General features: G+C 63.1%; 49 protein-coding genes, 2 tRNA genes, 3 pseudogenes and 1 riboswitch (2 of these 55 cut by a window edge). Of the genes and pseudogenes, 17 read left to right on the forward strand and 37 right to left on the reverse strand.

The annotated features are described in order from the left end of the window. Positions 1-1,799: the 3' portion of a TonB-dependent siderophore receptor gene (locus OGL93_RS16520; RefSeq protein ID WP_263263978.1), read on the forward strand. Its footprint begins 346 nt before the window's first position; only the last 1,799 of its 2,145 coding nucleotides appear in the window; its start codon lies beyond the left edge, outside the window; the stop codon is at positions 1,797-1,799. A 153-nt stretch (positions 1,800-1,952) separates the two neighbouring features. Here the strand turns inward: OGL93_RS16520 and OGL93_RS16525 are convergent, their stop codons facing one another. Then, on the reverse strand, positions 1,953-2,708 hold the full coding sequence (locus OGL93_RS16525; RefSeq protein ID WP_263263890.1) for a YkgJ family cysteine cluster protein: 756 nt from the start codon (positions 2,706-2,708) through the stop codon (positions 1,953-1,955). Between the two features lie 223 nt (positions 2,709-2,931). Between OGL93_RS16525 and OGL93_RS16530 the strand changes: the two genes are divergently transcribed. Both OGL93_RS16530 and OGL93_RS16535 read left to right on the forward strand, forming a co-directional pair. Beyond that, entirely contained in the window at positions 2,932-3,174 is a 243-nt protein-coding gene (locus OGL93_RS16530; protein WP_263263891.1) for a hypothetical protein, read from the forward strand. Between the two features lie 112 nt (positions 3,175-3,286). Further along, the gene (locus OGL93_RS16535; RefSeq protein WP_263263892.1) at positions 3,287-3,616 is read left to right on the forward strand and encodes a DOPA 4,5-dioxygenase family protein; all 330 of its coding nucleotides are present in this window, start codon (positions 3,287-3,289) and stop codon (positions 3,614-3,616) included. A gap of 28 nt (positions 3,617-3,644) precedes the next feature. Here OGL93_RS16535 and OGL93_RS16540 read toward each other — a convergent pair whose 3' ends face one another. Then, the gene (locus OGL93_RS16540; protein ID WP_263263979.1) at positions 3,645-4,577 is read right to left on the reverse strand and encodes a LysR family transcriptional regulator; all 933 of its coding nucleotides are present in this window, start codon (positions 4,575-4,577) and stop codon (positions 3,645-3,647) included. A 165-nt stretch (positions 4,578-4,742) separates the two neighbouring features. Between OGL93_RS16540 and OGL93_RS16545 the strand changes: the two genes are divergently transcribed. After that, positions 4,743-5,885, forward strand: a complete 1,143-nt coding sequence (locus OGL93_RS16545) for a cation:dicarboxylase symporter family transporter (RefSeq protein WP_263263893.1) — start codon at positions 4,743-4,745, stop codon at positions 5,883-5,885. Between the two features lie 7 nt (positions 5,886-5,892). Here OGL93_RS16545 and OGL93_RS16550 read toward each other — a convergent pair whose 3' ends face one another. The 4 genes from OGL93_RS16550 to OGL93_RS16565 form a co-directional block, all read right to left on the reverse strand. Further along, on the reverse strand, positions 5,893-7,488 hold the full coding sequence (locus OGL93_RS16550; RefSeq protein ID WP_263263894.1) for an argininosuccinate lyase: 1,596 nt from the start codon (positions 7,486-7,488) through the stop codon (positions 5,893-5,895). Between the two features lie 21 nt (positions 7,489-7,509). Then, positions 7,510-8,739, reverse strand: a complete 1,230-nt coding sequence (locus OGL93_RS16555) for an OprD family porin (RefSeq protein WP_263263980.1) — start codon at positions 8,737-8,739, stop codon at positions 7,510-7,512. Positions 8,740-9,096: 357 nt separating this feature from the next. Next, positions 9,097-9,173: transfer RNA gene (locus tag OGL93_RS16560), tRNA-Asp, on the reverse strand. 17 nt (positions 9,174-9,190) lie between these two features. Beyond that, positions 9,191-9,266: transfer RNA gene (locus OGL93_RS16565), tRNA-Val, on the reverse strand. 162 nt (positions 9,267-9,428) lie between these two features. Between OGL93_RS16565 and rdgC the strand changes: the two genes are divergently transcribed. Then, complete coding sequence (gene rdgC / locus OGL93_RS16570; RefSeq protein WP_263263895.1) at positions 9,429-10,349, forward strand: recombination-associated protein RdgC; 921 nt, start codon at positions 9,429-9,431, stop codon at positions 10,347-10,349. A gap of 39 nt (positions 10,350-10,388) precedes the next feature. After that, the gene (locus tag OGL93_RS16575) at positions 10,389-11,321 is read left to right on the forward strand and encodes a bile acid:sodium symporter family protein (protein ID WP_263263896.1); all 933 of its coding nucleotides are present in this window, start codon (positions 10,389-10,391) and stop codon (positions 11,319-11,321) included. 107 nt (positions 11,322-11,428) lie between these two features. On the opposite strand, the gene OGL93_RS16580 is transcribed toward OGL93_RS16575, so the two are convergent. Then, positions 11,429-13,300, reverse strand: a complete 1,872-nt coding sequence (locus tag OGL93_RS16580) for an MFS transporter (RefSeq protein WP_263263897.1) — start codon at positions 13,298-13,300, stop codon at positions 11,429-11,431. A gap of 234 nt (positions 13,301-13,534) precedes the next feature. Here OGL93_RS16580 and OGL93_RS16585 point away from each other — a divergent pair, with 234 nt between their 5' ends. Further along, the gene (locus OGL93_RS16585) at positions 13,535-17,020 is read left to right on the forward strand and encodes a hybrid sensor histidine kinase/response regulator (RefSeq protein WP_263263898.1); all 3,486 of its coding nucleotides are present in this window, start codon (positions 13,535-13,537) and stop codon (positions 17,018-17,020) included. Here OGL93_RS16585 and rmuC read toward each other — a convergent pair. Then, positions 16,976-18,505 (reverse strand): DNA recombination protein RmuC, encoded by a 1,530-nt coding sequence (gene rmuC / locus OGL93_RS16590; protein ID WP_263263899.1) that lies wholly within the window; start codon positions 18,503-18,505, stop codon positions 16,976-16,978. The two genes, OGL93_RS16585 and rmuC, sit on opposite strands and share 45 nt — an antisense overlap. 883 nt (positions 18,506-19,388) lie before the next feature. Between rmuC and OGL93_RS16595 the strand changes: the two genes are divergently transcribed. From OGL93_RS16595 to OGL93_RS16605, 3 genes are all read left to right on the forward strand, one after another. After that, positions 19,389-19,613, forward strand: a complete 225-nt coding sequence (locus OGL93_RS16595; RefSeq protein ID WP_263263900.1) for a hypothetical protein — start codon at positions 19,389-19,391, stop codon at positions 19,611-19,613. Between the two features lie 543 nt (positions 19,614-20,156). Beyond that, a complete protein-coding gene (locus OGL93_RS16600) occupies positions 20,157-21,431 on the forward strand; it encodes an outer membrane protein transport protein (protein ID WP_263263901.1) in 1,275 nt (424 codons plus the stop codon). A 246-nt stretch (positions 21,432-21,677) separates the two neighbouring features. Next, a complete protein-coding gene (locus OGL93_RS16605; RefSeq protein WP_263263902.1) occupies positions 21,678-21,869 on the forward strand; it encodes a hypothetical protein in 192 nt (63 codons plus the stop codon). A 12-nt stretch (positions 21,870-21,881) separates the two neighbouring features. Here OGL93_RS16605 and OGL93_RS16610 read toward each other — a convergent pair whose 3' ends face one another. Genes OGL93_RS16610 through cobO form a run of 10 tightly spaced genes read right to left on the reverse strand, consistent with a single transcriptional unit; the run spans position 21,882 to position 30,654 of the window. After that, complete coding sequence (locus tag OGL93_RS16610; protein ID WP_263263903.1) at positions 21,882-22,604, reverse strand: adenosylcobinamide-GDP ribazoletransferase; 723 nt, start codon at positions 22,602-22,604, stop codon at positions 21,882-21,884. Further along, the gene (locus tag OGL93_RS16615) at positions 22,604-23,176 is read right to left on the reverse strand and encodes a histidine phosphatase family protein (protein WP_263263904.1); all 573 of its coding nucleotides are present in this window, start codon (positions 23,174-23,176) and stop codon (positions 22,604-22,606) included. Before OGL93_RS16615 ends, OGL93_RS16610 begins: the two co-directional genes overlap by 1 nt. Continuing rightward, the gene (cobT, locus tag OGL93_RS16620) at positions 23,173-24,225 is read right to left on the reverse strand and encodes a nicotinate-nucleotide--dimethylbenzimidazole phosphoribosyltransferase (RefSeq protein WP_263263905.1); all 1,053 of its coding nucleotides are present in this window, start codon (positions 24,223-24,225) and stop codon (positions 23,173-23,175) included. Before cobT ends, OGL93_RS16615 begins: the two co-directional genes overlap by 4 nt. Further along, the gene (gene cobU / locus OGL93_RS16625; protein WP_263263906.1) at positions 24,222-24,743 is read right to left on the reverse strand and encodes a bifunctional adenosylcobinamide kinase/adenosylcobinamide-phosphate guanylyltransferase; all 522 of its coding nucleotides are present in this window, start codon (positions 24,741-24,743) and stop codon (positions 24,222-24,224) included. Before cobU ends, cobT begins: the two co-directional genes overlap by 4 nt. A 1-nt stretch (position 24,744) precedes the next feature. Beyond that, a complete protein-coding gene (locus OGL93_RS16630; protein WP_263263907.1) occupies positions 24,745-26,202 on the reverse strand; it encodes a cobyric acid synthase in 1,458 nt (485 codons plus the stop codon). Next, positions 26,202-27,191 carry a threonine-phosphate decarboxylase CobD gene (gene cobD / locus OGL93_RS16635; protein ID WP_263263908.1) on the reverse strand — a complete coding sequence of 330 codons (990 nt, stop codon included), beginning with the start codon at positions 27,189-27,191 and terminating at the stop codon, positions 26,202-26,204. The genes OGL93_RS16630 and cobD overlap by 1 nt, the downstream gene beginning before the upstream one ends. Then, positions 27,184-28,092, reverse strand: a complete 909-nt coding sequence (cbiB, locus tag OGL93_RS16640; RefSeq protein ID WP_263263909.1) for an adenosylcobinamide-phosphate synthase CbiB — start codon at positions 28,090-28,092, stop codon at positions 27,184-27,186. The genes cobD and cbiB overlap by 8 nt, the downstream gene beginning before the upstream one ends. Next, complete coding sequence (bluB, locus tag OGL93_RS16645) at positions 28,089-28,739, reverse strand: 5,6-dimethylbenzimidazole synthase (protein ID WP_263263910.1); 651 nt, start codon at positions 28,737-28,739, stop codon at positions 28,089-28,091. Before bluB ends, cbiB begins: the two co-directional genes overlap by 4 nt. Then, positions 28,736-30,046 (reverse strand): cobyrinate a,c-diamide synthase, encoded by a 1,311-nt coding sequence (locus OGL93_RS16650; protein WP_263263981.1) that lies wholly within the window; start codon positions 30,044-30,046, stop codon positions 28,736-28,738. Before OGL93_RS16650 ends, bluB begins: the two co-directional genes overlap by 4 nt. Next, on the reverse strand, positions 30,043-30,654 hold the full coding sequence (gene cobO, locus OGL93_RS16655; protein WP_263263911.1) for a cob(I)yrinic acid a,c-diamide adenosyltransferase: 612 nt from the start codon (positions 30,652-30,654) through the stop codon (positions 30,043-30,045). The genes OGL93_RS16650 and cobO overlap by 4 nt, the downstream gene beginning before the upstream one ends. A 138-nt stretch (positions 30,655-30,792) precedes the next feature. Then, a riboswitch (cobalamin riboswitch) is annotated at positions 30,793-31,015 on the reverse strand. 94 nt (positions 31,016-31,109) lie between these two features. On the opposite strand from cobO, the gene OGL93_RS16660 reads away from it, so the two are divergent. After that, complete coding sequence (locus OGL93_RS16660) at positions 31,110-32,420, forward strand: sorbosone dehydrogenase family protein (RefSeq protein WP_263263912.1); 1,311 nt, start codon at positions 31,110-31,112, stop codon at positions 32,418-32,420. A 263-nt stretch (positions 32,421-32,683) separates the two neighbouring features. Here the strand turns inward: OGL93_RS16660 and OGL93_RS16665 are convergent, their stop codons facing one another. From OGL93_RS16665 to OGL93_RS16685, 5 genes are all read right to left on the reverse strand, one after another. After that, a complete protein-coding gene (locus OGL93_RS16665) occupies positions 32,684-33,235 on the reverse strand; it encodes a C40 family peptidase (RefSeq protein WP_263263913.1) in 552 nt (183 codons plus the stop codon). 115 nt (positions 33,236-33,350) lie between these two features. Then, a complete protein-coding gene (locus OGL93_RS16670) occupies positions 33,351-34,013 on the reverse strand; it encodes an NlpC/P60 family protein (RefSeq protein WP_263263914.1) in 663 nt (220 codons plus the stop codon). A gap of 395 nt (positions 34,014-34,408) precedes the next feature. Beyond that, positions 34,409-35,116: a DnaA regulatory inactivator Hda gene (hda, locus tag OGL93_RS16675; protein WP_263263915.1), complete on the reverse strand. Its 708-nt coding sequence runs from the start codon at positions 35,114-35,116 to the stop codon at positions 34,409-34,411. A 109-nt stretch (positions 35,117-35,225) separates the two neighbouring features. After that, positions 35,226-36,299 (reverse strand): AI-2E family transporter, encoded by a 1,074-nt coding sequence (locus OGL93_RS16680; RefSeq protein ID WP_263263916.1) that lies wholly within the window; start codon positions 36,297-36,299, stop codon positions 35,226-35,228. Positions 36,300-36,307: 8 nt separating this feature from the next. Further along, entirely contained in the window at positions 36,308-37,363 is a 1,056-nt protein-coding gene (locus OGL93_RS16685) for a DUF2066 domain-containing protein (RefSeq protein ID WP_263263917.1), read from the reverse strand. Between the two features lie 220 nt (positions 37,364-37,583). Between OGL93_RS16685 and purM the strand changes: the two genes are divergently transcribed. The 4 genes from purM to OGL93_RS16705 all read left to right on the forward strand — a co-directional run bounded on the left by purM (position 37,584) and on the right by OGL93_RS16705 (position 40,452). Then, positions 37,584-38,642 carry a phosphoribosylformylglycinamidine cyclo-ligase gene (gene purM, locus OGL93_RS16690; RefSeq protein ID WP_263263918.1) on the forward strand — a complete coding sequence of 353 codons (1,059 nt, stop codon included), beginning with the start codon at positions 37,584-37,586 and terminating at the stop codon, positions 38,640-38,642. Continuing rightward, positions 38,642-39,292, forward strand: coding sequence for a phosphoribosylglycinamide formyltransferase (purN, locus tag OGL93_RS16695; RefSeq protein WP_263263919.1), 651 nt, complete (start codon positions 38,642-38,644; stop codon positions 39,290-39,292). Before purM ends, purN begins: the two co-directional genes overlap by 1 nt. Positions 39,293-39,300: 8 nt before the next feature. After that, positions 39,301-40,014, forward strand: a complete 714-nt coding sequence (locus OGL93_RS16700; protein ID WP_263263920.1) for a DUF3108 domain-containing protein — start codon at positions 39,301-39,303, stop codon at positions 40,012-40,014. A 243-nt stretch (positions 40,015-40,257) separates the two neighbouring features. After that, positions 40,258-40,452 (forward strand): hypothetical protein, encoded by a 195-nt coding sequence (locus OGL93_RS16705; RefSeq protein ID WP_263263921.1) that lies wholly within the window; start codon positions 40,258-40,260, stop codon positions 40,450-40,452. A 160-nt stretch (positions 40,453-40,612) separates the two neighbouring features. Here the strand turns inward: OGL93_RS16705 and OGL93_RS16710 are convergent, their stop codons facing one another. The 14 genes and pseudogenes from OGL93_RS16710 to OGL93_RS16775 form a co-directional block, all read right to left on the reverse strand. Then, on the reverse strand, positions 40,613-41,152 hold the full coding sequence (locus OGL93_RS16710) for a DUF2058 domain-containing protein (protein WP_263263922.1): 540 nt from the start codon (positions 41,150-41,152) through the stop codon (positions 40,613-40,615). Between the two features lie 18 nt (positions 41,153-41,170). After that, positions 41,171-42,022 (reverse strand): nucleoside triphosphate pyrophosphohydrolase, encoded by an 852-nt coding sequence (gene mazG, locus OGL93_RS16715; RefSeq protein ID WP_263263923.1) that lies wholly within the window; start codon positions 42,020-42,022, stop codon positions 41,171-41,173. Further along, positions 42,019-44,268, reverse strand: a complete 2,250-nt coding sequence (gene relA / locus OGL93_RS16720; RefSeq protein WP_263263924.1) for a GTP diphosphokinase — start codon at positions 44,266-44,268, stop codon at positions 42,019-42,021. Before relA ends, mazG begins: the two co-directional genes overlap by 4 nt. Positions 44,269-44,347: 79 nt before the next feature. Beyond that, positions 44,348-45,718: a 23S rRNA (uracil(1939)-C(5))-methyltransferase RlmD gene (gene rlmD / locus OGL93_RS16725; protein ID WP_263263925.1), complete on the reverse strand. Its 1,371-nt coding sequence runs from the start codon at positions 45,716-45,718 to the stop codon at positions 44,348-44,350. Next, the gene (gene cysM / locus OGL93_RS16730; RefSeq protein ID WP_263263926.1) at positions 45,718-46,620 is read right to left on the reverse strand and encodes a cysteine synthase CysM; all 903 of its coding nucleotides are present in this window, start codon (positions 46,618-46,620) and stop codon (positions 45,718-45,720) included. Before cysM ends, rlmD begins: the two co-directional genes overlap by 1 nt. Before the next feature lie 81 nt (positions 46,621-46,701). Further along, positions 46,702-47,643: a biotin-dependent carboxyltransferase family protein gene (locus tag OGL93_RS16735; RefSeq protein WP_263263927.1), complete on the reverse strand. Its 942-nt coding sequence runs from the start codon at positions 47,641-47,643 to the stop codon at positions 46,702-46,704. Continuing rightward, the gene (locus OGL93_RS16740) at positions 47,640-48,368 is read right to left on the reverse strand and encodes an allophanate hydrolase subunit 1 (protein ID WP_263263928.1); all 729 of its coding nucleotides are present in this window, start codon (positions 48,366-48,368) and stop codon (positions 47,640-47,642) included. The genes OGL93_RS16735 and OGL93_RS16740 overlap by 4 nt, the downstream gene beginning before the upstream one ends. After that, on the reverse strand, positions 48,365-49,102 hold the full coding sequence (locus OGL93_RS16745; RefSeq protein WP_263263929.1) for a 5-oxoprolinase subunit PxpA: 738 nt from the start codon (positions 49,100-49,102) through the stop codon (positions 48,365-48,367). The genes OGL93_RS16740 and OGL93_RS16745 overlap by 4 nt, the downstream gene beginning before the upstream one ends. Before the next feature lie 749 nt (positions 49,103-49,851). After that, positions 49,852-50,613: a hypothetical protein gene (locus tag OGL93_RS16750; protein WP_263263930.1), complete on the reverse strand. Its 762-nt coding sequence runs from the start codon at positions 50,611-50,613 to the stop codon at positions 49,852-49,854. Positions 50,614-50,683: 70 nt separating this feature from the next. Beyond that, positions 50,684-51,222, reverse strand: a pseudogene (locus OGL93_RS16755) (HlyD family efflux transporter periplasmic adaptor subunit); the annotation flags it as partial. A 185-nt stretch (positions 51,223-51,407) separates the two neighbouring features. Then, positions 51,408-52,169, reverse strand: a complete 762-nt coding sequence (locus OGL93_RS16760; RefSeq protein ID WP_263263931.1) for a hypothetical protein — start codon at positions 52,167-52,169, stop codon at positions 51,408-51,410. A 78-nt stretch (positions 52,170-52,247) separates the two neighbouring features. Continuing rightward, positions 52,248-52,697, reverse strand: a pseudogene (locus OGL93_RS16765) (HlyD family efflux transporter periplasmic adaptor subunit); the annotation flags it as partial. Position 52,698: 1 nt separating this feature from the next. Beyond that, positions 52,699-53,565 (reverse strand): annotated as a pseudogene (locus tag OGL93_RS16770) (TolC family protein); the annotation flags it as partial. A 143-nt stretch (positions 53,566-53,708) separates the two neighbouring features. Further along, positions 53,709-54,614 carry a LysR family transcriptional regulator gene (locus tag OGL93_RS16775; protein WP_263263932.1) on the reverse strand — a complete coding sequence of 302 codons (906 nt, stop codon included), beginning with the start codon at positions 54,612-54,614 and terminating at the stop codon, positions 53,709-53,711. A gap of 189 nt (positions 54,615-54,803) precedes the next feature. On the opposite strand from OGL93_RS16775, the gene OGL93_RS16780 reads away from it, so the two are divergent. Both OGL93_RS16780 and OGL93_RS16785 read left to right on the forward strand, forming a co-directional pair. After that, positions 54,804-55,520: a DUF969 domain-containing protein gene (locus OGL93_RS16780; RefSeq protein ID WP_263263933.1), complete on the forward strand. Its 717-nt coding sequence runs from the start codon at positions 54,804-54,806 to the stop codon at positions 55,518-55,520. Continuing rightward, on the forward strand, positions 55,517-56,186 hold the 5' portion of the coding sequence (locus OGL93_RS16785; RefSeq protein ID WP_263263934.1) for a DUF979 domain-containing protein. 281 nt of this gene lie beyond the right edge of the window; only the first 670 of its 951 coding nucleotides appear in the window; its start codon is at positions 55,517-55,519; the stop codon falls past the right edge of the window. Before OGL93_RS16780 ends, OGL93_RS16785 begins: the two co-directional genes overlap by 4 nt.

The raw sequence follows: 56,186 nt of genomic DNA on the forward strand, positions 1-56,186 counted from the left end.
TCTACGGCGTACTGCCTCGGCAGATCCTGTCCACCGACGCGCTGGAGCGCGTTGAAGTGTTCAAGGGGCCGAACTCCTTCCTTAACGGCGTATCCCCGACCGGGACTGGCCTGGGTGGCGCGGTCAACTTGGTGTCCAAGCGTGCCGGGGACACCCCGACCCGCCGCTATACCCAGGACATCACCACGGATGGCCGGATTGGCGAGCACCTGGACCTCGGCCAGCACTTCGGCGAGGACAACCGCTTCGGTGCACGGGTGAACCTGAGCCAGCGCGAAGGCGAAACCGCCATCGACGACCAGGATCAACGCAGCAAGCTGTTCGTGGCGGGGCTGGATTACCGAGGTGATCGGTTCCGGGTTTCGACTGATTTTGGGTATCAGAAGCAGCGGGTTAACCACACACGTAACTCCGTGATGCTTGGGTCCGGCTTGACCAGCATTCCTTCTGCGCCGGATTCCGACCATAACTATGGCCAACCGTGGAGTTTCACCTCAACCGAAGATACCTTCGGCATGATCCGCGGCGACTACGACCTGAACGACAGCTGGACCGCATACCTTTCCGGCGGCTACCGGCATACCCACGAAACTGGGTTATATGGCACGCCAACTCTAACCGACAGCAGCACAGGTGATGGCACCATCGGCGGCTCGCAGGTCAACCATGTAGAGGACAACAGCAGCTTCATGGGTGGGCTCAATGGCAAGTTCCAGACCGGCCCGGTTAGCCATCAAGTTAACATCGGTGCAGCTACTATCTGGACTCAGCAGCGCAATGCGTATGTGTTCTATAACTCTACCGGCACGAACATCTACAACACCCCGGCGGTGCCGAGCCCGACGTCCAGCTATTACATCGGTGGGGATCTCGATGATCCAGGCGTAACAGGTAAAACCCGGAACCGTAGCATTGCCATCGCGGATACCTTGGGGTTCTTCGATGACCGTCTTTTGGTCACTGCTGGCGTACGCCGCCAACAGCTCCGGGTGGAGGGGTACTACACCGATGGCATGAGCTTCTTTGGCGTCAACTACCCAACCTATGACGGTAGCCGTAACGCGTTTTACGATGAGGCGATCACCACCCCGGTGTACGGCATTGTGTTCAAGCCTTGGGACCATGTGTCTTTGTATGCCAACCGGATCGAAGGGCTGGCACAGGGGCCGACGGCTCCTGAAAACATCGGCCTAAGTAATGGCGGGGAGATATTCGCACCCGGGCGCACCAAGCAACTCGAAGCTGGCGTGAAGTTTGACTGGGAAACCTATGGCGCCACCTTAGGTGCTTTCCGCATTGAAAAGCCCACCGATGGCTACGCCGACAATGGTGTCTACGTAGTTAAAGGCCAGCAAATCAACAAAGGCATCGAGCTCAACGTATTCGGTGAACCCATCGACGGCCTGCGTCTGATGGCTGGCGCAACCCGCATCGATACGAAGATGGAGGACACCGGCAGCGATGCCACCGAGGGTAACCATGCCATTGGCGTACCAACCTTCCAAATGAACGCCAGCGTGGACTGGGATGTTCCAGGCCTGGACGGGGTCGCGCTGAATGCCCGGATGCTGCGTACCGGCGGCCAGTATGCCAACGCAGCGAACACCCTTACCCTGCCTACCTGGAACCGCTTCGATACCGGTGCCCGTTACAAATTCAAGGTGGACCAGAAGGACGTGACCTTGCGGGTGAACGTGGAGAACATCACCGACAAGAACTACTGGGCTTCGGCTAACGGGGGTTACCTGACCCAGGGCGAGCCGCGTTTGGTGAAGTTCTCCGGCACCGTGGACTTCTGATCACGCCCCAGAAGCCACTCCCCCAGCCGTAGGCGCCATGCTTGGCATGCGCCAGCGCCTCGCGCCTACGGTTGCTCGAAGCCTCACGGGAACGGCGCGAACCCGAGAATGTTCCCAGGCGTTGCCCGGCCCCCAGCGGTGGCGCGCTTTCCCTCAGGACGCCTGGCGCAACGGAATGTAGGTCAGGTTGTGTTGCTCCAGCGCGGCGGCGATCAGCGCGCCGGTTTCTTCCAGTTGCGCTACCAACGCCTCGCTCGGGGCGTGCAGCGACCAAGGCTGCTGCTCGGCAGCCGCCGCCAGGTCCAATTCCCCTACCCGCACCGCTGCCTGGAGAAAGTGCTGCATGTTCGGCATGAAGGCGGTGAAGCCTTCCCCCTTCAGCGCCATGGTGCGGATGCCCAACAGCTTGCAGATGGCCGCCTTGGCTGCGATGTCGTCGCGGTCCGCCTGGCGAGAGCGTTCGATCAGCTCGCCCAGCGCGGGATCGACCGCCTTGCCACCATGGATCAACAGCGGGCCCTGCTCCCAAGCCTGCGGGGGGCAGTCTTTGCGCTCGGCGCGCAGCGGAATGTGCGGGTTGATTTCCATCGGGTAGATGCGGCACACCAGTGGCCGCCGCTCGTAGATGCGGCACATCAGGTTTTCGTCCAGGTTACGGCACGGCCCCTGGTTGTAAGCCGCAAAGGTAATGGCCACGTAGGCATGGGTGCTGCCGCAAGGCACCCGCAGCGAACGCCGGCGGGCATGCTGCAACGCAGGGTCCAGGCCCAGCCGCTCGTTATCGAGAAAGCCCTCGGTCAGCACGATCAAGGTGCCGCCGTCCGCCGCCCATTGCACGGCTTCGCTCAAGGTCAGCGGAACGTGGTGATCGTTACAGCACTTGCCACAACCCACACAGGAAAAACGCATGCGTGCACCAACCTCTCGGCCAGATAAGCCCCCGCCGGAAATCCGGCAAACGGGCGGGAATAACGTGTTAAGAGCACTTTGTGTGCCAGCTGATACAACCTATGCACCCGGCCGCCAAATGGCGCTCTCGGAGGTCATCGCCAGCAAACATTGAGGCTTGCGGCTGCTGGAAGGTCTATGCTGCAACGGGCATAGCCCCAACCGATGCGCGCCGGAGGTACCCATGAGAGATTTACGCGTGTTGCTAGAACGGCTGGATCCGCCCCTCAGGCACTCAGTGGAAACCCGAGGTGACGAGGTGCTGCTGACGCTGGAAGATCCGCAGGTGCCCGCCAAGGTGCAGCGCAACCTCGAGCACCGGCAGTGGCACAACGATACGGTGCTGGCGGTGATCCTGCTGCACGCCATCAACGAACTTCGAGGCAAGGGCTCGCACGCTCCGCTCGAGGCTTTCACGCTGGCGTAAAGCGGCGGGCGCACACCGGGGCTGTCAATGAGACACTTACCTTTGGCCTGAGGTGGATTGCAACCTGGGCAGGTCTCTGAGAGGGTGGCTGCTCACGGCTTGCGAGGTACCCATGCAGATCTACTGCTATCACGCCCACATTTACTACGACGCCACCACGCTGGATCAGGCTGTAGCCCTATGCGACGACGCCGAGCGGCGATTCCCCCTGCAGCGTGGCCGCACCCATCGCCAGCCGGTAGGGCCGCATCCGGACTGGAGTTGCCAACTGGCGTTCGAGCCGGGTGTGTTCGGCGAGCTGGTTCCGTGGCTGGCGCTGAATCGCCGCGGGTTGGTGGTGTTCATCCATCCACTCACCGGGCATGAACTCACTGACCACCGCGACCATGCCATCTGGATGGGCGCGGTACGGCCGCTGGACCTTTCCGTCCTCTCGGATTGACCCTGCTGCGGGGCACACCTCACGTGGCTCACCCCGCCATCCTGTTGCGGCTCAAGCGCTTGGCCAGTTCGACGAAATGGCAGGCCGCCGGCGAGGCCTGGTGCATCCGCGCCACCAGCGTCAGCGGCGCCACCAGCGGGGGCTGCACATCGCGCAAGCTGCAATAGCGCACACTGCCGGCCAACAGGTTTTGCATCGAGGCAGGCACCACCGACACGCCCTCCCCGGCAGCAACGAGGTTGACGTTGGTGAGCATGCGCTCTACCTCGAACGCAACCTTCGCTTCAAAACCCGCGCGGCGGCAAGCGTCGAGTAAGTCGGCGTACATGCCCGGCGCACCGGGGCGCCGAACCAAAATAAACGGCGCCTGTGCCAGGTCGGCCAGGGCGATGGCCGGCATACCAGCCTCGTCTACCGGTGAATGCCCAAGCAGCGGATGGTCGATCGGCAGCACCAGCAGCAAGGGTTCGTCGAGCAGATGGTGAAAGGCAAGGGCCGGATGCTCGGCCACCGGGGCGCGCAGGAAACCGACATCCACCTGCTGCTCGATCATTCGTTCCGTCACCGCCTGGGCACTGCCCTCTTCCAGCCTGACGCTGACCCCAGGGTAGGCTTTACGGTACGCGCGGATGGCCAGGGAGGTCAGGGGATGCGCGGCGGCCGAGCTGGTAAAGCACACTGAAAGCGTGCCTTCTAGCCCCGCCGCTATCCGCGCGCCCTCCTCGGCAGCGGCCTGCAGCCGGGCGAGAATATCGCGAACCTGGCCCAGGTACCGATGCCCGGCGGCGGTGAGGTCCACGCCCTTGGGATGACGCCGGAACAATTCGAACCCCAGCTCCTGCTCCAGTGCCCGGATTTGTTGGCTCAGCGGGGGTTGCTGCATGTTCAGGCGGGCCGCCGCGCGGGTGATGTGCCGCTCCTCGGCCACGGCGATGAAATAGCGTAAATGACGTAGTTCCACAGAGGTGTACACTCCGGCCAGGCGCCTGGGCATGTGGGCAATATGGCTCACGGACGGCGCATCCAACAATAAGAAAGGTGGATCGAGGCAGCGATGCAGCAAGTTCGAAACCCTGGACGGCCCACTTGGCGGGCACGGTGTGCGGGCCCAGGGTGGCGCGTTGGGGTGGCGATCGTGCTGGGTGCACTGCTGGGCCTCGCCGCACCGCAGCAAGCGGTAGCGATGAAACCGCTGTGCGATGGTTTTATCCGGATCGTCACTTGGATGATGCCTTTTATCCTGTTCCTGCTAGTGAGCTCGGCGGCCGCCGGCCTTCGCCAGCACCGACAAGGGGCCGGGCTCACGCTCAAAGCGCTGTCATGGTTCCAGGCGATGACCTGGCTGGCCGTGCTGATCGGCACGGTTAGCGCCCTGGCCATGAACTTGGGCAGCGAACAGGGGCCAGCACCGGGAGTGCATGGTCAGATAGCCGGCGCACTGGCCAACGTAACCGCGATGCTGAGTGCAAGCCGCGCGGTGCACGTAATGTTGGCCGGTATCGCCTGCGGCCTGCTTTGCGGCCGGAGCGCACGCCTGCGGCAAGGGCTGGAGCGTGGCTGGCAGGGTTGCCACGCGCTGTTTCGCCTGGTGCTCCGGTTCACGCCGTTGGCCGCCTTTTCCGCGGTAGCGTTTACCGTGGGCCGATACGGCGCTGTCTCGCTTTGGCCCATGTTCAAGTTTCTCGCCATCGTTCATTTGGCCTGCGGCCTGTTCGTAACCCTGGTGCTCAACACCACCCTGCGCTGGCTAGGGGTACCTCTCTGGTCCCTGCTGCGCCATCTGCGCCAAGAGCTTGTGCTGGTGCTGACCACAGGCGCGTCACTGGCGGCGCTTCCAGGGCTGGCGGTCAAGCTCGAGCAACTGGGCTGCCGCCGTGAAACCACCCGCCTGATACTCACCGCCGGCTACACCTTCAACCTCAGCGGGTCCGTGCTGTACCTGACCTGCGCGGTGTTGTTTCTCATCGGCCAGGCGCACATTGCCTTGACCACCACGGACGTCTTGACCGTCATGGCGCTGGTCGGGCTGGGTTCGCTGGGCTCGACAAGCGTTGCCGGGTCGTCCTTTCTCACCCTGGTGGCCACGCTTCAGATATTGGGCCTGGGCAGCGTGGAAGGGCTCGGTTTACTGCTGGGCGTAGAACGGTTGATGAAATGCCGACTGCTGACGAACGTGCTCGGCAATTGCGTGGCGTGCCTGGTGGTCAACCATTGGCAGGGTACGTTAACGCAGCCCACGCTGCGCCGCGCCCTGGGGCTAACGCCCTGAGCCCCCATTACTGGGCCACCGGCAGCAGCTTGGCGAATGCCTGGTCGAGGGCGACGTCGGCCTCGGCTATCCGCGCTACCCGCTGATGCAACCATTCACGGTCGCTCGACAGGCGTTCCCGCGCCTCGCTGAGCATCCGCTGCACCTCGGCGGGCTGCGGGCCACCGGTCCCCTTGCGACTGTTGACCATCGCTTCAGGCGAGAGCGTGGCCCTGAAGGCTGCTTCGTCCAACGGCAGGGTATCAGGCGCCCACCCGTACTTGTCGGCGGCCTTGGTATAGAGCTTTTGCGCATCGGCATAGGGGAAGTTTTTCGGCGTCTGCCCCTCGGCCCGCGCCTGCTCCACGATCAGTGAGGCAAAGCTGTGGCCGATCCGGAACGGCACCTTGTGCTGGCGTTCGAGCGTGTCGGCCAGCTCCATCGAGGTCGTCCACTCGTTCTCGAGTTCTTCCCGCGCGCGTTGCGGATTGATTTGCAGCGCGTCGAGCACCGCGTTCATGCCGACGAACATGTCGTTGGCGCTGGCGAACAAGCCGAGTGAATCGTACGCGAACTTGTAATCCGTCATGCCGGTGGTCACGTTGTGCGCGCGTATGGTCACCGCCTGGGCCAGCCCTACCACGTCCGACGCTGATTCCCGCGCGCGCATCAACAGGCCAGGGTTACGCTTTTGCGGCATGGCGCTGCTGGTGTAGGTCTGTTCTTCGTCGAGCAATAGCCACGGCCGGATCTGATGGTACTGGGTATGGATGTCGCCGATCATCGCGCCCACGCGAATCGCGCTGGACGAGGCGATGGCGGCAGCCTCCAGGGGGATGTCGTAGGTCGATACCTGGCTTGAGTCCAGCGAGTTCTCGCGTACTGCGTCAAAGCCCAGCAACTGCGCCAGGCGCTCTCGATTCAACGGGTAAGCCGAGTTGGCCAGCACCGCGGTGCCCATCGGGCTCTGGTTCAAGCGCGCATACAACTCGCGCAAGCGTTGGCCATCTCGGTCGAAGGCCGCCTCGAACGCCAAGAGATAGTGGGCATAAGTGATCGGCATCGCTTGCACACCGTTGGTGTAAGCCGGCACCAAGGTGTCGACGTTTTTCGCCGCCAGCTCCAGGATACGCTGGCGCAAGAGGTTCAACCCGTGGGCGTAGGCCAGCACCTGGCTGCGCAACGCCGCCAGCCGGTAAGTGGCCAGCATGTCCTGGCGGCTGCGCCCGGAATGGATCAGTGATGCTTCCGGCCCGATCTTGTCGATCATGATCTGCTCCAGTTGCAGCACATCGCTAGGCCGCTTACCCCCGGGCTGCGCGCCCTGGTCGATGGCGAACCGCACGCCCTCCGCCAGTTTGCCGGCCAGTGGCCGAGGCACGATGCCCTCTTCGGTAAGCATCACCAATGAGGCTTTGTTGATCCGGTTGAGCCAGTCGAACTGGCTTTGCCCCTTGGCGGCCTGGACCTTGGGCTTATCGACGCTGGCGCCGATCTTCGCCGCCTGGCTGGCGCACTGTTCGGTGGTGGCGCAAGGCACCTCGGCGGTGTTGGCGGCAAAGGCGTTGCCGTACATCAAGGCATAACCCACGGCGAGCGTGAGCAGGGGCTTGGAGAGGTTCATGGCGTATGCTCCAGGGCGCATTTATAGCAAAGGTATGGTGTAGCTGATGATCACGCGGTGCTGGTCGATATCGTTGCCAGTGCCATTGCTGCGGTACGAGCCGTTGCGCCAGCGCAGGTCAAGGTTCTTGAGCGGGCCGGATTGCACGGTGTAAGCGATATCGGTGTTGCGCTCCCACTCAGTACCTTCCAGGCGCGCAGTGCGTTGAAAGTGGTCGCCGCGCAGGTAGCGGGTCATGAAGGTCAACCCCGGCAGCCCCACCGCCGCGAAGTCATAGTCGTAACGCAGCTGCCAGGAGCGCTCGTCGGGGTTGGCGAAGTCTGGAGAGATCATTACGTAGTTCACCAGGTACGAATCCGTGCCATCCAGGTGAGGGAAGCCGGTTCTGCCGTTCATTACCTGGTACGCGGCGCCGAACTCATGGGCGCCCGCCACGTAGGTGAATTTGGCGCCGTAGGCACGGTTATCGATGTTGCTGTTGCCTTCAGCGCTGGAGTCGGCGTAACGCAGGTCGCTTTTGAGCGACCTGCCAGCGCCCAAGGGCAGGCTATGGGTTACGGAAAGGATGTGCTGTTGGTAATTGCGGTCCAGCTCCCCGTAATGGTAGGCCGTGGTCAACTGTTTGCTCCAGGCGTAGCTGGCGCTGAGCAAGTCGAAGCGGTCGCTTGGCGTACCTCCGGTCATGCCTTTGGCCGAGGCTTCGATGTCGCCATGGCCGGCTTCGTTGCGCAGGGTATTGCTCGTGAGGCGCCCCGCGGTAAGCGTGAGCTGGTCGATGTCGCGGGAGGTCAGCAATGCGCCACGGAACGTCTGCGGCAATAATCGCCCATCGTTGGGCAATACCGTGGCCAAGCGAGGCATCAAGGTGCCGGCCTTGAGTTCGGTTTTGCCTAGTTTCATTTTCGCCGCCAGGCCCAGGCGGCTGTAATCGTCTGGCGCCTTCGGGTCGCCTTCGGGCAATAGGCCAGTGCCCTGGCGACCGGGGCCGGAGTCCAGCTTTACACCTAACAGCCCGAGCGCATCGACCCCAAAGCCTACGGAGCCTTCGGTATAGCCCGACTGCACGTCGAGCAGAAAGCCCTGCGCCCATTCATCGCGCTTGGACTGATTGGCATTGTCCTGGTGGTAGTCGCTGTTGAAGTAGAAGTTGCGTAATTCAAGCCCGGCCTTGGTGCCTTCGAGAAATTCCGCGCAGGCGGGCCCGGCGATGCCCAGGCTGAGCACGGGCACGCAGCTCCAGGCACATGGCATTCTTGTCATGGCGACGGTCCTTCTTTTTATTGTTAGTGACTGTGGTGCGTCAGAACGCAGGCCGAGAATAGGAGGGCCAGAGGAAGATTGAAAATATCGGATAAGGGGGAGCTGCATAGCTTATGGATATGCAGAAAGACCGGCGCCGGGCCTGTTGATGGGCGAACTACAAGGGAGCAGTTATGCGGGAATCGCGGGGGCGCTACCCCGATGCAAGCGCACTGAGGATGGCTCATGAACGAGCCTTTGTAGCGCGGAGACATCGCGGCCTTCGCCATCTCCAAAACAAAAAAGGCGACCTTTTCAGGTCGCCTTTTCGGCAGCTCATGGGTGTTCAGTGGGCCCAATAAGCAAATATGGCGCAGCGGACGGGACTCGAACCCGCGACCCCCGGCGTGACAGGCCGGTATTCTAACCGACTGAACTACCGCTGCGCGATACACAGAGCGAGTGGTGGGTGATGACGGGATCGAACCGCCGACCCTCTGCTTGTAAGGCAGATGCTCTCCCGGCTGAGCTAATCACCCTTTGTCTCTCGGTGTGGCGCGCATTCTACGGACGGCTTTCCCTGCTGGCAAGCACTTTTTAAAAAAGTTTTTCCTGCCCTTCCAAAGACTTAGAGCAGGGTTGGCCTGGGCCTGAACAGAGAGAATAATGCGCGGCTTCTGTACTTCAAGAGACACCCGCCCATGTGGTTCAAAAACCTGCTTGTCTACCGCCTCACCCAGGATGTGCCGTTCGACGCCGAGGCACTGGAAGCCGCGCTGGCCAGCAAGCCGGCCCGCCCCTGCGCCAGCCAGGAGCTTGCCACCTATGGTTTCGTGGCCCCGTTCGGCAAGGGCGAGGATGCTCCGCTGGTGCACCTGAGCCAGGATTTCCTCCTGGTTGCCGCGCGTAAGGAAGAACGCATTCTGCCCGGCAGCGTGGTGCGTGACGCCGTGCAGGAGAAGATCGAAGAGATCGAAAGCGAGCAGATGCGCAAGGTATATAAAAAGGAACGCGACCAGATCAAGGACGAGATCATCCAGGCCTTCCTGCCCCGCGCCTTTATTCGCCGCTCCAGCACCTTCGCCGCGATCGCGCCGAAACAGGGGCTGATCCTGGTCAACTCGGCCAGCGCCAAGCGCGCCGAAGACCTGCTCTCCACCCTGCGCGAAGTCATGGGTTCCCTGCCGGTGCGGCCGCTATCGGTCAAGATCGCGCCCAGCGCCACCCTCACCGACTGGGTGAAAACCCAGAAGGCCGCCGCAGACTTCTTCGTGCTGGACGAGTGCGAGCTGCGCGATACCCACGAGGATGGCGGCATCGTGCGCTGCAAGCGCCAAGACCTGACCAGTGATGAAATCCAGCTGCACTTGAATACCGGCAAGCAAGTCACCCAGCTCGCCCTCGCCTGGCAGGACAAGTTGTCCTTCGTGCTGGACGACAAAATGGTGATCAAGCGCCTGCGCTTCGAGGAGCTGTTGCAGGACCAGGCCGAGGAAGACGGTGGCGAAGAAGCCTTGAGCCAGTTGGATGCCAGCTTCACCCTGATGATGCTGACCTTCGGCGACTTCCTGCCGGCGCTGTTCGAAGCTTTGGGCGGGGAAGAAATCCCGCAGGGGATCTGAGCCCTCCGTTAAGCACACCACTATAAAAAGGAACATCGCATGCGCGCCCTGGCCGCCTTCAGCCGTTTCGTGGGGAATACCTTCGCTGTCTGGGTGCTGCTGTTCGCCCTCCTGGCATTTTTCGAGCCCGCCTGGTTCATCGGGCTCAAGGGCTACATCGTTCCACTGCTGGGGCTGGTGATGTTCGGCATGGGCCTTACGCTCAAGCTGGACGACTTCGCCGAGGTGTTCCGCCATCCCTGGCGCGTCGGCCTGGGCGTGGTGGCGCATTTCGTGATCATGCCTGGGGTGGCCTGGCTGCTGTGCCAGGCGTTTGCCTTGCCGCCGGAAATCGCGGTTGGGGTCATTCTGGTGGGTTGCTGCCCAAGCGGCACTTCGTCCAACGTAATGACCTGGCTGGCCAAGGGCGACCTGGCGCTGTCGGTCGCCATCGCCGCGGTCACTACCCTGCTCGCGCCCTTGCTCACGCCAGCCTTGATCTGGCTGCTGGCGTCGGCCTGGATGCCCGTGTCCTTCTGGGACATGTTCTGGTCGATCCTGCAGTTCGTGATGCTGCCCATCGTGCTTGGGGTGATCGCTCAGCGGCTGCTGGGCAAGGCGGTGAGCGTGGCGGTGGAGGTGCTGCCGCTGGTGTCGGTGGTGAGCATCGTGATGATCGTATGCGCCGTGGTGGCTGCCAGCCAGGCCCGGATCGCGGAATCCGGGTTGCTGATCATGGCCGTGGTGATGCTGCACAACGGTTTTGGCTATTTGCTGGGTTATTTCACCGGGCGCCTGTGTGGCTTGCCGCTGGCGCAGCGCAAATCGCTGGCACTGGAAGTCGGCATGCAGAACTCAGGCCTGGGCGCCGCGCTGGCCGCGGCGCACATCTCGCCCATCGCCGCCGTGCCCAGCGCGCTGTTCAGCGTATGGCACAACATCTCAGGGGCCCTGCTGTCGACCTTCTTCCGGCGGATGAAGGGGACCGAATAAACGCCCCTTGGGCCGGTGGGCGTTCGCATTGCAACGCCCCTGGCTGGCAACAGCCTGCGAACCCAGGTGCCAGGGGTTCGCGGGCTTCGCCGGATGGCCGCCCCCTCCTACAGCTCGCTCCCGCGTAACGCCTGCACTCGCTCGCGCATCAGCGCCGGCAGGTGCTCCTCCTCGCTCAGCGGCGGGCCCGCCACTACCGCAACGCGCGACCAGAACCTGCGGAACAGCCCCTTGTGCGGCGCACGGCTGAAGAAGCTGCCCCACAAACCACGCAAGGCCATGGGTACGACTGGCACTGCGGTCTGCTGCAGGATGGTGGTGGTGCCGCTCTTGAACGCATCGATCTCGCCGCTAGTGGTCAGCTTGCCCTCCGGGAACACACATACCAGCTCACCGGCAGCCAGGTAACCGGCCACGTCGCGGAAAGCGCGCTCGTAGGTGAGCAAGTCCTCGGAACGGCCGGCGATCGGAATCGCCCCCACGGTGCGGAAGAAGAAATTCAGCACCGGCAGGTTGTAGATCTTGTAATACATCACGAAACGCACCGGCCGGCGCACCGCGCCGGCAATCAACAGCGCGTCGACAAACGACACGTGGTTGCACACCAGCAAGGCCGCGCCCTCGTCGGGGATATGCTCCAGCCCCTCATGGCGCACCCGGTACATGGAGTGGCTGAGCAGCCAGATAAGGAAGCGCACGCTGAACTCGGGCACGATCTTGAAGATGTAGGCGTTGACCGCGACGTTCATCAACGACACCACCAGGAACAGCTCGGGGATGGTCAAGCCGGCGCCGCTGAGCAGCCCCACCCCGACCACCGCCGACACCACCATGAACAGCGCGTTGAGAATGTTATTGGCGGCGATGACCTGGGCGCGCTCGTGCTCCGGAGTGCGCGACTGGATCAATGCATACAGTGGCACGATATAAAAGCCGCCGAAGATGCCCAGGCCGAGGATATCCAGCAGCACCGGCCATACCGCCCCCAGGCCGAGCAGTTGTGACCAGCTATAGGCGCCCTGCTCCGGCGCCACGACCGCGCCGGAATGCCACCACCAGAGCAGGCCAAAGAAGGTCAGGCCGAAGGAGCCGAACGGCACCAGGCCGATTTCCACGTGACGGCCCGACAACCGCTCGCAGAGCATTGAGCCGAGCGCGATGCCGACGGAAAACACCGTCAGCACCAGGGTGACGGCGGTTTCGTCGCCATGCAGCCAGGTCTTGGCGTAGGTGGGGATTTGCGTCAGGTAGATGGCGCCCACGAACCAGAACCACGAGTTGCCTAGCAGCGAGCGGGACACCGCTTGGGTCTGGCCAAGGCCCAGCCGCAGCGTGCGCAAGGTTTGCGCCGGCACGTTCCAGCTGATCCGCATGCCGGGCGCGGCGGCGGGGGCCGAAGGGATGGCGCGGCTGGCCAGATAGCCAAGCGCGGCGACCACCACGATGGCCACGGCGACGCCCGGTGCGTAGACGGTCTCGGCCATCAGTACCCCCGCGCTGATGGTGCCGCCCAGAATGGCCAGGAAGGTGCCCATTTCCACCAGGCCATTGCCGCCCAGCAGTTCCCGGGGCGTCAATGCCTGGGGCAGGATCGAATACTTCACCGGGCCAAAGACCGCGGAATGGGTGCCCATGGCGAAGAGCGTGAGCAATAAAAGCGGCAGCTGGCCATAAAGAAAGCCGGCGGCGCCCACCCCCATGATGGCGACTTCCGCGAGTTTGATCGCGCGGATCAGCCGGTCCTTGGCAAAGCGCTCGCCTACCTGCCCGGCAAGCGCCGAGAACAGGAAGAACGGCAGGATGAACAGCAACGCGCACAGGTTGATCCAGAAGGTCCGGTCGCCCTCCACGCTGAGCTTGTAAAGGATGGCCAGGATAAGCGATTGCTTGAACACGTTATCGTTGAACGCGCCCAGGGCCTGGGTCAGAAAAAACGGCAGAAAGCGCCGCGTGCGCAGCAACTCAAGCTGTGAACTCATCGTCCTTGGATCTCTTCGGGCGCCAAATGGCAGGTTGTGCGTTATTGGAAGGCCTGGCCTGGGAAAAAGCCACAACCAACGCCGCCTGCAGCCTTCAGGGTAGACGATGGTCGCGACTGACGAACCGCGCCGGCCATGCCAGACTGCCGCATTGCCTGAGCGCCAACTCGTAAGCGTTCGCGGGCGCTGCCCCGCTCCCACAACTGCCCCGTCCACGCCTTCCACGGAGCCACAATGTCGCTTTCCAGCGGGTTGATCGCCGCGGTCGCCCTGGCCTACATGGCCGTCATGTTCGCCATCGCCTATTGGGGCGATCGCCGCCAGACCTCGCTGCCACCGCGCCTGCGGGCCTGGGTGTACAGCTTGTCGCTGGCGGTGTATTGCACCAGCTGGACCTTCTTCGGTGCCGTAGGGCAGGCGGCCGAGCAACTGTGGGCCTTCCTGCCCATCTACCTGGGCCCGGCGCTGCTGCTGTTACTGGCACCACGCGTGCTGCAGAAGATGGTGCTGATCAGCAAGCAGGAAAACATCACGTCCATCGCAGACTTCATCGCCGCCCGCTACGGCAAGTCTCAGCCCTTGGCGATCGTGGTGGCGCTGATTTGCCTGATCGGCATGCTTCCGTACATTGCCCTGCAACTCAAAGGCATCGTGCTGGGCGTGAACCTGCTGATTGGCGCAAGCGCCGACGCCACCGGGCCGCGCGCCCAGGACACCGCCATGGTGGTGTCGCTGGTGCTGGCGCTGTTCACCATCGTGTTCGGTACGCGCAGCCTGGATGTGACCGAGCACCACCGCGGCATGGTGTTGGCCATTGCCTTCGAGGCGCTGGTCAAGCTGTTCGCGTTCCTGGCCGTGGGGGCCTTCATCACCTACCAGTTGTACGGCGGTTTTGCTGACCTGCTAGACCAGGCTAGGCAGGCGCCGGCGCTGGAGAACTACTGGAACGAAACCATCAATTGGCCCGCGACACTGGTGCAGACCGGCGTGGCCATGATGGCGATGATCTGCCTGCCGCGGCAGTTCCAAGTCACGGTGGTGGAAAATATCGAACCGCGGGACCTGCGCCTGGCCCGCTGGGTGTTCCCTGGCTACTTGATCCTGGCGGCGCTGTTCGTGGTACCGATCGCCCTGGCCGGGCAAATGCTGTTGCCCAACGCGGTGATCCGCGACTCGTTCGTGATCAGCCTGCCCTTGGCCCAAGCGCACCCGGCGCTGGCCCTGCTGGCATTTCTAGGCGGCGCCTCGGCGGCCACGGGCATGGTGATCGTGGAAAGCGTGGCACTGTCGACCATGGTGTCGAACGACATCCTCCTGCCTTGGCTGTTGCGCCGTCAGCGCGCCGAACGCCCGTTCGAGGCCTTCCGCCACTGGATGCTCTCGGCGCGCCGGGTCAGCATCCTGGCGATCCTGCTGCTGGCCTATGTGAGTTATCGCCTGCTGGGCTCCACAGCGAGCCTGGCGACCATCGGGCAGATCGCCTTTGCCGCTGTCGCCCAACTGACCCCGGCCATGGTCGGCGCGCTGTACTGGAAGCAAGCCAACCGCCGCGGCGTGTTCGCCGGCCTCGCCGCAGGCGTGTTCCTCTGGTTCTACGCGCTGGTGCTGCCGATCGCGGCCCATAGCCTGGGCTGGCCGCTGGGCGCTTTCCCGGGGCTGGGTTGGCTGCACGGCAACCCGCTGCGCCTGCCCATTTCGCCGCTCACTCAAGGCGTGGTGCTGTCACTGGCAGGCAATTTCATGCTGTTCGTGTGGGTGTCCGTGCTGTCGCGCACGCGCGTTTCCGAACATTGGCAGGCTGGCCGTTTCGTTGGCCATCCGCATAGCATCCGGCCGGGCAACAAAGGTTTGCTGGCCGTACAGCTCGACGACCTGCTCAAGCTGGCCAGCCGCTTCGTGGGCGAGGAACGCGCTCAGGAAAGCTTCAGTCACTTTGCCGCCCGCCAGGGCAAGGCGTTCAACCCCGGCCAGAACGCAGACCCGGAATGGATCGCCCACACCGAACGGCTGCTCGCCGGCACCCTGGGGGCTTCCTCCACTCGGGCAGTGGTAAAAGCGGCCATCGAGGGCCGCGACATGCAGCTCGAGGACGTGGTGCGTATCGCCGACGAAGCCTCGGAGGTGCTGCAATTCAACCGTGCGCTGCTGCAAGGCGCCATCGAAAACATCACCCAGGGGATCAGCGTGGTCGACCAGAACCTGCGCTTGGTGGCCTGGAACCGGCGCTATTTGGAGCTGTTCAACTACCCCGAGGGGTTGATCGCCGTGGGCCGGCCGATCGCCGATATCATCCGCTTCAACGCCGAGCGTGGCTTCTGCGGCCCGGGCGAGCCCGAGGAGCACGTGGCGCGCCGGCTGCACTTTATGCGCCAGGGCCGCGCGCACACCTCCGAGCGGGTGTTTCCCAATGGCCAGGTGATCGAGCTGATCGGCAACCCCATGCCCGGCGGCGGTTTCGTGATGAGCTTTACCGATATCACCGCCTACCGCGAAGCCGAGCGGGGCCTCAAGCATGCCAATGAAAGCCTGGAACTGCGGGTGGCCGAGCGCACCGGCGAGCTGTCGGCGCTGAACCTGGCCCTGACCGAGGCCAAGGCCCATGCCGAGCTGGCGAACCGCTCCAAGAGCCGCTTTCTGGCGGCGGTGGGCCATGACCTGATGCAGCCGATGAACGCCGCCCGGCTGTTTTGCGCCGCGCTCGGGCACCAGGGCGACGAGCTGCCAGCCGAGGCACGGCAACTGGTCCGGCACATGGACAGTTCGCTCCGCTCGGCCGAAGACCTGATCAGCGACCTGCTGGACATCTCGCGCCTGGAAAACGGCCGCGTCACCCCGAGCCGCGCCAGCTTCGCCATCGAGGAGCTTTATGGGGCGCTGGGCACTGAGTTTACAGCCCTGGCCCAGGAACAGGGCTTGAGGTTCCGGGTACGCGGCAGCGCGCTACGGGTCGACAGCGATATCAAGTTGCTGCGGCGCATCTTGCAGAACTTCCTCACCAATGCCTTTCGCTATGCCAAAGGCCCGGTGCTGCTGGGCGTGCGCCGCGACGGCCAGACGGTGCGGCTCGAGGTCTGGGATCGCGGCCCCGGCATTCCGGATGACAAGCTCGGCGTGATTTTCGAGGAGTTCAAGCGCCTGGACAGCCATCAAACCCGGGCCGAAAAAGGGCTCGGGCTAGGCCTGGCCATTGCCGACGGGCTCTGCCGGCTGCTCGGGCACCGCCTGGGGGTGAGGTCCTGGCCGGGCCGTGGCAGCGTGTTCAGCGTAAGCGTGCCCCTGGCAAAAGCGGCTGCTCCGGCGCCGCCGCCGGTGGCACCGACGGCGCAACCGCTCAGTGGGTTGCGGGTACTGTGCGTAGACAATGAGACGAGCATCCTTACCGGCATGGCCAGCCTGCTTAGCCGTTGGGGCTGCACCGTATGGACGGCCGCTGGGCGAGAGGATTGCGCCGCCCTGCTCGCCGAGGGCGCGCGGCCACAATTGGCACTGGTGGACTACCACCTGGATCTAGGCGACACCGGGCCCTCACTGGTTGCCTGGCTGCGCACGACGCTCAACGCTCCGATCCCGGGCGTGGTCATCAGCGCCGACGGCCGCGCCGAGACGGTGGCGCAGGTGCACGCCGCCGGGCTGGACTACCTGCCCAAACCGCTGAAGCCGGCTGCACTCAGGGCGCTATTGAACCGGTATCTGGCCAGCCGGGACCTGGCGCGGGCCTGAGTCCTCATCGAGGGGCCCGGCGGTTCTCACCTCGCCTGTGGCCAGGGCCTTGTCGAGCAGGTCGGCCGGCAGGCTTTTGCTGGCCCGGGCACCGAGCAGCTTGAGCTGCTCGCTACGGCTGACCAGGTTGCCGCGCCCCTCCGTGAGCTTGTTGCGCGCGTTGGCGTAGGCTTTATCTAACTGCTGCAGGCGGCTGCCGACTTCGTCCAGGTCCTGCACGAAGAGCACGAACTTGTCATAGAGCCACCCCGCGCGCTCGGCGATTTCCCGCGCGTTCTGGCTCTGCCGCTCCTGCTTCCACAGGCTGTCCACCACTTTGAGCGTGGCCAGCAGGGTCGTTGGGCTGACCACCACGATCTGCTTGTCGAAAGCCTCCTGGAACAAGCCGGGCTCATGTTGCAGGGCCGCGGCGAAGGCAGCTTCGATCGGCACGAACAGCAGCACGAAGTCCAGGCTATGCAAGCCCTCGAGGCGGCTGTAGTCCTTACCGGCCAGGCCCTTGATATGAGCCCGCAGGCTTTGTACGTGCTGCTTGAGCGCGGCCTGAGCCACGTCGGCCTGGGCCGCGCCCACATACTGCTGCCAAGCCACCAGGCTTACCTTCGCATCCACCACCACCTGCTTGTCGCCAGGCAGGCTGACCAACACGTCGGGCTGGAAGCGCTCGCCGTCGGCGCTCCTGAGGTTGACCTGGGTCCGGTATTCCCGCCCCTTTTGCAGGCCGGCATGCTCCAGCACCCGCTCGAGCACCAGCTCGCCCCAGTTGCCCTGGGTCTTTTGGCCCTTGAGCGCCTGGGTCAGGTTGGTAGCCTCGTCGCTCAGGCGCAGGTTCAACTGCTGCAAGCGCTCCAGCTCCTTACCCAGGGAGAAGCGCTCCCGTGCCTCGGTGCGGTAGCTTTCCTCCACGCGTTTTTCGAAAGCCTGGATGCGTTCCTTCAGCGGGTCTAACAGCTGGCCGAGGCGCTGCTGGCTGTTCTCGGCGAAGCGCTGCTCGCGCTCTTCGAAGATCCGTCCAGCAAGCTCGGCGAACTGCGCGCGCAATTCGTCACGGGCGTTCTGCATGTCTTGCAAGCGCTGCTGATGGCCTTCCTGCTGTTCCCGCAGCTCAGCGCCCAGCGCGGCGCAGCGGGCTTCGAGCTGGCGCACTTCGGCCTCGCGCCGGGCCCGCTCGTGCCCCCAGGCATGGGCGGCATCGCGGCCGTTGTCCACCTCAACCCGCAGCAATTCCAGTTCCCTCACAGCGCCAGCCTGCTCGGCCCGGGCGGCAGCATGCTGCTGTATCAGGGCGGCCAGTTCCTGGGCTTGGGTGGCCAGCCGCTGCTCCAGCACCTGCTCATGGGCTTGCAAAGCCCGGATCCGCTCTTCGAGCACCGGGGCATCAGCCTTGGCCATCGCCGCGCCGCGGTAAAGCAGCCAGGCAAAGCCCAGGCAAGGAAGTGCCCCGAGGAGCGCGGCGAACAGCAAGCGGAAATAGTCGTCGGGCATGAATATACCGGTCATGGGGGAAATGCACATCGAAGCGAATAGGCAAGCGAACCTATTCTACTCACCTCGCAGGTTATGCCGAAAAATTACAGCCCACTGCTTGACAACGGGGAGCAGCGGTCAAGGGCACGCGGGCTCGCTTTCGCGTAAATGCCGGGCTAGAGCAATCCCCGTTCACAATCCACAGAACCTGTGGATAACTCAGTGGACAACGCCCTGTGGGCGCCCTCAAACACCGATGGGCCGGGGCTTCTAGACAAACTGTCGATTTTTTCACCAGCCCCGAAAAGTGTTTTTTTTCATTGACTTAAAAAATAAACCGATGCAGCGAGGAAATACAGAAAGGGCCAAGCGGGAATGTGACAAATCCGCTTCATCATGTGCACAACGCTATGGCTGAGCGCAAGGCGCTACGCAGCGTTGGCCCTGGATTGAGATGTGAGGGGTCATAACCAATTACTACCGTTCATCGGCTTTCGATGAAAAGGCTTGTTTAGATAAAGCAGAAACGATAGTTTCCGCCGCAGTTTGTACAAAAGCTGAAAGCTCTTTCGGCCGCTCAAGTCCCACCAGCCTTTCCGCCGATGCCTCGCGTCGAGCCCTTCGCTGTTACTCCGGACCTCACACGGCCTTCTGGCCAGCGCCAAGCGTCCTTTATCGTCACGCCTCGCTGTCTCGCTTCCTAAGGTTTTGCCGCGACCTGCCGTTATCTAAGGTCCCGGCCGCCTCTCGTCTTGCGTACCGACCGCCGCCTGCGCCTTGTTCACATTGGCGTCACAGGCGCGCTGTACTGTTCTGGCAGGTTTCCCGCTTTTACTTAGGCGGGCCGGAACAAATTCAATGCCCACGGCTCTGATCCGTGTCAATCGCAGGAACACATAACATGACGTTCAACACTCAAACCCAGGTGGCTATCCACACCCTGTCTCAAGCCTTCGCACCGTTGCGCTGCGTGATCCTTGCCGCGCGCAATGAAAGCTTCAGCTTCTCGGTGGTCAACGAGCACGGCGTGGCTCGCCATACCGAGCGCCTCTACCCTGAGCAATACGCAGCGCCGGCCCCGCTGCAGGCCGTGATCGAGCGCGCACGCCAGTCGCTGGTCGCGTAAGTTCTCGAAAGCTGCCAGCTTCGCCTTGCGGGCAGGCGGTAAAGTTCCGACGAACGCACACTTGCGCCTCTTACTTAAAGCTAAGCTTTAACTTGAGCGGTGCGCGAGCGGCGGGCCGCTTCCGAGCGGGCCCTGTCCGAATGATCGCTGCCACGCGTGGGGCCCGCTTGTTTTATCTCTGTTACAAATATTTCTCTAGGTCGTCCCTGATCTCGACTTTTGCTGAATCGGCCCGGTGTGGGCACTTCGCAAACATTTGTTACTCCAGTGCTATAAGCGTCAAATAACCATCGCCTCTGCCAAAGCCCCAAGCCATGCCGCTTGAGCCGCTGCAGACGAAGCGAGCGAGGCGCTATGCGTCAATAAACCTGTGTCAGCATTTAACGGTAAGGCCGCCGTCGGTCATCATCCGCGAGTGGCTTGAGAGCCATTTTAGTCGGATTGTCCGACAAAATAGCTCTATCTTGCATGATACAGGCTATGGCGCCGCCTCCGATTTATTGGTAATTTGCGCCGGTGATCACCCTCGGAGTAACAACAACAATGAAAAAAGTCATGATCAGATCGAGCCTCGGCCTCGCAGTCACGCTCGCCTCCACCCAACTCTTCGCCAGCGGCTTCGCCATCAACGAGCAAAGCATCAGCGGCATGGGCGTGGGCTTCGCGGGTCGATCGTCATCGGCAGAAGACGCCAGCACCGTCGCCGGCAACCCGGCCGGCATGGCGCGACTCAAGCAGGAGCAATTCACCGTAGGTGCCGCCGGCATCTATGCCAACACCGACATCGATCATTCCCGCGCTACCCTGGGTGGCAGCAGCGATGGCGACATGGTGCCGCTGGTTGGCGTGCCCATGGGCTACTACGTCAAGCCCCTGAACGACCAATGGGCCGTCGGCTTCGGCGTGTATGTGCCGTTCGGCCTGGCGACCGACTATGAAAGCGGCTATGCCGGCCGTTACTACGCTGACAAGAGCGTGGTGAAGGTCATCACCTTCCAGCCGACCATCAGCTATGCCTTCAACGACAAAGTCTCCATTGGTATAGGCCCTACCTTCAACCGCATCGAGGGTGAGCTGACTTCGCGGACTATCAACGCCCTCAACCCGGTTTCCGGTGGCGACGGCGAGGTGAAGATCAAGGGTGACGACACCGCCGTAGGCTTCAACGCCGGTATCCTGGTACAAGCTACCGACAAGACCAGCCTGGGGCTGACCTACCACTCCAAAGTGGATTACAAACTGGATGGCAACACCAAGGGTAGAAACCTGAACTTTCCCGGTGCGCCCACTTTGAATTTCAAGGCCGACGCTTCGCTCGACCTGGATACGCCTGAGTCGGTGGACCTGTCGTTTACCCATAAGCTGGATGACCGCTGGACTCTCTACGGCGGCAGCACCTGGACCCGTTGGAGCCGCCTGAAGGACATCACCGTCGAGAGCGAAGTCAGCGGTGTGCCTGCACGGGCGGGCTTGGGCACCATTACCGAAGAACAGAACTGGCACGACACTTGGGCGCACGCCATCGGTGCTTCGTACAAGCTGAACAAGGAATGGACCCTGCGCACCGGCTTCAGCGTGGACCAGTCGCCAACCAACAATACCAACCGTTCGCCGCGCATCCCATCGGGTGACCGTCGCATCTTCAGCCTGGGTGCGGGCTACAGCCCGACTGACAACATCACCCTGGACTTCGCCTACTCCTACCTGAAGGAAGAAAGCGTCGACGTGAACCTGGTCAGCGCTACCAAAGGCGCCTACAGTGCGACCTACCACAACAGCGCGCATGGCTTCGGCAGCTCCTTGACCTACAAGTTCTGATCCGCCCACGCCTGAAAAAAACCGCCCACCCGGGCGGTTTTTTTATGGAACGCGCAAGCGCAACGCTCTGCGTGCACTCGGGGTGCCTGTTTCAGTTTCGGGAAGGGTGTATGCGCGAGCATTCACAAGCCCAGCACCCGGCCGACGCTGGCCTGCCGTCTCCCAATAGGCGTGGTGGGGGAACGCCGCCTTCCGATGGGACTCCTAGCCATTAGAGGCTCATAACAGCGCAGTCAGGAGAAACCGATGGCAATCTCAGTTAAAAAGCTGGAAGGCGAGCAAATACCGGAAGATCTTCGTAATTCAGGCGCTGAGCAGGCTTTCGCCGTTACCGAAGACGACGGAACAGTGCACCTCACGGACAGCGATGAAGCAGCGGCGAAGCTTGCCGTGAAGCTTAGTGATCCCTCGCGCTCGACGCAGGACGCCGAGCACTGAATGCCAATTCACTCACTTAAGCGCTAGCGCCACCAGCAGCACCCCTTCCAACCCCTCGACCAGCGCCCCGGCCGTATCGCCGGTGGTCCCGCCCAGCCGCCGAAGCAGCAATCCGCGCAACCATAGAAAGGCCACCACAGCGGCGAACACCGTGCGCGCACCAAGGAAAGCGATGCCCGCCGCCAGGCAGGCGGCCAGCACTGCCCAAGCCAGGTGCCGAGGCAGATGATTGGCCAATGCTTGCCCTAGCCCTCCGGGGCGGACATAGGGCGTAGTGAGGAACAATGCAAGCAGCGTGGCGCGGCCAAGCGTGGGCACCAGCAGCCAGGCACCGCCCTGCCCTGCCTCTAGCAACGCGACCAGGGCAGCGAACTTGAGCAATAGCAGCAGCACCAGCGCCACCACGGCCATCGGCCCGCTGCGCGGGTCTTTCATGATGGCAAGAGTACGTTCCCGGTCGCCGTAACCGCCGACCCAGGCGTCGGCAGTGTCTGCAAGGCCATCAAGGTGCAGCCCACCCGTCAGCCCCACCCATACCGCTAGCAGCAACGCCGCATGCAGCGCCACCGGGGCGTTCCCGAGCAGGCGGTCCATCGCCCAAAGCACAGCGGCGAAGAGCACGCCCACCAGCGGGTAGAACAACAGTGACTTGCCCGTTTCCGCAGGTGTAGGCATGCGTGACAAGCGCACGGGCACGCTGCTGAGAAACTGCAAGGCAATCCACCAAGGCATCATCACAGCGCCGCCAGGCTGCCGTCGTCGGCCACGGCAATCCGGTGCAACGCACCGTGTGCGACTTCCACGTCCAACAGGCGGCTCACGGGCAACCCGCGCGCCCTGGCCAATAACAATCGCATCACGCCGGCGTGCCCTACTATCAATAGCTGCTGATTGGGATAACCCGCCAGCAAGGCTGCCACCCCGCACTCTACACGGGGCACGAACTCCGCCAACGGTTCCGCGCCGGGAGGGGTGTAACGAAAGGGGTCCTGCCAAAAATTGCCCAATGCTTCGGCGTCGCTCGCCATCAGTTCGGCAGCGCTGCGGCCCTCCCACTCGCCGAAATGCAGTTCACGCAGGTCCGGCAGGGTCAGTAACGGCCGCTGCAAGCGGTCGGCCAAGGCCTGCGCGAAATCTGCGCAGCGGCGCAGCGGCGAAGTCACAATGGCGTCCCAGGGGCCCTGGCCGAGCACTGCAGCTTCCAGGGTGGCCCAACCGGCACTGGTCAACGCGTCATCCAGGCTGCCGCGAAAGCCGCCGCCGCGCTCGGTCTCGCCGTGGCGCAGCAGATCGAGCCTGAGGCTCATGCGGGACGATCCGCCACCGCGGCTTCGGCGAACGTGGCCATGCCGCCGTGCAGCTCGCAAGCCAAGCGCATCAGCGGCACCGCAAGCGCCGCACCGCTGCCCTCGCCCAAACGGAGCCCCAGTGCCAGCAGGGGCTCTGCGTCCAACGCCTGGAGCACACGCTTGTGGCCAGGCTCCGCGCCTTGATGGGCGAAGAACAGCCAGGGCTGGCAGCCAGGGTTCAAGCGCACGGCGACCAGGGCGGCGACCGAGCAGATGAAGCCGTCTACCAGCACCGGTAACCCGGCCTGTGCCGCTCCCAGGTAACTGCCCACCAAGGCGGCAATTTCGAAACCACCGAAGCACGCCAACACGGACAACGGCTCGCGCTCGGTGCCGGCATGCCGCTGGCGCGCCGCCTCGATCACCCGCGCCTTGTGGCTCACGCCATCCGCATCGAGCCCCGTGCCGGGCCCCACCAGTTCGCTGGCCGGGCAGTCGAGCAACAGGCAACCCAAGGCACTGGCGGCCGTTGTGTTGCCAATGCCCATCTCGCCGCCGATAAACAGCTGCGCGCCAGCGTTGGCAGCGCTCTGCGCGGTTTCCCGGCCGGCCAGCAGCGCCTGCTCGCATTCGGCGGTGGTCATCGCCGGCTCCCGGGCGAAATTACGGGTGCCGGCGCCGAGCCGTACTTGCCGCACTCCGGGGAGGTCGAGCGGCACCAGCGTGCCCATGTCGACCACAGCCATGTGCGCGCCCAGGCTCCGCGCCAGCACGCTGATAGCGGCTCCGCCGTTGATGAAGTTGCGCAGCATTTGCCCGGTCACTTCCTGCGGATAGGGGGAAACCCCCTCGGCGACGACGCCGTGGTCGCCCGCGAACAAACCGATATGAACCTCGCCCACCCGTGGCCGGGGGGTGCCCTGCAATGCCGCGAGGCGCACGGCGATCGCTTCGAGCTGGCCGAGGGAGCCGGCGGGCTTGGTCAGCTGCCGCTGGCGCTCCAGGGCGACCTCGGCAAATTGCGCGTGGGCTTGGGCGCACGGCTGCTGCCACCAGGCTGTGGTCATGGGGTAGGTCCTTTGAGGGTAAGGGGAAGGCCAGCGACGGTAAGGATCACCTGCTGGCAACGTTCGGCAATGGCTTGATGCAGCAGGCCCGCTTCATCCACGTAACGGCGGGTCAGCTCACCCAGGGGGACAATGCCCAACCCGGTTTCATTGCTGACCATGATGATTTCGCCCGGGAGCTGGCCCAGGGTAGCGAGCAGTGCGTCACGCTCCTGCCCAAGCCGCTCGGGGTCGTCCAGCACCAGCAGGTTGGTCAGCCAGAGGGTCAGGCAGTCCACCAGCAGGCACTGGCCAGGCGCGGCATGGTTCGCCAGGGTTGCGGCGAGCGCCAACGGTTCTTCGACCAGTTGCCAATGCTCGGGCCGCCGCGCCTTATGCAGGCGTACCCGGGCGTCGAGTTCAGCGTCACGTGGCTCGCTGGTGGCGATGTAGGTCACTGCCAGGCCACTTGCCACGGCGAAGTTCTCGGCCAAGCGGCTTTTGCCCGAGCGGGCGCCGCCAAGGATCAACCGCAGCATGTCAACGCCCTCCCAGGCACAATTGGCGAAGCCGCGTGGTGTTCAGGTGGGCGGCTACCGAGTCAGCGAGCCGTTCGATGTCCCGCTCGCGCAGGGCGTGGTAATCGAATGGGTCGGCAGCCTGCAGCCCGGCCCAGCGCAGCAGCGCGGCGCACGCGGCTGGCGACTCGAACAGGCCGTGTACATAGGTGCCCATCACCTGCCCGTCTTCGCTGATGGCGCCATCGCCTCGCCCCTCGTCGAGCCACAGCGCAGGGCGATCCAGCGCGGCCCCCTCACTGACCCCGGCATGAATCTCATAGCCGTGCACCGGCACGTCGTGCTGGGCCAGCCGGCCGCTGACGTTACGCAGCTGTTTGTCCGCCGCCAGGGTGGTATTCAACGCTAGCCAGCCCAGCCCAGGGCTTTCTCCCGCCGGCCCTTCGATACCCAGCGGATCGGCGATGCGCGCGCCCAGCATCTGCAAGCCGCCACAGATGCCGAGCACTTTGCCGCCATACCGCAGATGGCGAGTGATGGCCTGGTCCCAACCGCTTTCACGTAGCCGCGCCAGGTCTGCCCGAACGCTCTTCGAGCCAGGCAGGATGATCAGGTCCGCCGGCGGCACGGGTTCGCCCGGGCGAACGAAGCTCAGGGAAACCTGTGGGTGCAAGCGCAGGGGGTCGAAATCCGTATGGTTACTGATGCGCGGCAACACCGGCACGACGACCCGCAACAGCTCGCCCAGTTTGGCCGGCTGGCGATTGTCTATGGCGTCCTCGGCTTCAAGGTGGAAGTCCGTAAGGTAGGGCAGCACACCCAATACGGGTTTGCCGGTGTGCGCTTCGAGCCAGTCCAGGCCAGGCTGCAACAGGGCAAGGTCGCCGCGAAAGCGGTTGATCACGAAACCCTGAACCCGCGCCTGCTCGCTCTCGGAAAGCAGCGCCAGGGTGCCGACCAGGTGGGCGAACACCCCACCTCGGTTGATGTCGGCGACCAGGATCACCGGGCAGTCCACCGCTTCGGCGAAGCCCATGTTGGCGATGTCGCCTTCGCGTAAATTGATCTCGGCGGGCGAGCCAGCCCCTTCCACCATCACCACCTGATACGTGGCCGCAAGCCGCTGGTGGGAAGCAAGCACCGCGCGCATCGCCGTGGCCTTGTAGCCGTGGTAGCGCAGCGCATTCATATTGCCCACCGCCCGGCCGTGAATGATGACCTGGGCGCCGGTGTCGCTGTTGGGTTTGAGCAACACCGGGTTCATGTCGGTATGGGGCGCAAGGCCGCTGGCTTGCGCTTGTACCGCCTGGGCACGGCCGATTTCACCACCGTCGGCGGTAACCGCGCTGTTGAGCGCCATGTTCTGAGGCTTGAACGGCACCACGGCGACCCCTTCGCGGCGCAACCAGCGGCACAGCCCCGTCACCAAGGTACTTTTGCCGGCGTCCGAGGTGGTGCCCTGCACCATTAACGTAGGCATCAGGCCTCCTCTGGGAACCCGGCCAGCGCTTCGCCCAGCCGTTGCCACTGGCGGTCTTCGGCCGGCAAGCCGAAGCGCAAGCTGCCGGTATGGCGAAACAGCCGAACCAGGATGCCGCGCTGGGCTAGGTAAAGGTAAAGCGCCGCGGCGCGCTCGCTGCGCACCCACTGGAACAACGCGCAACCACCGGCGGGCGCCCATCCGTGCTCGGCGAGCAGCGCGGCCAGCTGCGCGGCGGCGGCAGTGCAGCGCTCGATCTGCCGCCGGTGGCCCGGGCCATCCTGCAGGCAGGCACGCCCAAGGGAACGGGTGGGGCCACTGACCGCCCAAGGGCCCAGCTGCTCGGCGAGCGCAACCAGCAGCCGCGGCTCAGCCAGCACAAAGCCCAGGCGTACCCCAGCCAGGCCAAAGAATTTTCCGAAGGAGCGCAACACGATCAAGCCGGGGCGGTTGGTTTCACTGGCCAGGCTGTGGGCCGGCGTCATGTCCATGAAGGCTTCGTCTACCACGAGCCAGCCGCCGCGGGCGGCCAGCCTGGCCTGCCAGGCCAGCAAGGTCTCCGCGCTCACCAGGCGCCCGGTGGGGTTGTTCGGGTTGACCACCACCAGCACGTCGAGGCCGTCGAGGTAGCTTTCTGCTTCATCGTCGGCCAGTTCCCGTACCACGTGACCACCCCGCCGCCAGGCTTCGGCGTGCTCGGCATAACAGGGGCCGAGCACGCCCACCTTGCCGCTGCGGCGCAGCCGTGGCAGCAGCTGAATGGCCGCCTGCGAGCCGGCCACTGGCAATGACTGCTCGGCGCCATAGTAGCGGCAGGCGGCCGCTTCCAGGCCGTCGTCCGGTTCCGGCAAGCGAGCCCAGGCGCGCTCGGGAATGGCTGGAATGGTCCACGGCCAAGGCGCGATGCCGGTGGAAAGATCGACCCAGGCGGCCTCGTCGATACCGAATTCCTGCGCTGCCGCGCGTAACCTGCCGCCATGTTCAAGCATAGAATTGCGTCCCCACGCAGATGATCAGCAACCATAGCCAAACGCCCCGCTGCACCAAAGCCCAGGCGCGTTCGATGGCATCGGCGCCCGGCGCAGGCCCTTCGCCCAGCACCGGCCGCTGATGAAGCTCACCGTGATAAACCGCAGGCCCGCCCAGCTCGACCCCCAGCGCACCGGCGCCGGCGGCCATCACCGGGCCGGCGTTGGGGCTGTCCCATAGATGGCCCTGGCGTTTCCAGCAGCGCAGCGCCAGGCCAGTCTTGCCCAGGATGGCATAGGTCAGCGCCGCGAGCCTGGCGGGCACCAGGTTGAGCAGGTCGTCGATCCGCGCCGCGGCCCAGCCGAAGCGCTCGAAACGTTCGTTGCGGTAACCCCACATGGCATCGAGGGTGTTGGCCAGGCGGTACAGCACCACCCCTGGCACGCCGCCGACGACGAACCAGAACAGCGCGGCGAAGACCGCGTCGCTGCCGTTTTCCAGCGCTGATTCGGTGGCGGCCTTGGCGACCCCGGTGGTGTCTAGCTCCTCGGTTTGGCGGCTCACCAGGCGGCCTACGCGTTCCCGTGCCAGGGGGAGGTCTGCGCTGCGCAGCGCGCCGGCCACCGGCTGCAGATGTTCGCCGAGGCTACGCAGGCCCAGCGCCCAATAGAGCGCCAGCACCTCGACCACGCCTCCAATCAACGGCAGCCACGACAGCAGCGTCAGCAGCAACACAGGCGGCAGCACTGCCATCGACCAAGCCGTCACACCGTGGCTGCGCCAGCCATGGCCGGCGAAATTGAAGCGCTGCTCCAACCGCTGCGCGAGGCGGCCGAAGCCAACCAGCGGATGCCAGCGGCGCGGTTCGCCAAGCAAGGCGTCCAGGGCGACCGCCATTACACAAGCCAAGGCAAGGTTCACGAGGCCGCTCCCCAGCTGTCTTCGAACAACAGTTCCTGCAACGGCTTCTCTTCTGCCCAACCCTCGAGCACCAGCATGGGGGCGGGATAGAACGCCTCCACCGGGCCCAGGCAGAGCACGGCCATCGGCTTGCCGCCGGCGGGTATGTTGAGCAGGCGGCCCAACTGCTCGGGGTCGAACAAGGACACCCAGCCCATGCCCAAGCCCTCGGCCCGAGCAGCGAGCCAGAGGTTCTGCACCGCGCACGAAAGCGACGCCAGGTCCATCTCAGGCAAGGTGCGGCGGCCGAACACATGCTGCTCGCGGCCCTCCATCAGCGCGACCACCAGCAGCTCGGCGCAATCGCGCACGCCTTCTACCTTCAGCTTCATAAAGTCGTCGGCACGCTCGCCCAAGGCCTCGGCGGTACGCACCCGTTCTTGCTCCACCAGTTGGTAGATCGCCTCGCGCAGCGCCGGGCGGCGGATGCGAATGAACCGCCAAGGCTGCATCAGGCCCACGCTGGGCGCCTGATGCGCGGCCGCAAGCAATCGCTGCAGCACCTGTGGCGCGACCTCGCCACCGGTGAAATGGCGCATGTCCCGCCGCTCGGCGATGGCCCGGTAGACCGCCGCCCGCTCGGGTTCACTGTAGGCATGTTCGGTCATGGTTGTCGCCCGCCGGGGTGGAGCAGATCCGCCGCCAGCCCGGGGTCCGAAGGAAAGTAGAAATGCACGTACGAAGCCGTGAGCCGGCCGGCCTGGTAGACCGCCTCGGCACCGCGCCCGCCATTGGGGCTCACCCCACGGGCGATTGGCTGCCAAGGCGTGCTGGTCAGTGAATGGTGATAGGTGTGCCCGCGCAGGCAACCCCTGGGCAGTTCCACCCGTTGCAGGGCGAGCGCGGCCAGGCGCTTTTGCATGCTCGCCTCACCGGGCATCAGCCCCAGCAATGCCGCCCGCTCGCCGCCCACATCGGTGAGCCCGTCCAGCAGGTAGAGCATGCCGCCACATTCGGCGAGCAAGGGTTTGCCTGCCCGGTGGTGATCGCGAATGGCGCTGAGCATTGGCAGGTTGGCGGCCAGGCGGTGGTGATGCAACTCTGGGTAGCCTCCGGGCAGGTACAGGCTGTCGCAGGGCGGCAGTTCGGCATCGGCCAGCGGCGAGAAGAACGACAGCTGCGCGCCCATGGCCTGCAACAGGTCCAGGTTGGCCCGGTACAGGAAAGCGAAGGCTTGGTCCTGCGCCACGGCGATTCGCACCCCGTTGAGCAGCGGCGGCAACGCCGCGGCGGCCGGTGGCGCGAAGCACACCGCTGGCGGCAGGGCATCGTCGCAGCTGGCGGCCAGCGCCTCGGCGGCGGCATCCAGGCGTCGGTCGAGGTCTTCCAGCTCGCTGGCCTGAACCAGCCCCAGGTGCCGGCTCGGCAGGCTGATGGCCTGCTCCCGGGGCAGGCCACCGAACCAGCGCAGGCCGTGGGTGAGGCTATCGCGCAGCAATTCGCCATGGCGGGTGCTGCCCACTCGGTTGGCCATGACCCCAGCGAAGGCCAGTTCCGGCTTGTATTGGGCCAGGCCCAGCGCGAGGGCGCCGAAGGTCTGCGCCATGGCGGTCCCGTCGATCACGGCCAACACCGGCACACCCAATTCAATGGCGAGGTCCGCGCTCGAAGGCGTACCGTCGAACAAACCCATCACCCCCTCGATCAGAATCAGGTCCGCGGTTCCAGCGGCCTCCCACAGCAGCCGCCGGCTTTCGTCAGCGCCGACCATCCACAGGTCCAGCTGGTACACCGGCGCACCGCTGGCGCGCTCTAGAATCATTGGGTCGAGAAAGTCCGGCCCGCACTTGAACACCCGCACCCGCCGCCCCTGGTTGCGATGCAGCCGGGCCAAGGCGGCGGTCACTGTGGTCTTGCCCTGGCCAGACGCCGGCGCGGCGATCAGCACGGCGGGGCACTGCCGGGTCGCACTCACCATTCGATGCCTTTTTGTGCCTTGATGCCGGCCTGGAACGCATGCTTGATCAGGCCCAGCTCGCTGACGGTATCGGCGGCCTCGAGCATCTCCGGCTTGCCAGCGCGGCCAGTGACGATCACATGCTGCAGGGGTGGGCGCGCCTTGAGGTCGGCGATCACCGCATTGGCATCGAGATAGCCGTGCTTGAGGGCGATGTTGAGCTCATCGAGTAATACGAAACCGATGCTGGGGTCCGACAGCAGGCCGCGGGCAACCTCCCAGGCGGCCTCGGCGGCGGCGATGTCGCGCTGGCGGTCCTGGGTTTCCCACGTGAAGCCTTCGCCCATCACATGAAAGCTCACCTCCTCCGGGAAACGGCGGAAAAACGCTTCCTCGCCAGTGGTCTGCCGCCCTTTGATAAATTGCACCACGCCGCAGCGCAAGCCATGGCCCAGCGCCCGGGCCAGCATGCCGAAACCGGAGCTGCTTTTGCCTTTGCCGTTGCCGGTCAGCACCAGCAATACGCCGCGCTCGTCCGCCGAAGCGGCGATACGGGCATCGATCACGGCTTTCTTGCGCGCCATGCGGGCTTGATGGCGCTCGTCGCGCTCAGGGGATTCGTTCATCGCTGCACTAGTTCCGCACGTCTGCACGCTCGCGGGTACGCACCGACCACGCACCCTCGCCAGAACCTGGCGGGCACGATGATGTCGATGCCGCTCTCACCCGCGCGGCGATCCAAGGGTAAACGGGGCGGGTTGCCGCGCCGTGGTGGCGCTTCAGGCCGGTCTCCGGGCTCATGAGCGGGCATGCTGCCCCGCCCCCGCGCCTTCCCGGTTCCCCAGTGGCCTGTGCGTGAGCGTTGACTCATCTACCGTTGCGGGGGCAGCGCCGGGTTCGCCCGCGGCGTGTTGCCCGCGGCTGACCGGCTTCCCTGTTTCACCCGGAGGGCGAACGCCGCCGGGCACCTGAAGCAATCGGCGAAGGGTAAGGGGTTGGCCCCATAGCGTCAATCAAACATGTTGAACCTAAGCCGCCTCGCTGCCTCTACGGTACATACCAGGCCGCCAGGAAGCTGATCATGCACATTTCTCGCCTTGCCCTTTCCGTACTGCTTGCCGCTAGCGTGGCCGGTTGCGGTGAAAGCTCCAAACTGCAGGTAGCCGACGGCACCGGGCCCTCGCCCCAGCTGCCTGAACCGAACAAAACCCTGCTGCCGACGGTGAACATCGCGCCCGCGGTGGGCTGGCCAGAAGGCGTCAAGCCAAAGGCAGCGGCAGGCACTCAGGTGAATGCCTTCGCCGAGGGGCTGGACCACCCACGCTGGCTTTACGTGTTGCCTAACGGTGACGTGCTAGTGGCGGAAACCAACTCGCCGGCCAAGCCCGATGACGAGAAAGGCATTCGCGGCTGGGTCATGAAGAAAGTCATGGGCCGTGCGGGCGCCGGCGTGCCGAGCGCTAACCGCATCACCTTGCTGCGCGACAAGGATGGCGACGGCATCGCTGAAACCCGCGAGGTGTTCTTGCAGCACCTCAACTCGCCGTTCGGCATGGCGTTGGTCGGCCAGGACTTTTATGTGGCAGACACCGACAAGCTGCTGCGCTTCAAGTATCAGCCCGGCGCCACTCACCTGAGCGGCGACGGCGAAACCGTGACCGACCTGCCGGCCGGCACCATTAACCACCACTGGACGAAAAACGTGGTGGCCAGCGCCGACGGTAAAAAGCTTTACGTGACCGTGGGGTCCAACAGCAACGCTGCTGAGAACGGCCTGGAACAGGAAGAAGGTCGCGCCGCCATCTGGGAAGTCGATGCAGCCACCGGGCAAAAACGCCTGTTCGCTGGCGGCCTGCGCAACCCCAACGGCCTCGCATGGGAACCACAGAGCGGCAAGCTGTGGACCGCCGTCAACGAACGCGACGAAATTGGCAGCGACCTGGTGCCGGACTACATCACCTCGGTGAAGGATGGCGCCTTCTATGGGTGGCCGTTCAGCTACTACGGCCAACATGTGGACGCGCGCGTGGAGCCGGGCAAGCCGGACATGGTGCAAAAGGCGATCGTGCCGGACTTCGCGGTCGGCCCTCACACCGCCTCGCTGGGGCTGACCTTCGCCCAGGCCAATCAACTGCCGGCACCCTTTGACCACGGCGCGTTCATCGGCCAGCACGGCTCGTGGAACCGCAAGCCGCACAGTGGCTACAAAGTGCTGTTCGTGCCTTTCGCCAACGGCATGCCCAGTGGCCAACCCGTCGACCTGCTGACCGGCTTCTTGAACGACAAGGAAGAAGCCATGGGCCGCCCGGTGGGCGTTATCGGCGACGGTAAGGGTGGGCTGTTGGTGGCGGACGACGTGGGCAACAAGATCTGGCGTGTGACCAAGCAATAACGCCGGGCTGCCCCCAATCCGCAATTCGTAGGAGCTTCTACGGCTCCGCAAGCGCGTAGCAGCACGGCTTGCCGGCAACAGGCACTACGCGCCGCTGCGTTCGATCGCGGGCAAGCCCGGCTGCTAGGAGCTTTGCGGTGTAGGAGAGGTCATGTTGCCCGCAAGCGCTAACGCGTAGCAGCACGGCTTGCCGGGACAGGCGTCATGCGCCGCTGCGTCCCTTCGCGGGCACGCCCGGCTGTCATGGGCCTTGGCGTTGCCGGCTACTGACCGGTCTGCGCCAGCCGCTCGGGCTGAATGACCCGCTTGGCGTCCAGGTAGGCCTTCTGCCAATAAGGCTTGTCGAGGTAATCCAGGCGCACCGTACCTCCAGTACGCGGGGCGTGAACGAAGCGCCCCTCCCCCACATAGATCCCGGCGTGGCTCACCTGCCCACCGCCCTGGGTCGAAAAGAACACCAGGTCCCCGGAACGCAGCGCGCTGCGATCGACGCTCGGCGCACGCATGGTGATCAGCTCCCGGGTGGAACGCGGCAGTGCGATACCTGCCGCGTCACGGTAAACGAAGCCGATCAGCCCACTGCAATCGAAGCCTGAATCCGGCGTGTTGCCACCCCAGCGGTACGGAGTGCCAACTAGGCCGATGGCGCGAAACAGCACGTCATCGGCTTTCACTGACGAGTAATCGGCCGGATTCAGGATCACCGGGCGTGGGGCCGCGACCATGGGCATCGGTGCCGGCGGTGGCGCACTGGCACAGGCCGCGAGGAGAGCAAACGGCGCGAACGCCAGAATGCGCAAACGGGAAAAAGCCATGAGAGAGGTTCCGAGTTCGACTGCCGCTGAAGATTAGCGCTTAACCCGCTGTTTTCCATAAAAAAGGGCAGCGAAAGCGTGACCGCTCGTCGCTGCCCTTGTTTGGCCGCTTGGCTTACTTGCGAGCCATTTCGCTTGCAGGGACCATGGCCAGCATGCGTTTGGCCTCGATGTAGGTCTTGCTCCAGTAGGTATCGCCCAGGTTATCTACCCGAACGCCACCGCTGCGACGGCTGCTGGAATGGATGAACTGGTTGTCGCCAAGGTAGATGCCGGCGTGGCTGACCCGGTTGCGACGGCCGCTGGTGCCGAAGAACAGCACATCGCCTGGCTTGAGGTTATTACGCGCCACCAGGGGGGCCTTGGCATTGATCATTTCGCGGCTGGAGCGTGGCAAGGTCATGCCTGCTTCTTCGCGGAACAGGAAATTGATGAAGCCGGTGCAATCGAAGCCGTTTTCGGTGGTGCCGCCAAACTGGTAGCGGGTACCGATCAACGACTTGCCACGCTCCAGGATGCTGTCCGCCAGCAGCGGCAGGCGGTATGGCGCGCGGCGGGAGAAGGCCGCTACGTCGTCTTTGTCCGAAGCGTCGGAAGCGTCTTCGTCCTGGAACAACGAGGCCACATTGACGGGGGAAGTATGAGGCTGCACCAGTGGGGTGCGTTCGGCGGTAACGGGGGCGGACACCTGCTGTTGCGAGACCGGGGACTGGGCTGCGCAGCCGATCAGCAGGGTAACGAGTGCAAGAGGCACGAGGGGTGCGAAGCGATTCAGCATGGGCACGACCGTGTCAGTAAGTTGATGAAGGGGCGAATATGCCCGCTATGGGAGCGATTTGCAAATTTTATAGAACATTTTGTGACTTGTGGTGCCGCAGCGAACATCTGGCGGAAATCGCCCTTTCCCAAGCTGCTAATGCAAACTTCCGGCGCAGCCCAACTGGCTGAACATGCTGGGGAATCCCCCATCCGCCAAGCTTCCGGCGGGCGCGCAGCCTATCAATAAGCTGTTTGTCGTGATTCACCGCTGCGCTCTGCCTACCGCTATTGCATTGAATAAAGCTATCGACGCAGCGAAAGTCTGGTGACGCCAGCCAATTGGCGGGAAGCTACCGGCGATAGAGAATGCAAAGCAGGGGCCACAAGCACGACCGCTGGTCGCCGGCGAGCCTGCTACCAGCCGAGGGTTTCTTTAAGGAAAGGAATGGTGAGCTTGCGCTGGGCTTGGAGGGAGGCCTGGTCAAGCCGTTCCAGCAGGTCGAACAGGGAGCTCATGCTGCGGCTGCCGCGGGTGAGGATAAAGTGGCCCACTTCATCGGTAAGGTGCAAACCACGCCGGGATGCTCTCAACTGCAATGCGCGGAGCTTGTCTTCGTCCGACAACGGGCGCATCTGGAACACCAGCGCCAGCGTCAGCCGAGACTTGAGGTCCGCGAGCTTTACCGGCAGTTCGCGCGGCGAGTGCGAAGCGGCGATCAACAGCCGGCGGCCACTGTCGCGCAGCCGATTGAACAGGTGGAACAGCGCTTCTTCCCAGTCGGCCTTGCCGGCGATCACCTGGAGGTCATCCAGGCACACCAGTTCGTATTGCGCCAGGTAGTCGAGAATGCCAATGCCGCGGTCGAGCAGCTGAGCCAGAGGCAGATAGACCGCTGGCTGCCCCTGTTGCTCCATGCGCAAGCAGGCGGCCTGCATCAAGTGAGTGCGCCCTACCCCTTGCTTGCCCCAAAGGTAGATCAGGCTTTCGGTCCAGCCGGCATCCGCATCGCACAACCGCTCGACGTAACCGAGCGCCGCGGCGTTAGCCCCGGGGTAATAGTTGACGAAGGTGGCGTCGTCGCGCAGGCGCACACCCAGCGGGAGTTGGATCGGCTCTTTCATGCGGCCCGGGGTTACGCCTCAGCTCAAAGGGGGCAAATTCTAGCGGCTTGGCTGGAAGCTGCAAGCTTGACGCGCGCAAGGCGCGGTCACGCTAGCACCGCAGCATTAGTCAAAGCTCCGGATCCTCGCCACCGCCGTACAGGTCCGACTGTTTATACAGTACATGTATATGGCGGATGAGCACCATGATCACCGCGGCCACCGGCAGCGCCAGCAACACACCGGTAAAGCCGAACAGCTCGCCGCCAGCCAGGATCGCAAAGATCACCGCGACTGGGTGCAGCCCGATACGATCGCCTACCAGCAAGGGCGTGAGCACCATGCCCTCGAGCGCCTGGCCGATGGCGAACACCGCGCCTATGGCCGCCAGGTGCCAGGCATCCAGCCCGAACTGGAACAGCCCCGCCGCCATGGCCGCGGTGATACCGGTGATAAAGCCCATGTAGGGCACGATGGAAGCAAGCCCGGCCAATACGCCCACCAACAGGCCCAGCTCCAGGCCAGTCAGCATCAGGCCCACCGAATAGATCCCACCGAGCGCCAGCATCACCATCAACTGCCCGCGCAGGAATGCACCCAATACCTCGTGGCACTCCTGCGCCAGGGCGACGATCTGGCCCTCACGCTGGCGCGGAAGCAGACCCCGGATTTTCGCCATCATCAGGTCCCAGTCACGCAGCAGGTAGAAGCCCACCACCGGAATCAGCACCAGGTTGGCCAGCCAGCCGATCAGCGCCAGGCCCGACGCTGTCGCCTGCGCCAGGATCAGCCCGACCACATCGGTGGTCTGGCCCATGTGCGCGGAAATGGCCTGCTTGATCTTGTCGAATTTCCAGAACCCTTCCGCCAGCCCCAGCCGGGCCTGCACCCAGGGCAGCGCCACCTGTTGCAACCAGTCGAGGAACTGTGGCGTGAGCTCGTAAAGCCTCACCAGCTGCCGTGCCAGCATCGGGATGACCACCACCAGCGCGACCATGACGATCAACGTGAACAGCACGAACACCACGGCCACCGCCAGTGTTCGGGAAAGCTTGAGCCGTTCGAGGCGATCGACCAGCGGGTCACCCAGGTAGGCGATCAGCATGCCGATCAGAAATGGCGAGAGGATCGGGTGCAGCAGGAAGATAAAGACGCAGACCACCAGGACCGCGCCCAACCAGAACCAATGCTTTTTATCCGTCATGACCAGGCTCACCAGTGGAACCGCAGCGGTTCGGGGGTGGCCGGTGCCGTGGGCACGCCGCCGGCGGGGATCGGCGCCGAGGCGGGCGCGGCGCTGGGCTGCGGTAGCGAGGCCGGGTCAACTTCTTGCAGCCGCGCCAGGCTCATCTGTGCCCGTATTTGCTCGGGGCTGGCGGTCACACGATAAAGGGCCTTGTCACCGCTCACCGATTGCAGCCGCGCGCCAAGGCTGTCCAGGGCCCGGCCGAGCTCGGCATAACGCTCCAGCGTCATGCCCTGCACCTCGATGGCCAGCTCGCTGCTGGCACCGGGCTTGACGATATAGCGTGGCGCCAGGCGTTGCATGACCGCCAGCATCACCGCATCGGCAAGGGCCGCCTGGTCCGCCGCCTGTACGCTACCCTGTTCGCGCTGGTTGCCCAGCCACAGGCGCCATTTTGCCTGCCATTGGCTGCCATCCGTGCTCGCGTGCACTGCCAGCAACGCATCCGCGCCATAGCGATGGGACACACCCTGAAGCGGGGCAGGATCGGTGCCTTCGAGGTTCTTCGCGGTGGCCGCCAGTTGTTCTTCCAAGTCCGCCAGCGGCAGTTTGAGCGGCAGCCCGCGGTGTTTTGCCGCCTGTCGCAGGGGCGCGGCGCTAGGCTGTGCATCGCCGGCGAGGGTGGCGCCGGCGGCGGTCTCGTTCAACCACCAGGCCAGGATCGATGGCCGGTTAGCGCCCCACGTGGCCAGGCCGGCCTGACGCAAGGCCTTATCGGTGCTAACAGGGTCGAAATCCACTTGCAGGGCCTGCGCGGGCCCTGCCTGGTAGCCGAATTGGCTGATGATCTGCTGCGGGTCCTTGCGTACGCCGGCCAGCCCCGCGCTGGCGAATGCCTTGGGATCGCCGGTCAGGCGCAGCACCAGGGTTTCCAGCGCACGCTGGGTGGCCTGGTCGCGTTCTTCCGGGGCCTGGCTGGCCACCGGCTCGCTCACCTGATAAAGGTTGCTCAGGGTTTCGGCCCAGGCGCCCGGTTGGGCGAAGCTGAACAGCAAAGCGAGCAAAACGGGGCGCAGGCGCATGAGCATAGGTTCCATGGCAAAGGTACTGAAGTGACTGGGACACACTTTCCCGGAAAACATTCGACCTGCCAACTGTCTCGCTTCGCCTGCGGCTGCCAGCCGTGCGTACCCAAGCCCCGTTCTGGCCTGAATAGGCCAAGCCTGATAAAATCGCGCGCCTTCGCAGACCCTAACCTTAGTGGTCGTTTTTCTGTATCGCCCCTTTTCAAAGGCCTGGATCATGAGCAAGCAACCCTCCCTGAGCTACAAGGACGCCGGTGTGGACATCGACGCCGGTGAAGCGCTGGTCGAACGCATCAAGGGCGTGGCCAAGCGCACCGCGCGGCCTGAAGTGATGGGCGGGCTGGGCGGCTTCGGCGCCCTCTGCGAAATCCCTGCCGGCTACAAGCAGCCGGTACTGGTCTCGGGTACCGACGGTGTGGGCACCAAGCTGCGCCTGGCCTTGAACCTGAACAAGCACGACAGCATCGGCATCGACCTGGTGGCCATGTGCGTGAACGACCTGGTGGTCTGTGGCGCCGAGCCGCTGTTCTTCCTCGATTACTACGCCACCGGCAAACTTAACGTCGACGTCGCCGCCACCGTGGTGACCGGCATCGGCGAAGGCTGCGAACAGGCGGGCTGCTCGCTGGTGGGCGGCGAAACCGCCGAGATGCCGGGCATGTACGAAGGCGAAGACTACGACCTGGCCGGCTTCTGCGTTGGCGTGGTGGAAAAAGCCGAGATCATCGACGGCTCGAAAGTCGCCACGGGCGATGCGCTGATCGCCCTGCCCTCCTCTGGCCCGCACTCCAATGGCTATTCGCTGGTTCGCAAGATCATCGAAGTGGCAGGTGCCGACATCGCCACCGAACAGCTCGACGGCAAGCCGCTGGCCGACCTGCTCATGGCGCCTACCCGCATCTACGTCAAGCCGTTGCTCAAGCTCATCGCCGAGACCGGCGCGGTCAAGGCCATGGCCCACATCACTGGCGGCGGCCTGTTGGACAACATCCCGCGCGTGCTGCCCGCTGGCGCGCAGGCGGTGATCGACGTAGCGAGCTGGCAGCGCCCGGCGGTCTTCGACTGGCTGCAACAACATGGCAACGTGGATGAAACCGAGATGCACCGGGTTCTGAACTGCGGCGTGGGCATGGTCATCTGCGTCGCCCAGGCAGACGTGTCGCGTGCGCTCGAAGTGCTGAAGGCCGCCGGTGAACAACCCTGGGTCATCGGCGAAATCACCGGTGCCGCCGAAGGGGCTGCCCAGGTCGAGCTGAAAAACCTCAAGGCCCACTGATGCCCGGGCCTTGTAACCTGGTGGTCTTGCTGTCGGGCGCCGGCAGCAACCTCCAGGCAATGATCGACAGTTTCGCTCACGCCGATACGCCGGTACGCATCCGCGCGGTCATCGCCAACCGCGCCGACGCCCACGGCCTCGAGCGCGCCCGCGCCGCCGGCATCGAAACCCGGGTACTGGAGCACGCAGGCTACGCTGGGCGCGAAGCCTTCGACCAGGCGCTGATCGCCTTGATCGACGGCTTCGCGCCGCAACTGGTGGCACTGGCCGGGTTCATGCGGATTCTCAGCCCTGGGTTCGTCCGCCATTATCATGGCCGCCTGCTCAATATCCATCCTTCGCTGTTGCCACGCCACAAGGGCCTGCATACCCACCAGCGCGCCCTGGAGGCCGGCGACAGTGAGCACGGCTGCAGCGTACACTTCGTTACCGAGGAACTCGACGGAGGCCCTCTGGTCGTACAGGCTGCCGTTGCAGTGGCCCCCGACGACACCCCGGAAACGCTCGCCCGGCGCGTGCATGCCCAAGAGCACCAGATATACCCACTGGCGGTGCGCTGGTTCGCCGAAGGCAGGCTTTGCCTCAGCGAGCGTGGCGTAACGTTCGACGGCCAGCCCCTGCCCGCCAGCGGCCATTTGATCCGCCCATAGGAGACCGTATGCGTCGTGCCCTGTTGTTCGCCCTTGCCTTGATCACGCTTCCGAGCGTTCAGGCCGCGGACCTGAAGCCCTTTTCCGCCAGCTACACCGCGGACTGGAAACAACTGCCCATGAGCGGCACCGCCGAGCGCAGCCTGAGCGCCAATGCAGACGGCAGCTGGACGTTGCAGTTCAAGGCCTCGATGATGATCGCCAGCCTGAGCGAAACCAGCACACTGCGCGTGGACAAGGGCACCTTGCTGCCGCAGGCCTATAACTTCGAGCGCGGCGGCCTGGGCAAAGCCAAGAAGGTCGACCTGGATTTCGACTGGTCCGCCAAGAAGATCACCGGCACCGACCGCGGCGATCCGATCACCCTGCCACTCAACCGGGGCGTGCTGGACAAGTCCAGCTATCAGCTGGCGCTACAGCATGACGTCGCGGCCGGCAAGAAGAGCATGAGCTACCAGGTGGTGGACGGCGACGAGATCGACACCTACGACTTCCGCGTATTGGGTGAAGAAAAGGTCGCTACCAAGGCCGGCAGTATCGACGCGATCAAGGTCGAGCGAGTCCGCGATCCTACCCAGAGCAAGCGTGTCACCGTGCTCTGGTTCGCCAAGGCATGGGATTACCTGCTGGTACAGCTGCAACAGACTGAAACCGATGGCAAGGAATACACCATCATGCTCCAGGACGGTACCGTGGACGGCCGTCAGGTACAGGGTAACTAACCCCTCCCCGCGCGCGGCCATGCCCACCGGGCCGCGCCATCCCGCCCTGGGTTGTTCCCTAAAACATTCTTCACGCGCGTTCATGTACTGCGACACTCCGCCGCAGCCCCCAGGGCATGCGGCCTTCAGCGATTTTTTCGTTTCACGCAATACATCCTTGCCCGGCGCGGCCATTCCATTAGCTGACTAACAATCCTATAACGGATGCATGTACCTGTTACGGCAACCCAGAGGAGTAGCAGCATGACTGTGAAAGTAAGCGAGCGTGACGATGCCCATATGTCCCACGAAGGCTTAGCGGCCGGTGTGCGTATTTGGGACGTGCATCAGCAAGACTTGCTGGTCGGCATGTTCCATAACGAACAGGATGCGGTGGCTTACCAGCGAGAGCTTGAAGCGAGCGAAGCGCAGCGCACTGCTTCGGACGTGCACAACTGAAGCGGCATTGCCTAACTTCGTAGCAGCCGAGCTGGCTCGCGACCAGGCCCAGCACTGATTCAAGGCCGGTCGCGAGCACGCTGGGCTGCCACGGCCCCCGGGTGTTCGAACCCTGCTTTCCACCGCCTAAAAAAATCCCGCGTCAGGCGCGGGATTTTCGTTACCACATCAGATCGTCAGGGATCTTATAGGCCGCGTACGGATCATCGCCTTCTGGCTCCTCCGTCGGCGTGTTGAGCAACACGATACGCCGGGGCTCACGCTCCTGGACCTTCAGCGCCGCTTCACGGGGGATGACTTCATAGCCTCCGCCGTGGTGCACGATAGCCAGGCTGCCGTTGGACAGCTTGCTGCGCATCAGGCTGTTGACCGACAAGCGCTTGACCTTCTTGTCGTCGACAAAATTGTAATAGTCCTCAGTGGTCAGCTTCGGCAAGCGGGTCGCTTCCACCAACTGCTTGACCTGCGCAGCCCTGGCCTTGGCCTCGGCTTTTTCCTGCTGCTGACGGTTCAGCTCCTGGTCCTTGCGCAGCTTCTCCGCAGCAGCTTCCTGGGCCAGGCGCTTCTGGGTGTCGTCTGCCTCGGCCTGGCCTTTATGCACCAGGCGCTTTTGCTTTTGCTGGTCCTTGTTGACCTGCTTGACTTGTTTCTGGTTGACCAAGCCTGCCTTGAGCAGCTGGTCACGAAGGGAAAGGCTCATGGTTTCACTCACTTTTACTCAGCCACAGCTGGGTATTTTCTTTTCCTGACGTTTCGCTTCGGCCCAAAGTGCATCCAGTGCCTCGAGGTCGCAATCTTCAATGAGTTGCCCCTGTGTGCGCAACACCCCTTCGATATAACGAAAGCGCCTTTCGAACTTGGCATTGGCCGCCCGCAGGGCCTGCTCGGGATCGAGCTTCAATTTGCGTCCCAGGTTCGCCACGGTGAACAACAGATCGCCCAGTTCTTCGGCGACCGCCGTCGGGTCGCTGCCGGCCATGGCTTCGAGAAGTTCATCGAGCTCTTCGCGCACTTTGTCCACCACTGGCAACGCTTCTGGCCAGTCGAAGCCTACGGCGGCCGCGCGCTTTTGCAACTTAGCCGCACGGGCCAGCGCCGGCAGGCCGGCAGGCACGTCGTCGAGCAACGACAACTGTTCCGGCGCTTCGGAGCGTTGCGCTCGCTCCTCGGCCTTGATCGCTTCCCAGCGCTGCTTGACCTGCGCCTCGCCGAGGCGAGGGGTGTCCGCGGGCGCATACAGGTCGGCGGTGGGGAACACATGCGGGTGGCGACGAATGAGCTTGCGAGTAATGCCATCGACCACGTCGGCGAAAGCGAACCGCCCTTCTTCCTGGCCTAGCTGAGCGTAATAGACGACCTGGAACAGCAGGTCGCCCAGTTCGCCGGGCAAGTGAGTGAAGTCCTCGCGCTCGATAGCGTCGGCCACCTCGTACGCCTCTTCGAGGGTGAAGGGCACGATGCTGGCGTAGTTCTGTTTCAGGTCCCAGGGGCAGCCGTGGCGAGGGTCACGCAGGCGCGCCATGAGATGCAGCAGGTCGTCGATTCCGTAGCGGGTGGCAGGCTGGGTCATGGGGTACGGTTACGCCGCGCTTCGATGATATTGGGCAACTGGGAAATCCGCCCCAGCAGCCGCCCGAGCGCGTCCAGGCCGGGAATCTCGATCGTCAGCGACATCTGTGCGGTGTTGTCTTCCTTGTTGGAACGCGTATTTACCGCCAGCACGTTGATCCGCTCGTTGAGCAGCACCTGGGAAACGTCTCGCAGCAGGCCGGAGCGGTCGTAGGCGCGGATGACGATATCCACTGGGTAGGTGAGCACCGGGACCGGCCCCCAACTGACCTGGATGATCCGCTCCGGCTCCTTGGCCCCCAGCTGCAGCACGGAGGCGCAATCCTGGCGGTGGATGCTAACGCCGCGCCCCTGGGTGATGTAGCCGACGATGGCATCGCCCGGCAAGGGCTGGCAACAGCCGGCCATTTGCGTCAACAGGTTGCCCACGCCCTGAATCTGGATATCCCCGCGCTTGCCAGGCTTGTAGCCAGTGGCCGTCTTGCGCGGGATCAGGTCCAGCTGCTCGTTGTGGCTGCGGTCCGGCTCGGCCAGCTGCTGGGCCGCGTTCACCAACGGTGCCAGGCGCAGGTCGCCGGCGCCCAGCGAAGCGAACATGTCCTCGGCGGTCTTGACGTTGGTTTTTTCCGCCAGCCGCTCGAAATCCACCTGGGGCAGGCCAAGGCGGCTGAGCTCGCGCTCGAGCAGGGTACGGCCGGCGGCAACGTTCTGGTCGCGGGCCTGCAGTTTGAACCAGTGGACGATCTTCGCCCGGGCGCGGGAGGTGGTCACATAGCCCAGGTTGGAGTTGAGCCAGTCCCGGCTGGGGTTGCCGTGCTTGCTGGTGATGATCTCCACTTGCTCGCCGGTTTGCAGGCTGTAGTTCAGTGGCACGATGCGCCCGTTGATCTTGGCGCCGCGGCAGTTATGGCCGATCTCGGTGTGCACGCGATAGGCGAAGTCCAGCGGGGTAGCGCCCTTGGGCAGGTCGATCGCGTGGCCATCGGGGGTGAACACGTAGACGCGGTCCGGCTCGATGTCCACCCGCAGCTGTTCGGCCAGGCCGCCGATATCGCCGAGCTCTTCGTGCCACTCAAGCACCTGGCGCAACCAGGAGATCTTCTCTTCGTAGTGGTTGGAGCTGGGCTTGACGTCGGTGCCTTTGTAGCGCCAATGCGCGCACACGCCAAGCTCCGCCTCCTCATGCATGGAATGGGTGCGGATCTGCACTTCCAGCACTTTGCCCTCGGGGCCGATCACCGCGGTATGCAGCGACCGATAGCCGTTTTCCTTGGGGTTGGCGATGTAGTCGTCGAACTCTTTGGGAATGTGCCGCCACAAGGTGTGGACGATACCCAGCGCGGTGTAGCAGTCGCGGACCTCGGGCACGAGCACACGCACGGCGCGAACGTCGTAGATCTGGCTGAATTGCAGGCCTTTGCGCTGCATTTTCCGCCAGATCGAATAAATATGCTTGGCGCGGCCGCTGATGTCGGCCTTGATCCCGGTGTCGCTGAGCTCTCGCTGCAACTGGCTCATCACGTCGGAGATGAAGCGCTCGCGATCGAGCCGGCGCTCGTGCAGCAGCTTGGCGATCTGCTTGTATTGATCGGGCTCCAGGTAGCGGAAGGAAATGTCCTCCAGCTCCCATTTGATGTGGCCGATGCCCAGCCGGTGCGCCAGGGGCGCGTAGATATCGAACACTTCCCGGGCCACGCGCTGGCGCTTTTCCTCGGGCGCGTTCTTGACTGCGCGGATCGCGCAGGTTCGCTCGGCCAGCTTGATCAAGGCCACGCGTACGTCGTCGACCATGGCCACGAGCATCTTGCGCAGGTTGTCGACCTGCACCTGGGTGCCGAGCACCAGGGACTGACGCGGGCTAAGGCTGGCGCTGATGGCCGCCATGCGCAACACGCCGTCGATCAGCTTGGCCACCACCGCACCGAAGCGCTTGCCGACCTCGGCCAACGGTACCTTGCCTTCGCGCACGGCGCGGTAGATGACCGCCGCCACTAGCGAATCCTGGTCGAGCTTGAGGTCGGCGAGGATTTCCGCGATCTCCAGGCCCGCCTGGTAACTGGAGGTGCCATCTGCCCAGGAATGATTGGCCGCAGTGTCGGGAACGTCCAGGTCCCGGGCGAAGTGACAGGCCTGTTTCAGCGCCTCCCGGTCCAGCGCCAGGTCGACGCTGACGATATGATCGAGCCACGCATCGAGGTTGATGCTGCCGTCGTTGTTGACCGGCTGTTGCGCTCTCACCTGTACCATCTTGCTTACCTTCCGTACGACGCATCGAGTGCGTCACTGTCCGCTGGCTTTGACCTTCGCAGCCCGCGAAGGTCGCCAGTCACATAGCCTGGCCGTCCTGGCCCTTTTCGAATAACGCCATCGCCTCGACATGCGCTGTTTGCGGGAACATGTCGAGAACGCCAGCACGTTTCAAGCGATAACCCTGCCGCTGCAGCTCCGCGGTATCGCGCGCCAGGGTCGCCGGGTTGCACGATACATAGACGATGCGCCGGGCACCCAGCGACGAAACATGGCGTGTTGTTTCAAACGCGCCGTCGCGGGGCGGATCCAATAGTACTCCAGAAAAGCCCTGCGCCGCCCAGTTTGCATCCTGTAGCGGTTGTGACAAATCGGCCTGGTAAAAGGTCGCATTGCCCAGGCCGTTGCGTTCGGCGTTGCCCGCCGCGCGCTCGACCATGCCAGCCACGCCCTCCACGCCAACCACCGCGCCAGCCTGGCGGGCGATCGGCAGGGCAAAATTACCCAGGCCGCAGAACAGGTCCAGTATCCGCTCCCCAGGCTGCGGCGCAAGCCACTCCAGCGCCTGCTGGATCATCGCCTGGTTGACCACTTCATTGACCTGCACGAAATCCCCCGGCCGGTAGGCAAGGTGCAGGCTCCAGGGCGCCAGCGCATAACCCAGCTCGCTCTCGGGCCGGTCGGCCGTAGGCTCACTCGCGCCTTGCCACCACAGCTGAGCCTCGTGCCTGGCGCAGAACGCGCGCAGCAAGGCCTGGTCCGCCTCGCCAAGCGGCGCGGTATGGCGGACCAGAACAGCGGGGGCGGTGCCGTGGAACAATTCGACGTGACCGATGGCTTGCGGGTTGCTCAATTGCCGGAGGACTCCAGGTAACTCCTGGAAAATCTGTTGCAAGCCTTGTACCAGCACCAGGCAGTGGTCAATGGCAACGATGTTCTGGCTGGCGGCAGCGCGAAAACCCACGTCCAGCCGCTGCTGCTTCGCGTCCCAGCGCACGGCCACGCGTGCGCGGCGGCGGTAGCCGAATTCCGGGCTGGCCAACGGGCTGGCCCAGGCTTGCGGCTCGGTGCCAGCGACCCTTAACAGCTGCTCTGCCAACTGCCGCTGCTTGAGTGCCAGCTGATCGCTATGGCTAAGGTGCTGAACGTTGCAGCCGCCGCAGCGGTCCACGTACGGGCACGGCGCTGCTCGGCGCATAGCCGCCGGGCGCAGCACGCGCTCGGTGCGAGCGTCCACCACCTTGCCGTGCGCGGCCAGTACCCGCGCCTCGACCTGCTCACCGGCGAGTGCACCGCTGACGAACCAGGTGCGGCCATCAGCGAAGGCGATGCCGCGACCGTCCGCGGCCAGCCGTGCGATGTCCAGCAGCTGCTTCTTGCCAACCGGGACCGCCGGCGTGCGCTGGCCACCGCTGGGCTGAAAGCGCAGCCCACCCTGCTTGCGTGCCATCAGTTGGCCGCGTCGAACAGGCCGCTGGACAGGTAGCGGTCGCCGCGGTCGCAGACCACGGCAACGATCACCGCGTGCTCTAGCTCCTGGCTCAGGCGCAGCATGCCAGCGACCGCACCACCAGAGGACACGCCGCAGAAGATGCCCTCTTCGCGGGCGAGGCGCCGGGTGATGTCTTCGGCTTCGGCCTGGGCCATGTCCATGATCCGGTCCACACGCTCGGCCTGGTAGATCTTTGGCAGGTACTCTTCCGGCCAGCGGCGGATGCCGGGGATGGCCGAACCTTCCATGGGCTGCAGCCCGACGACCTGCACCGCTGGGTTCTGTTCCTTGAGGTAACGCGAGGTGCCCATGATGGTACCGGTAGTACCCATGGAGCTGACGAAGTGGGTGATGCTGCCGCCGGTCTGCTGCCAGATCTCCGGGCCGGTGCTCTGGAAGTGGGCCTCGGGGTTATCGCCGTTGGCGAACTGGTCCAGCACCTTGCCGCGCCCCTCGGCTTGCATGCGCTCGGCAAGGTCGCGGGCGCCTTCCATGCCCTCCTCGCGGCTGACCAGGATCAGCTCGGCGCCATAAGCGGTCATCGCCGCCTTGCGCTCGGCGGTGGAGTTGTCCGGCATGATCAGGATCATCCGGTAGCCCTTGATGGCCGCGACCATGGCCAATGCGATGCCGGTGTTACCGGAGGTAGCCTCGATCAGGGTGTCGCCAGGGCTGATCTGCCCGCGCAGCTCCGCCCGATTGATCATCGACAACGCCGGGCGGTCCTTAACGGACCCAGCCGGGTTGTTGCCCTCAAGCTTGAGCAACAAGGTGTTGCTGGTAGCCCCGCCCAGGCGTTGCAAGCGAACCAGCGGGGTATTGCCGACGCAGTCGGCGATAGTGGGGTAATGCACGGTCATGGGCTTTTCGCAAATCCGAACGGCGGGGGGCGCTATGATACGCGCATTCGCCGCCGGCCCATATCACGCAAAGTGAGGGCATTATGCGATGACGTTATAAAGCCTCCGCTCGCGCCACGCCTGTATTACCGCCAGGTGCCTTGCTCGCGCGCTGTCGGCCAACGTTGCCCGCAACCGCAAGGTTTGCCCAGGGGAGGCCTGGGCCAGGCGCGCGTACGACAAAGGGGTCAAAGCGCCCAGGCGCGGGTAGCCGCCGATGGTCTGGCGGTCGCTGCCCAACACGATGGGTTGCCCGTCCGGGGGAACTTGTACGCCACCCAATGGAATCCCCTCCGACACCAGCGGCGGCCCCTGGTAGACCAGCCGAGGCCCGAGCAAGCGCGCCCCCATGCGGTCCGCGCGGCTGTCGAGGGTCCAGTCCTCGTTGAAGGCTGCGAACAGGCTTTGCCCGGAGAAGCCCGCCGCCTGTGCGCCCATCACCACCTCCAATGGCTGGGCCAGGCTCAAGTCCGGAATCTCCGCCACTGCGACCGGCGCGCCGTGCGCGAGGCCTTGGTAGTTCAAAAGGTCCGCCGCCATTAAAGGGCTGCCCTCCCCGCGCAAGCCGCCGAGCCCATCCCGCGCCACCGTGGCCACGCTGCCCAACGCCGCGGGTGCGGTGAAGCCCCCCGGCGCGGCCAAATAAGCCCGCACGCCTTGGACCGGTGCACCAAACGCCAGCCGCTGGCCTCGGCGCAGGTTGAAGCTGCGCCAAGGCAACAGGGCCGCGCCGTCCAATGTGGCCTGGAGGTCGGCGCCGGCCAGGGCCAGGTGGCAGTCCTGCTCGGCGATCAACTCAAAGCCGCCCAGCGTGATCTCCACCACCGCTGCGCCCACGCCGTTACCCAGCAACCAATTGGCCCAGCCCATGGACAGCCAATCGGCGGCACCGCCTTGGGTAATGCCCAGATGGCGCACGCCGAAACGGCCGGCGTCCTGCAGTTGGCACATCGGATGGCTTTTTTCGATATACAAGCGGCTCACGAAACCCCTCCCAGGGGCGTGACATCGCCGCCCAATTCCACGAAACGGTACCGGTCCACAGCGTGGAAACGCACGCTGTCCCCTGGGCTGAACAGGCTTTTACCTTCGGCAAAAAGCGTTACCGGGGTGCGCCCCAGCAGGTTCCAGCCACCCGGAGACACGCTGGGGTAAACGGCGGTCTGCCGCTCACCGATGCCGACGCTGCCCGCCGCCACCCGCTGCCGCGGCGTGGCCAGACGGGGTGCGGCCAGCGCCGGCTCCACCAGCCCCATAAAGGCAAAGCCAGGGGTGAAGCCCAGGGCGAACACCTTGTAGGCCTTGGCGCAGTGGCGGCGGATCACCTCCTCCACCGCCAGGCCGCTCAACTCCGCCAGCCGAGGCAAGTCCGGGCCCACGCTAGGGTCGTACCACACCGGCACCACATGCTTGCGGCCGCCTCCCAGCGCGACGGGGGTCAGATCGGCGACGGCGCGCAGCACTCGCTCGCGAGCCTCGCCGGGGCTGAGCGAAAGCACGTCGAACTGCACCATCACCGTGGTATAGGACGGCACCGTGTCGATAAGCGCCGCGCCAAAGGCCGCGCGCAGCCGTTGGTCCAGGGCCAACAGCCAGCCGACATTGGCCTCGTCGATACCCTGGAACAAGCGGACCATCAACGCATCCAGGGCGATGGTTTCCACCTCACCGGCTTGCCCTTCGCCGAAGGTAAAGCGCACGCCGCTCATGCCCGTTGCGCCTCTAGGGCCTGGCGGATCTGCCGCACGGCAGCAATCGAAGCCGGGTTGTCGCCATGCACACACAGGGTGTCGGTGTGCAGCCGCAGCGCGCTGCCATCGCGGGCGACCAACGCATCGCCACGGGCCAGCGTCAACGCTTGTGCCACCACCGCATCCGCCTGTTCATGTACCGCGCCCGGCAAGCGTCGCGAGACCAGATGACCGCTCGCCTCGTAGGCACGGTCGGCAAAACTCTCGAACCATAACGGCACCCCATGCTCGGCCGCCAGGGCAAGCTCGGCGCTGTTATCCCGGGTCGCCAACAGCACCAGCGGCATGCGATGGGCCGCCACCGCGCGCAGCACCGAAGTAAGGATCGCCGGGTTGGCCATCATGTCGTTATAGAGCGCGCCATGGGGCTTCACGTATTCCACTCGGCTGCCTTCCACAGCGCAAAAGGCTTGCAGGGCGCCGATCTGATAATGCAGCAGGTTTTCGATTTCCTCGCCGGAGCAGGCCATGGAACGACGGCCGAACCCGACCAGGTCCGGGTAGGCCGGGTGGGCGCCGATGCGCACCCCATGGCTCACCGCGAGCGCCACCGTGCGCCGCATGGTGGACGGGTCCCCGGCGTGGTATCCGCAGGCGATGTTGGCGCAGTCGATCAGCGGCATCACCTCGGCATCCAAGCCCATATGCCAGGCGCCGTAGCTTTCGCCGATGTCGCAGTTGAGAAGAATCATGGATGGCCGCTCCAGCCGTGGGGGAACCACGCCAAGGTAGAAGCGCGCGCGCGGGGCGGTCAACTTAGAAAAAACGGGCGGGGGGTGATAGGAAAAGGTTAAGGGGGCTATACGGATCGCGCCCACAGTGTACAAGAGCGATCTGAAGGCATACTTCGGAATATTGGCTATCCAGCGCTCCAATTTATTTAGCAACACGATGCCGGGCCACGCTTGATTTAATCCGATTACGTGGCCAGGCAAGTTATCGTCGTTCGCAGCATGAAAAGTATCTGCAATTGCCTTTAGATATTATTTCCAGTTTCTGGAACCGTCGAAATAGAGGGAATTCTTTGCCAAGTATTGTCTCGACCACCAAAGCAGCGACATTATTCGAAGCAGCTTGCAATTGGCTATCAGTAAACCCCTGACCTAACCTTAATAAAACTTGATAGCGATTGTACTCTCTGATGAGAGAAAACAAAGCTCTGAATCCACTAACAATATAACTTCTCACCATATGGTGGTCGGGCGAACACTTTCGTCCAACAAAGCCAATCGCGCTCAATTGGCCCACTACGTAGACATCTGAAACGTTATCTAGCGGCTTCAACGCCATCAACAATAAGCCAGCACGAGATCAACAATCGACAATATGGATGAATAAACAGCCCCAACGGCATCCGGCTTATCTCCAGTTATCGCGATTACCGCTCCCGAAACCGTAACTACCGTCGCTCTGATCTTGCATCAAAATTGTGCTCATATAATCAGCTCCCTGCTTGCTTCAGCTCTTCAACTATAAAATTGTGAATTTTTTGCCAATTGCTTCTTTGAGACATAGGATAGTCATACTGAACCAAAACTCCCTCAACCAGAACAAATGATACGAAGCAGCGCTTGGAAAGATCGTCGCAATCGACTAAAAATGGGCCCCCATCCGGATTTTTATAACTTTGATCGATTGGCACCCCCGCAACACCACCATTGTGATAATAATTTTTAATTCCTATTCTTTCATCTATATTTTCGGATGTGTATTTGCCATGTAGCTTATTGAATATATGGGATTTTTCCCCGCCGACAGAACACTGTAGCCTTATAAACAGTACTCTTGGCTCTACTACATTTGCCCCGAATATCTCGGGATATCTATCAGCCAGATCCGGAATGTTATACTCGCTTCCCGCCCATATTCCTTCAATGTACTCCGCAGGCTGATTTTTCTGAGGGAACGCCAAATACATGTTATGAAAAATTATTTTATTATTGCCTTTAAATTTAAATTCCTGACCTGCTATCCAGACGGGCGACGCTCGAGTTGGTCTTTCATGAGGACGTGGGGTAGGCGTTCCATATTTCTGTTGGGATGCGCTATCTGCAAGATTCATACACGTATTCTCGGTAGTTCCTGAGATATACACGGCATCCACGTGCTCTCTCTTACAAGCCACGATCAACAAACATAAAGAAGCAAAACCAAGAAATTTAACTCTATAGAGGCCTCTTGAAAACCAAACATTAGCGATCATATTGGTCACCTATCCTCTAAAATTTTATATTCCTGCCAAATCATGCCCCATCGACAGCAGCATAGACAGTTCAACGCTCTCGCAAACTTTCCCCAACATGTTGCTCAAGCGGACTCAAGAAATAATCCACAACCCGACGTTCATCCGTCTTAACCTCAACCGTCACCGCCATCCCCGGACTTAGCGCCATTTCCCCCATCCCACCCGATAAGTGACTCTTATCCAGCCTCACCTTAGTACTGTAAATAAGCCCCCGCTTCTCATCCTCGATAGCATCATCGGAAACACTACCACTTCACCCGCAACGGTTCCGTACTTGGTAAAGGTAAAGATTTCAACTTTTACACTAACTTTCTGCCCTGGATGAACGAAACCAATGTCTTTGTTCTCCAGCATGGCCTCGACCTCGACTGGCTGGTTGTCCGGCACCAAGGTGAGCAGTGGTTGCGCCGGGGCCACTACCCCGCCCACCGTGTGCACGTTCAATTGCTGAACCATCCCGCTAACGGGCGCCTTGAGCGTGGTGAGGAGGTCCTGATACTGCGCTTTGGCTCTCTTCCAAAAAGCCAATCGCGCGCTCAATTGGCCGATCAAGTAAGCATCTAAAACGTTATCTAGAGACTTCAACGCCATCAACAATAATCCGACATCGGGATCGATAATTGACAATAGAGATGAATAAACATACGAGTAAGCCCCAACGGCATCCGGCTTATCTCCAGTTATCGCGATTACCGCTCCCGAAACCGTAACTACCGTCGCTCTGATCTTGCGTCAAAATTGTGTTCATATAATCAGCTCCCTGCATGATTCAGCTCATCAACTATGAAATTGTGAATTTTTTGCCAATTATTTCTTTGAGACATAGGATAGTCGTACTGTACCAATACTCCCTGAACCAAGATAAATGATACAAAGCAGCGTTTTGAGATATTGACGCAATCGACTAGAAACTGGCCCCCATCTGGGTTTTTATAATTTTCATCGAGTGGCACCCCCGTAACACCATCATTATGATGATAGTTTCTCATTCCTATTTTTTTATCGACACTTTCGGATGTATATTCATCATAAAGCGTATTAAACATATTGGATTTTTTTTCGCTTATAGAGCAATGCAGGCGAATAAATAATGTTCTGGGCTCTACTACGTCCGCGCCAAATACTTCTGGGTATCTTTCAGCCAGATCAGGAATGCCATAGTCGTTTCCCGCCCATATTCCTTCAATGTATTCCGCAGGCTGATTTTTCTGAGGCCTCGCCAAGTACATATTCCGAACAATTATTTTATTATTGCCTTTAAATTTAAACTCATGATTTGCTATCCAGACGATCGACGTTCGAGGTACTCTTTCATGGTTGCGAAAAGTAGGTTCTCCATATTTTTGTTGGGATGCAGTATCCGCAAGCTTCATGCACGAATTCTCAATAGTTCCTTCAATATATACGTTATCCACGTGCTCTCTCTTACACGCCAAGATCAATAGAATCAAAAAAACAAAACCAGTTAACTTAACTCTACATAAAGCTCTTGAAAACCAAAAATTAGCAATCATTCCCGGACACCTATCATCTAAAGCTCAATGAATTACTTATTCTTTCTAAATGATACTGTATCGACAAATATAGGCACCTCATCGCTCCCTCAGACTTTCCCCAACATGCTGCTCAAGCGGACTCAAGAAATAATCCACAACCCGACGTTCATCCGTCTTAACCTCAACCGTCACCGCTATCCCTGGACTTAGCGCCATCTCCCCTATCCCACCCGATAAGTGACTCTTATCCAGCCTCACCTTAGTACTATAAATAAGCCCCCGCTTCTCATCCTCGATAGCATCATCGGAAACACTCACCACTTCACCCGCAGCGGTTCCGTACTTGGTAAAGGTAAAGGTTTCAACTTTCACCGTGACCTTCTGCCCAGGACGAACAAAAGCCAATGTCTTTGTTCTCCAGCACCGCCTCGACCTGACTGGTGGGTTGTCAGGTACCAAGGTCAACAGCGGTTGCGCCGGGGCCACTACCCCGCCCACCGTATGGACGTTCAATTGCTGAATCGTCCCGCTAACGGGCGCCTTGAGTGGAAGCCACTAAATCGACGGTCGGGGCATAACCAGCTTTGCGTTGGGAAACGGTCTGCTGAGCCGCATTCACCGCTTTGTCGGTCGCAAGCAATTGCAGGTTCTGGCGCACGGCGGTCTCTACCCACTCCCGCGGGTGGCTAGGGACTGGAGATTCGGTGGGCAGTTGGTGGCCCGTGCCAACGATCGAAACGTAGTTAGCGTTGGTCAGGCGCGACAACGCCTCGTAGGCGTCATCGACCTTGCGCTGTGCGAGCTGGCGGTTCGCGCGGGCGTTGTCGTAGGCCGCTTGGGCGTCGTACACATCGGTGATACTGGAAGCGCCGTCTTCCAGCTTGCCTTGTGCCTGGTCGCGCTGGCGAAGCAATGCGGCCTCTTCGGCCTTTGCGGCCGCGACGGAATCCAGCGCACGTAGGGTTTCGAAATACGCCTGCGCCGAAGTCAGGATCAGCGTCTGTTCTTTCGCCGCCAGTTCCAGTTCGGCCTGGTCAACAGACGCCTGCGCCGCCTTGAGCTGGTACCAACGATCCGCGTGGAACAGCGGCTGGCTCAGGTTGGCTTGAAAGGTATTTCCGCTGCGCTCGCGAACGAGCGCGGGGTGGTCTCGATCAAGGCGCGTGATCTCGGTTTTGGTACCCGCGCTGATGTTCGGCAGCAGCCCAGCCACAGCCTGTGGAACGGCTTGCGCTTGCCCCTTGAACGCGTGGCGCGCAGCAGAGAGCTGAGGGTCATTCTGCACCGCCGCCTGATACACACCGAGCAAATCGGCTCGTGCGCCAGATTCGCTGGCCCCCTGAGCCGTGGCGAGTACAGGCAGCAATGCCAGGGTGAGAGAAACGACACGAACAATGCCAATCCGACGTTGCATTTCCAATCCTTTGAAAGGCCCTAATACGGCGCTTCGCGCCGGGGGCTGATGTCCACGGAAATGCTTTCGGCAATGGGGATCCAAACTTTAATATTTATATAAACGAACCAGCTTGACCAAGCCACCGGCTGCCCGGCCAACCGTCACAGCCCGCTCGCCGAATCCATAGCACCCTCCGCAATCACCCCCCGCGCCAACCCCACCACCCTTTCCGCCAGTTCCATCCCCGGCCCACTGCGCCAGGACGCGATGATGTCCATGGGGGGTGGCGTGGGAATGCCCTCAATCAAGCTCAGGCTGCCGTCACGCAAGTGGGCGTCCACCAAGGGCAGCGGCAGTGCGCCGATGCCGAAGCCGTCGCGTACCAGGCGAATCACCGCCGAGGCAGAGTTGACACAGTTGATGCGGCCATTCATCAGGCCGGCGCCGTGGAAGAGGTTGAGCAGGTCCTGATGAGGCCGTGAGTTGCGGGAGAAGGTGACGATGCGTTCGGCGGCCAGCGCGTGCAGGTCAGGGTAGGGCCGGTCCTGCGGGGCACCGCGGGCGACCACCCACTGCATGGGATAACGGTCGAGCAAGGCATTGCGCACGCTGTCCAGGCGCACGATGTCGGTTTGCAGAATGATGTCCTGGTAGCCCTTTTCCAGCTGCTCGCAGAGGTTGCGTGCGGTGTCGGCGGTGATCTCCACTTCCACCCCTGGCCAGGCCGCCCCCAAGCGGGTGACCAGGGTGCTGAGCCAGGTGTGGATGACCGTGTCCATGGCACCGATGCGCACGTGCCCTTGGGCCAGGGTCGGGTCTTTGAGGGCGGCCTTGAGTTCGTTCAGGGTGTCGACCATGCGCTCGGCATAATCCAGCACCCGCTGGCCTTCCGGGGTGAGGGTGACGCCCTTGGGATCGCGCACGAACAGGCGGGCACCCAGTTCCTCTTCCAGGGCGGCGATGCGGCTGGAGATGGACGCCTGAGTGGTGCAGAGCTTTTCGGCGGTGAGCCGAAAGCTGTTGAGCCGGGCCACCCAGACGAAGGTTTCGAGGAAACGGATGTTCATGTGGGCCTGGCCCTCCGCCGGCAGCGATCAAGAAAAAGCTATCAGGGGGCATGGGATTTTCTCGCTGGACGCCAACGCCTGCCCCTTTCAACAATCCCCCCATAACAACAGGGGGCTCCCCGCCCTTGCAACAATAAAAAAACTTGCTTCTGCCGACCGCGGCCCCGGCCGCACTCAAGGGCACACATCATGAACGAAACGCTTAACTTCTGGCCGCTGGCCGGTGTCGCTGTCATCGTCCTCGGCTTCATCCTTCGCTTCAATCCCATGCTGGTGGTGGCCATCGCCGCCGTGGTCACCGGCCTGGCCGCGCACTTTCCCGTGGAGACGGTGCTGGCCAGTATCGGCACTGGCTTTATCAAAACCCGCACCTTGCCGTTGATCATCCTGCTGCCCCTGGCGGTGATCGGCCTGCTGGAACGCCATGGCCTGCGCCGCCATGCCCAACAATGGATCGGTCGCTTTGCCCGGGCCACCGCCGGGCGCCTGCTGATCGGCTACCTCTTCGTGCGGGAGATCACCGCTGCACTGGGGCTGACCAGCCTGGGCGGTCATCCGCAAATGGTGCGGCCGCTGCTGGCGCCCATGGCCGAGGGGGCGGCCGTGGCCCAGCACGGCGCCCTGCCCGCCCAGGCCCGGCAGCGCTTGCTGGCGTTCTGCGCGGCCACCGATAACATTGGGCTGTTCTTCGGCGAAGACATCTTCGTGGCCTTTGGCGCCATCGCGCTGATGCATACCTTCCTGCTGGGCGTGGGCCTGGAAGTGGACCCACTGCACATCGCGGTCTGGGGCATTCCGACGGCGATCAGTGTGTTCGTGATCCACAGCCTGCGGCTGTATCGGCTGGACCACTATCTGGCGCGCCACGGGGCTGTGCAGCCTGAAGGCGAGAGGGCTTCGGCATGATCCTGTCCATCCAATACCTGTACTGGCTGGCCGGCGTGATCCTGGCGATCACCTGTGCCATGACCCTGGCCGACCGCGAGCACCCTCGCCGCTGGCGTAGCGGGCTGTTCTGGGGGCTGTTCGCCGTGGCCTTCCTGGTGGGCGAGCGGTTGCCACCGGCAGTCGTGGGTGTAGGCGTGCTGCTGATGGCCCTGTTGGCGGGTTGCGGGGGCGTGGCGGTGGGCAGCTATCGCCCGTTGGCAAAGCAGGCCCAACAGGCGGTGGCCACGCGCCTGGGCAACCGCTTGTTCATCCCCGCCCTGGCGATTCCTTTGCTGACCGTGGCACTGGCGCTTGGGCTGAAGAACGTCAAGCTAGGGGAGCGCCTGCTCCTGGATCCGGCCAACACCACCTTCGTCGCCCTCGGGGTCGCCAGCCTGGTGGCGCTCGGGCTGGCCTGCTGGCTCACCCGGGACACCCCGCTGCAGGCCATGCGCGAGTCACGGCGGCTGACCGAGGCCTTGGGCTGGGCCCTGGTGCTGCCACAAATGTTGGCCATGCTGGGGCTGATGTTCACCGACGCAGGCGTCGGCAAGGCCGTGGCGTTTCTCGCCAGCCATTACATCGACATGGACTACCGCTTGGTGGCGGTGATGGTCTACGTGCTGGGCATGGCGCTGTTCACCA

This window comes from Pseudomonas sp. RIT-PI-S (genome assembly GCF_025642975.1).
Lineage (GTDB): Bacteria > Pseudomonadota > Gammaproteobacteria > Pseudomonadales > Pseudomonadaceae > Aquipseudomonas.

What these genes read in the sequence shown, in the direction of transcription:
- OGL93_RS16525 (WP_263263890.1), bottom strand. Translation starts at nt 2,708, where the DNA reads ATGCGTTTTTCCTGTGTGGGTTGTGGCAAGTGCTGTAACGATCACCAC.
- OGL93_RS16530 (WP_263263891.1), top strand. Translation starts at nt 2,932, where the DNA reads ATGAGAGATTTACGCGTGTTGCTAGAACGGCTGGATCCGCCCCTCAGG.
- OGL93_RS16535 (WP_263263892.1), top strand. Translation starts at nt 3,287, where the DNA reads ATGCAGATCTACTGCTATCACGCCCACATTTACTACGACGCCACCACG.
- OGL93_RS16550 (WP_263263894.1), bottom strand. Translation starts at nt 7,488, where the DNA reads ATGAACCTCTCCAAGCCCCTGCTCACGCTCGCCGTGGGTTATGCCTTG.
- OGL93_RS16555 (WP_263263980.1), bottom strand. Translation starts at nt 8,739, where the DNA reads ATGCCATGTGCCTGGAGCTGCGTGCCCGTGCTCAGCCTGGGCATCGCC.
- rdgC (WP_263263895.1), top strand. Translation starts at nt 9,429, where the DNA reads ATGTGGTTCAAAAACCTGCTTGTCTACCGCCTCACCCAGGATGTGCCG.
- OGL93_RS16575 (WP_263263896.1), top strand. Translation starts at nt 10,389, where the DNA reads ATGCGCGCCCTGGCCGCCTTCAGCCGTTTCGTGGGGAATACCTTCGCT.
- OGL93_RS16580 (WP_263263897.1), bottom strand. Translation starts at nt 13,300, where the DNA reads ATGAGTTCACAGCTTGAGTTGCTGCGCACGCGGCGCTTTCTGCCGTTT.
- OGL93_RS16585 (WP_263263898.1), top strand. Translation starts at nt 13,535, where the DNA reads ATGTCGCTTTCCAGCGGGTTGATCGCCGCGGTCGCCCTGGCCTACATG.
- rmuC (WP_263263899.1), bottom strand. Translation starts at nt 18,505, where the DNA reads ATGCCCGACGACTATTTCCGCTTGCTGTTCGCCGCGCTCCTCGGGGCA.
- OGL93_RS16595 (WP_263263900.1), top strand. Translation starts at nt 19,389, where the DNA reads ATGACGTTCAACACTCAAACCCAGGTGGCTATCCACACCCTGTCTCAA.
- OGL93_RS16600 (WP_263263901.1), top strand. Translation starts at nt 20,157, where the DNA reads ATGAAAAAAGTCATGATCAGATCGAGCCTCGGCCTCGCAGTCACGCTC.
- OGL93_RS16605 (WP_263263902.1), top strand. Translation starts at nt 21,678, where the DNA reads ATGGCAATCTCAGTTAAAAAGCTGGAAGGCGAGCAAATACCGGAAGAT.
- OGL93_RS16610 (WP_263263903.1), bottom strand. Translation starts at nt 22,604, where the DNA reads ATGATGCCTTGGTGGATTGCCTTGCAGTTTCTCAGCAGCGTGCCCGTG.
- OGL93_RS16615 (WP_263263904.1), bottom strand. Translation starts at nt 23,176, where the DNA reads ATGAGCCTCAGGCTCGATCTGCTGCGCCACGGCGAGACCGAGCGCGGC.
- cobT (WP_263263905.1), bottom strand. Translation starts at nt 24,225, where the DNA reads ATGACCACAGCCTGGTGGCAGCAGCCGTGCGCCCAAGCCCACGCGCAA.
- cobU (WP_263263906.1), bottom strand. Translation starts at nt 24,743, where the DNA reads ATGCTGCGGTTGATCCTTGGCGGCGCCCGCTCGGGCAAAAGCCGCTTG.
- OGL93_RS16630 (WP_263263907.1), bottom strand. Translation starts at nt 26,202, where the DNA reads ATGCCTACGTTAATGGTGCAGGGCACCACCTCGGACGCCGGCAAAAGT.
- cobD (WP_263263908.1), bottom strand. Translation starts at nt 27,191, where the DNA reads ATGCTTGAACATGGCGGCAGGTTACGCGCGGCAGCGCAGGAATTCGGT.
- bluB (WP_263263910.1), bottom strand. Translation starts at nt 28,739, where the DNA reads ATGACCGAACATGCCTACAGTGAACCCGAGCGGGCGGCGGTCTACCGG.
- cobO (WP_263263911.1), bottom strand. Translation starts at nt 30,654, where the DNA reads ATGAACGAATCCCCTGAGCGCGACGAGCGCCATCAAGCCCGCATGGCG.
- OGL93_RS16660 (WP_263263912.1), top strand. Translation starts at nt 31,110, where the DNA reads ATGCACATTTCTCGCCTTGCCCTTTCCGTACTGCTTGCCGCTAGCGTG.
- OGL93_RS16665 (WP_263263913.1), bottom strand. Translation starts at nt 33,235, where the DNA reads ATGGCTTTTTCCCGTTTGCGCATTCTGGCGTTCGCGCCGTTTGCTCTC.
- OGL93_RS16670 (WP_263263914.1), bottom strand. Translation starts at nt 34,013, where the DNA reads ATGCTGAATCGCTTCGCACCCCTCGTGCCTCTTGCACTCGTTACCCTG.
- hda (WP_263263915.1), bottom strand. Translation starts at nt 35,116, where the DNA reads ATGAAAGAGCCGATCCAACTCCCGCTGGGTGTGCGCCTGCGCGACGAC.
- OGL93_RS16680 (WP_263263916.1), bottom strand. Translation starts at nt 36,299, where the DNA reads ATGACGGATAAAAAGCATTGGTTCTGGTTGGGCGCGGTCCTGGTGGTC.
- OGL93_RS16685 (WP_263263917.1), bottom strand. Translation starts at nt 37,363, where the DNA reads ATGCGCCTGCGCCCCGTTTTGCTCGCTTTGCTGTTCAGCTTCGCCCAA.
- purM (WP_263263918.1), top strand. Translation starts at nt 37,584, where the DNA reads ATGAGCAAGCAACCCTCCCTGAGCTACAAGGACGCCGGTGTGGACATC.
- purN (WP_263263919.1), top strand. Translation starts at nt 38,642, where the DNA reads ATGCCCGGGCCTTGTAACCTGGTGGTCTTGCTGTCGGGCGCCGGCAGC.
- OGL93_RS16700 (WP_263263920.1), top strand. Translation starts at nt 39,301, where the DNA reads ATGCGTCGTGCCCTGTTGTTCGCCCTTGCCTTGATCACGCTTCCGAGC.
- OGL93_RS16705 (WP_263263921.1), top strand. Translation starts at nt 40,258, where the DNA reads ATGACTGTGAAAGTAAGCGAGCGTGACGATGCCCATATGTCCCACGAA.
- OGL93_RS16710 (WP_263263922.1), bottom strand. Translation starts at nt 41,152, where the DNA reads ATGAGCCTTTCCCTTCGTGACCAGCTGCTCAAGGCAGGCTTGGTCAAC.
- mazG (WP_263263923.1), bottom strand. Translation starts at nt 42,022, where the DNA reads ATGACCCAGCCTGCCACCCGCTACGGAATCGACGACCTGCTGCATCTC.
- relA (WP_263263924.1), bottom strand. Translation starts at nt 44,268, where the DNA reads ATGGTACAGGTGAGAGCGCAACAGCCGGTCAACAACGACGGCAGCATC.
- rlmD (WP_263263925.1), bottom strand. Translation starts at nt 45,718, where the DNA reads ATGGCACGCAAGCAGGGTGGGCTGCGCTTTCAGCCCAGCGGTGGCCAG.
- cysM (WP_263263926.1), bottom strand. Translation starts at nt 46,620, where the DNA reads ATGACCGTGCATTACCCCACTATCGCCGACTGCGTCGGCAATACCCCG.
- OGL93_RS16740 (WP_263263928.1), bottom strand. Translation starts at nt 48,368, where the DNA reads ATGAGCGGCGTGCGCTTTACCTTCGGCGAAGGGCAAGCCGGTGAGGTG.
- OGL93_RS16745 (WP_263263929.1), bottom strand. Translation starts at nt 49,102, where the DNA reads ATGATTCTTCTCAACTGCGACATCGGCGAAAGCTACGGCGCCTGGCAT.
- OGL93_RS16750 (WP_263263930.1), bottom strand. Translation starts at nt 50,613, where the DNA reads ATGATCGCTAATGTTTGGTTTTCAAGAGGCCTCTATAGAGTTAAATTT.
- OGL93_RS16760 (WP_263263931.1), bottom strand. Translation starts at nt 52,169, where the DNA reads ATGATTGCTAATTTTTGGTTTTCAAGAGCTTTATGTAGAGTTAAGTTA.
- OGL93_RS16775 (WP_263263932.1), bottom strand. Translation starts at nt 54,614, where the DNA reads ATGAACATCCGTTTCCTCGAAACCTTCGTCTGGGTGGCCCGGCTCAAC.
- OGL93_RS16780 (WP_263263933.1), top strand. Translation starts at nt 54,804, where the DNA reads ATGAACGAAACGCTTAACTTCTGGCCGCTGGCCGGTGTCGCTGTCATC.